Below are 56,469 nucleotides of genomic sequence, written 5' to 3' on the forward strand. Positions count from 1 at the left end.
GGCCCGGCGGTGGCGGCCGCGGCCGGACGGACGCCCGGCCCGGCCGCGGCGAGGGCGGCCGCCGCCGCGAGGGCGCCCTCGGGGGCCCCGTCGGCGCGGTCGATCGCGGCCTGGGCGGCGACCGCGTCGTCGTCGGCGTCGAGCATCGGATCGTCGGCGCCCTCGCCGTTCCGTCGCATCGACAGCCAGCCGAGGCGGGACCCGACGAACACCGCCGCCAGGATGAGCAGCGCGACGAACGACGCCCGCCCGAACAGCGCCGACTGCAGGTCGGCCACGCCGGTGTCGTCGACGAACAGCGCGAGCAGGATCCAGCTCAGCAGGCCGGCCGCGGGTGCCGTGACCAGCGCCGTGATGAACCACGTCCACTCCGGCGGGCGGCGGCCGAGCACGATCTCGGCGCCGACCCAGCCGATCACGACGACCGACACGGCCAGCAGCAGGACGATGCTCCACACCCGCAGCAGATCCGGCGACCAGGACCGCAGGGCCACGAACAGCGTCTCGGCGAGGCCGTAGACGACGGTCAGGACGAGCGTTCGGAGAACCCAGGGACGCGGAGCGAAGCGGAGCCGGACCGTCGTGTCGGGACGCACACGGACACCGTACGACGTGCCCTTCTCTACGCTGACGGGTGTGCAGCCCACCCGCCCGGAACGTGCGCCCGGGGGCCACGCCCGCCGCCGCGACCTCCTGCGCGGCGCCCTGCGCGCGGCCGGGCTGGACGCGCTGCTCGTCACCGATCTGGTCAACGTCCGCTACCTGACGGGGTTCACCGGCTCGAACGCCGCGCTGCTCGTCCACGCCGGCGACGACGCCGACCGCGGCGAGGACCGCACGGTGCTCGCCACCGACGGTCGCTACACGACCCAGGCGGCCGCGCAGACGCCCGACCTGCCGGTGCTGGTCCAGCGCGCGGTCGGGCCGGCCCTGCTCGGGGCCGCGGCCGGGGCGATCGGCTTCGACAGCGCTCACGTCACCGTCGACGGCCACGCGGAGCTGGCCGCCGCGCTGACCGACGGCGAGCTGCGCCGGGCGCCCGGCCTGGTCGAGGCGCTGCGGGCGGTGAAGGACGCCGGCGAGGTCGACGCGCTGCGCCAGGCCTGCGCGGCCGCCGACGCCGCGCTCGCCGGGGTGATCGCGGACGGGGGCCTGCGCGCGGGACGGAGCGAGCGCGAGGTGGCCCGCGACCTCGAGGAGCGCATGCGCGAGGCCGGCGCCGAGGGCCCGTCGTTCGAGACGATCGTGGCCGCCGGCGCCCACGCCGCGATCCCGCACCACAGCCCCACCGACGCCCCGCTCGCCGACGGCGACCTGCTGACCATGGACTTCGGCGCCCTCGTCGACGGCTACCACTCGGACATGACGCGGACGACGATCGTCGGCGCCCCGGCGGAGTGGCAGCGCGACCTGCACGACCTCGTCGCCGAGGCCGCCGCGGCCGGGCGTGCGGCGCTGGCCCCGGGCGTCGCCACCCGCGACGTGGACGCCGCCGCGCGCGATGTCATCACCGCGGCGGGGTTCGGCGAGCAGTTCGTGCACGGGCTCGGCCACGGCGTCGGGCTGGTCATCCACGAGGCTCCGGCGGTGTCCGCGACCGCGACCGCTACCCTGGAGGCAGGGATGACGGTCACCGTCGAGCCGGGGGTCTACCTGGCCGGACGGGGCGGGGTCCGGATCGAGGACACGCTGCTGGTCACCGAGGACGGTGCCGTGCCCCTCACGCAGAGCCCCCGGGACCTCGTCCACGAGTCCCGAGACGAGACGTAGGAGAGAGCCCTCCCGTGGCGACGACGAACGACCTGAAGAACGGCCTGGTGCTGCGGATCGACGGCAACCTCTGGACCGTCACCGAGTTCCAGCACGTCAAGCCGGGCAAGGGCGGCGCCTTCGTGCGCACGACCCTCAAGAACGTCATGACCGGCAAGGTGGTCGACAAGACGTTCAACGCCGGCACCAAGGTCGAGACCGCGAACGTCGACCGCCGCGACATGACCTTCCTCTACCGCGACGGCGACGACTTCATCTTCATGGACGCCGCGGACTACGAGCAGGTGCCGGTCCCGGCCGCGACCGTCGGCGACCAGTCGCGGTTCCTCCTGGAGAACCAGGAGGTCCAGGTCTCCTTCAACGACGGCGCGCCGCTCTACATCGAGCTCCCGGCCTCGGTCGAGCTCGAGATCACCCAGACCGACCCCGGCCTGCAGGGCGACCGCTCCACCGGCGGCACCAAGCCCGCGACGGTCTCGACGGGTGCCGAGATCCAGGTGCCGCTGTTCCTCGAGACCGGCACGCGGGTCAAGGTCGACACCCGCGACGGCCGCTACCTGGGCCGCGTGAGCAGCTGACGTGAGCGGTCCTGCCTCACCCGCGACCCCGCGCAAGGGGTCTCGCTCCAAGGCCCGCAAGCGGGCCCTCGACATCCTGTTCGAGTCGGAGGCCCGCGGCGAGGACCCGCAGGAGGTGCTCGCCCGCCGCATCGCCGGGGCCGACGCCCCGCCCGTGTCGGACTTCGCGGCGTCGCTGGTCGAGGGCGTCGTGGCCCACCGTGCGGAGATCGACGAGACGATCTCGTCCTACTCCCGGGGCTGGACGATGGCCCGCATGCCGGCGGTCGACCGCATGATCCTGCGCATCGGGGTCTTCGAGATCCGCTACTGCGACGACGTGCCCGACCCGGTAGCCATCGACGAGGCCATCGACCTGGCGCGCGCGCTCTCCACCGACGACTCGCCGCGCTTCGTCAACGGGGTGCTTGCGGGGGTGTCCTCGGGGCGTCCGGGCACGGTGGCGCCGCCGAGCCCGGACCGCGTCGACGTCCCGGCGGGGGCGGAACTCGCGCCGGCCGGGCCGGACGAGCCGGCCGACGACGAGCCGCCGACCGGCTGAGCAGGCACGGACCCACGCGCGAACGGGGAGTTCGCGCGCGTAGAAGCAGCGAACAGCGCCTTCGCTGCGGAACCGGGTGCCTAGTCCTCCAGGGCGCGGGCGGCGCGGGCCTCGGGCGGCAGGACGCCCCAGTCGACGAGCTGGTCGGACAGCTCGCCCGGGCTCATGTCGTAGATGATCGCGAGCGAGCGCAGGTCCTCGTTGCGGATCGAGAGGACCTTGCCGTTGTAGTCGCCGCGCTGGCTCTGGATGGCGGCGGCGTAGCGCGCCAGCGGGCCGGCCTTCTCGGCGGGGAGCTGCTGCAGCCGCTCGAGGTTGATCACGATCTTCGCGGCCGGCTCGGAGCCGGAGGGCACCCGGCCCTCGGGCAGGAGCTCGGCCACGGGCACGCCGTAGAAGTCGGCGAGCTCGGCGAGCTTCTGGACGGTCACGGCGCGGTCGCCGCGCTCGTAGGACCCGACGACGACGGCCTTCCAGCGGCCGCCCGACTTCTGCTCGACGCCGTGCAGCGACAGACCCTGCTGCTGGCGGATGCCCCGGAGCTTCGACCCCAGCGCCTTCGCGTAGTCACCCATCTGGCGGACACCCCGTCCTCTCACATCGCCCGGCTCGCCCCGCCCGTGCACCCAGCGAAGTCGATACGGAGAGTGATGATGCGCCCCCGGATGTCACATGGTCAAGCCGGGCGGGCCGCGGATCGTCGCCGTTGTGGCTCCTGGCACCCCGTCCGGGTACGGACCACGGCGCGTAGTGCCCGTCCCGGCCCGTCCGGCGGCGGAGCGCCCGGCGGGCGCTGCCGGACGTCTCCGTCGTCGCTGATAGTGTCGGTGACGTCCTGACCGACATCCTTTAAGAGCCGTCCCGCGAGGCGGAGAAGGAGGGTCGCCCGCGTGCCGTCACGGCGCCGGGGCGCATCCGGGTCGGGTGACGCGAGTGCCGAGGGTGAGCGCGAGCTCCTCTCGGCGGCGGACCTCGCGCGCACCGTGGCCCGGGTCGCCCACGAGATCATCGAACGAACCGCCCCGGACGGCGGTACCCACCGCGTCGTCCTGCTGGGTCTGCCCACGCGCGGTACCTATCTCGCCCGCCGCCTCTCCGAGCGGATCGGCGAGATCACGGGAGCCCGGGTGCCCGTCGGCACCCTCGACCCGACGCTCTACCGCGACGACCTGCGCCTGCGGCCCACCCGCGCGCTCGCCGAGACCGAGCTGCCCCCGGGCGGCGTCGACGACGCGGTGGTCGTGCTCGTCGACGACGTCCTGTTCTCCGGACGGACGGTGCGCGCGGCCCTCGACGCCCTGCGCGACCACGGCCGTCCGCGCGCGGTCCAGCTCGCCGTCCTCGTCGACCGCGGCCACCGCGAGCTGCCGATCCGCGCCGACTACGTCGGCAAGAACGTCCCCACCAACCGCTCCGAGGACGTGGCCGTCCGGCTGGTCGAGGTCGACGGCGAGGACGGGGTGAGCCTCCGGTGACGGACCCCGCGACGAGCATCGGCCTGCGCCACCTCCTGTCCACCGAGGGCCTGCGCCGCGAGCAGGCCGAGGCGCTGCTCGACACCGCGGCCGGGATGGAGCAGGCGCTCACCGGCCGCGCGGTGCGCAAGCTCCCCACGCTGCGCGGGCGCACCGTCGTGACGCTGTTCTACGAGAACTCCACGCGCACCCGCGTCTCGTTCGAGGTCGCGGGCAAGTGGATGAGCGCCGACACCATCAACGTCAGCGCCTCCGCCAGCTCGGTGAGCAAGGGCGAGTCCCTGCGCGACACGGCGGCGACGCTGGGCGCGGCGGGCGCCGACTGCCTGGTCGTGCGCCACCCGGCCTCCGGCGCGCCGCACCGCATCGCCGCGTGGCTCGACCAGGTGGGGCACTCCCACCTGGGCGGCGAGGGCCACGTCGCGGTGGTCAACGCCGGCGACGGCACCCACGAGCACCCCAGCCAGGCCCTGCTCGACGCGGCGACGCTGCGCAAGCGGCTCGGCGGCATCGAGGGCACGCACGTCGCGGTCGTCGGCGACGTCCTGCACAGCCGCGTCGCCCGCTCCAACGCCCACCTGCTGGCGACGCTCGGCGCGCGCGTCACGCTCGTGGCGCCGCCGACGCTGCTGCCGGTGGGGGTCGCCGACTGGCCGGTGACGATCGCGCACGACCTCGACGCCGTGCTCGACCAGGGACCGGACGCCGTGATGATGCTGCGGGTCCAGGCCGAGCGGATGCACGGCGGCTTCTTCCCCTCCGCGCGGGAGTACGCCATCCGCTTCGGGCTCTCCCAGCCGCGCGCCGACCGGCTGCCCGACCACGCCGTCGTCCTGCACCCCGGGCCGGCCGTGCGGGGCATGGAGATCGCGAGCTCGGTGGCCGACTCGAGCCGCGCGGCCATCGCCGACCAGGTCACCGCCGGGGTGCACGTGCGGATGGCGATCCTGTACCACCTGCTCGCCGGGGAGGACGTGGCGTGATGGGAGACGCAGCGGAGCGGAGCTCGACCCGGGACGGCAGCACCACGAGAATCGCGGGCGTCCGCCCCTACGGCGAGGACGCAGGAGACCTCTACGTCCGCGACGGGGTCCTGGTCGACCCGGTGTCCGACCCCGACGAGACGATCGACGCGGGCGGCCTCATCGCCCTGCCGGGGCTGGTCGATCTGCACACGCACCTGCGCGAGCCCGGCGGCGAGGAGGCCGAGACCGTCGACACCGGCTCGGCCGCCGCTGCGCTCGGCGGTTACACCGCGGTGTTCGCGATGCCCAACACCGACCCGGTGGCCGACTCGCCGGTGGTCGTCGAGCACGTGTGGCGACGGGGTCGCGAGGTCGGGCTGGTCGACGTCCACCCGGTCGGGGCGGTGACGGTCGGGCTGGAGGGCTCGCGGCTCGCCGAGATGGGGATGATGGCCGCGTCACCCGCCCGGGTGCGGATGTTCTCCGACGACGGGCGCTGCGTGAACGACCCGCTGGTGATGCGCCGGGCACTCGAGTACGCCCGCGCGCTCGACGCCGTCGTCGCCCAGCACGCCGAGGACCACCGGCTCACGGTCGGCGCGCAGGCGCACGAGGGGCCGGTCGCCGCGCGGCTCGGGCTGGCCGGCTGGGACCCGGCGGCCGAGGAGTCGATCATCGCGCGGGACGTGATGCTCGCCGCAGCCGCCGGGGCGCGCCTGCACGTCTGCCACCTGTCGACCGCGCGCTCGGCGGAGGTGCTGCGGTGGGCCCGGGAGACGATGGACGTGACGGTGTCGGCGGAGGTCACGCCCCACCACCTCCTGCTCACGGACACGGCGGCCGAGGACTACGACCCCGTGCACAAGGTCAACCCGCCGCTGCGGCCGTCCGCCGACACCGCGGCGCTGCGCCGTGCGCTGGCCGACGGGACGGTCGATTGCGTGGCCACCGACCACGCGCCGCACGCGGTGGAGGCCAAGGACTGTGAGTGGTCCGCGGCGCGACCCGGCATGCTGGGTCTGCAGACCGCGTTGCCGGTGGTGGTCACGACCATGGTCGCCACCGGGCTGCTCGACTGGCGCGGGGTCGCCCGGGTGTGCAGCGAGGCCCCCGCGCGGATCGCCGGGCTGGCCGACCAGGGCCGTCCGCTGACGGTGGGCGAGCCCGCGACGCTGACGCTGGTGGACCCCGACGCGGCCTGGACGGTGCGCGGGGAGTCGCTGGCCAGCCGGGCGGCGAACACCCCGTACGAGGGGATGCAGATGCCGGTCTCCGTGGTGCACACGATGCTGCGGGGCCGCTGGACGGTGCGGGACGGAGCCGTGAGGGAATTGCGGAAGGTGGCACAGGATGGATGAGGCGGTGCTGGTCCTCGAGGACGGCAGCGTCCACCGCGGCGAGGCCTTCGGGGCCCTCGGGCGCACGTTGGGCGAGGCCGTGTTCACCACGGGCATGACGGGTTACCAGGAGACCCTCACCGACCCCAGCTACCACCGCCAGATCGTCGTGGCCACGGCGCCGCACATCGGCAACACGGGCTGGAACGACGAGGACGACGAGTCGCAGGCGATCCAGGTCGCGGGCTACGTCGTGCGGGACCCGGCGCGGCGCCCGTCGAACTGGCGCTCGCGGCGCAGCCTCACCGACGAGCTGGCCCGCCAGGGCGTGGTCGGGCTCGCGGGGATCGACACCCGGGCGGTGACGCGCCGGCTGCGGGAGGCCGGCTCGATGCGCGCGGGGCTGTTCTCCGGCGAGGCCCTCACCGACACGACGACGATGCGCGCCCAGGTGCTCGACAGCCCGGAGATGGCGGGCGCGGACCTCGCGGGCGCCGTCACCACCCGGGAGCCCTACACGGTGCCGGCGACGGGGGACACCCGCTTCCGCGTCGCCGCGCTGGACCTGGGGATCAAGGCCAACACCCCGCGGATGCTGGCCGAGCGCGGCGCCGAGACCCGCGTGCTGCCCTCGACGGCGACGATCGACGAGCTGCTCGACCCATTCGGAGACGGCAGAGCGCCCGACGGCGTCTTCCTCTCCAACGGCCCCGGCGACCCGGCCACCGCGAACCACGCCGTCGAGCTGACGGCCGAGGTCCTGCGCCGCGGGGTGCCGCTGTTCGGCATCTGCTTCGGCAACCAGATCCTGGCCCGCGCGCTGGGGCTGGGGACCTACAAGATGCGCTACGGGCACCGCGGCATCAACGTCCCGGTCATCGACCACACCGACGGCACCGTCGCGATCACCAGCCAGAACCACGGCTTCGCGGTGGCCGGCGAGCCCGGCGCCCGGGTCGACTCGCCGTTCGGCACCGTGCACCTGAGCCACTCCTGCCCCAACGACGGGACCGTCGAGGGCCTGACCTGCGAGGGCGTCCCCGCCTTCAGCGTCCAGTACCACCCGGAGGCCGCGGCCGGACCGCACGACGCGGCCGACCTCTTCGATCGTTTCGCCACCCTGATGGGAGGGCGCTAGACAGATGCCGCGCCGCGACGACATCCACCACGTCCTGGTCATCGGCTCCGGCCCGATCGTGATCGGGCAGGCCGCGGAGTTCGACTACTCCGGCACCCAGGCCTGCCGCGTGCTGCGGGAGGAGGGCCTGCGCGTCTCGCTGGTCAACTCCAACCCGGCGACGATCATGACCGACCCCGAGATCGCCGACGCCACCTACGTCGAGCCGATCACGGTCGAGCACGTCACCAAGGTCATCGAGGCCGAGCGCCCGGACGCGCTGCTCGCGACCCTGGGCGGGCAGACCGCCCTCAACACCGCGATCGCGCTGTACGACGCGGGCGTGCTCGAGCGCTACGGGGTCGAGCTGATCGGCGCCGACGTCGACGCGATCCAGCGCGGCGAGGACCGGCTGAAGTTCAAGGAGATCGTCCGGCAGGTCGGCGGCGACGTGCCGCGCAGCGAAGTCTGCCACTCGATGGACGAGGTGCGCGCGACCGTCGCCGAGGTCGGCCTGCCGGTGGTCATCCGCCCGAGCTTCACCATGGGCGGGCTGGGGTCGGGGCTGGCCTACACCCACGAGGAGCTCGAGCGCCTGGCCGGGACGGGCCTGGCGGCGAGTCCGGTGCACGAGGTCCTCATCGAGGAGTCGGTGCTCGGGTGGAAGGAGTACGAGCTCGAGCTGATGCGCGACGGCAAGGACAACGTCGTCGTGGTCTGCTCGATCGAGAACGTCGACCCGATGGGCGTGCACACCGGTGACTCGGTGACCGTCGCGCCGGCGATGACGCTGACCGACCGCGAGTACCAGGTCATGCGCGACACCGGCATCGAGGTGCTGCGCGCGGTCGGCGTCGAGACCGGCGGCTGCAACATCCAGTTCGCCGTGCAGCCGGAGACCGGGCGCCTCGTCGTCATCGAGATGAACCCGCGCGTGAGCCGCTCGTCCGCGCTCGCGTCGAAGGCCACCGGCTTCCCCATCGCGAAGATCGCCGCCCGCCTCGCCGTCGGCTACACCCTCGACGAGATCACCAACGACATCACCGGCGAGACCCCGGCCAGCTTCGAGCCCGTGCTGGACTACGTCGTGGTGAAGGTGCCGCGGTTCGCGTTCGAGAAGTTCCCGGGCGCCGACCCGACGCTGACCACCACGATGAAGTCGGTCGGCGAGGCGATGGCGCTGGGCCGCAGCTTCGGCGAGGCCCTGAACAAGGCCCTGCGCTCGGCCGAGACGAAGGCCCTGGGCTTCTGGACGACGCCCGATCCGGACGGCACGCCCGAGGAGGCCCTTCACCAGGCCTCGCTCCCGCGCGACGGGCGCCTCTACGCCGTCGAGCGGGCGCTGCGCCTCGGGGCGAGCGTCGAGCAGGTCAGCGAGGCCTCGGGCATCGACGCGTGGTTCGTCGAGCAGATCGAGGGCCTGGTCGCGCTGCGCGCCGAGCTGGCCGACGCGCCGGTGCTCGACGAGCGCCTGCTGCGCCGGGCGAAGCGCTCCGGGCTCTCGGACCTCCAGATCGCCTCGGTGCGCCCGGAGCTCGCCGGCGAGGCCGGGGTCCGTGCGCTGCGCCACCGGCTCGGGGTGCGCCCGGTCTACAAGACGGTGGACACCTGCGCCGCGGAGTTCGAGGCGCGCACGCCCTACCACTACTCGGCCTACGAGTCCGACCCCGCGGCCGAGACCGAGGTCGCCCCGCAGGCCGACCGGCCCAAGGTGATCATCCTCGGCTCGGGGCCGAACCGCATCGGGCAGGGCATCGAGTTCGACTACTCCTGCGTCCACGCGGCGTTCAGCCTGCGCGCCGCCGGGTTCGAGACCGTCATGCTCAACTGCAACCCCGAGACGGTCTCCACCGACTACGACACCTCCGACCGCCTCTACTTCGAGCCCCTCACCGAGGAGGACGTGCTCGAGGTGGTGCACGCCGAGCAGGTGTCCGGTGCGGGCGGTCCGGGGCTGGTCGGGGTGGTCGTGCAGCTCGGCGGGCAGACCCCGCTCAAGCTCGCCGCCGCGCTCGAGGCCGCCGGGGTGCCGGTGGTCGGCACGCCGCCGGCCGCGATCGACCTCGCCGAGTCCCGCGGCGCGTTCGGGCAGGTGCTCGCCGACGCCGAGCTGCCGGCGCCGCCGTACGGCACGGCCACCAGCTTCGACGGCGCCCGCGAGATCGCGGCGTCGATCGGCTACCCGGTGCTCGTCCGCCCCTCCTACGTGCTCGGCGGGCGCGGCATGGAGATCGTCTACGACGACGAGACGCTGGCCGACTACATCGTCCGGGCCACCGAGGTCACCCCCGACCACCCGGTGCTCGTCGACCGCTTCCTCGACGACGCCATCGAGATCGACGTGGACGCGCTCTGCGACGCCGACGGCGAGGTCTACCTCGGCGGGGTCATGGAGCACATCGAGGAGGCCGGGGTGCACTCCGGCGACTCCTCCTGCGCCCTGCCGCCGATCACGCTCGGCACCGTCGAGCTGGAGACGGTGCGGGCGTCGACGGTCGCGCTCGCCCGCCGCCTCGGGGTCTGCGGGTTGATGAACGTCCAGTACGCGCTCAAGGACGACGTGCTGTTCGTGCTCGAGGCGAACCCGCGCGCGTCGCGCACCGTCCCGTTCGTCTCGAAGGCGACCGGGGTGGCGCTGGCGGGGGCGGCGTCGCGGGTGATGCTCGGCGCCACGATCGCCGACCTGCGCGCCGAGGGCGTCCTGCCGCGCGCCGGCGACGGGGCCGACCTGCCGCGCGAGCACCCGGTCGCGGTCAAGGAGGCCGTGCTGCCCTTCCACCGCTTCCGCCGCCCGGACGGCCGCGGCGTCGACTCCCTGCTCGGCCCGGAGATGAAGTCGACCGGCGAGGTCATGGGCATCGACAGCGCGTTCTCCACGGCGTTCTCGAAGGCCCAGGCCGCCGCGGCGGGGCCCCTGCCGGTGCGGGGCACGGTGTTCGTCTCGGTGGCCAACCGCGACAAGCGCTCGCTGATCTTCCCGGTGAAGCGGCTGGCCGACCTCGGCTTCGCGATCCTCGCGACGGCGGGCACCGGCAGCGTGCTGGAGCGCAACGGCATCCCGTGCGAGATCGTCCGCAAGCACTTCGAAGGCCCGGGCAACATCGTCGACAAGATCGCCGCGGGCGAGGTCGACGTCGTCATCAACACCCCGGTGGGGCACTCCGGCCCGCGCATCGACGGCTACGAGATCCGCGCCGCGTGCCTGGACGTCGGCGTGCCGTGCGTGACGACGGTGCAGGGCGCCGCGGCCGCGGTGCAGGCCGTCGAGGCGGCCATCCGCGGGGAGGTCGGCGTGACGCCGCTGCAGACGTTCCACGCGCGCCTCGCCGCGGCCCGCGCCGACACCAGCTCCACCAACGGCACCGGGCCCTCGCCCTCGCCGGTGGCCGTCGGGGCGGGCTCGTGACGCGGGCGGCCTTCCGCACGAGGCTGCGCGACGCCGTCGCCGCGCACGGGCCGCTGTGCGTCGGGATCGACCCGCACCCGGGCCTGCTCTCGGCGTGGGGCCTCGACGCCGACGCCGCCGGGGTGGAGCGCTTCGCCCGCGGGGTCGTCGAGGCCCTGGCCGGGCACGTCGCGCTGCTCAAGCCGCAGGTGGCGCTGTTCGAGGTGCTGGGCTCGGCCGGGCTCGGCGCCCTCGAGCGGACGCTGGCCGACGCCCGCGAGGCCGGGGTGCTGACGGTCGCCGACGCCAAGCGCGGCGACATCGGCTCGACGATGGCCGGCTACGCCCGCGCCTGGCTCGGGGACGGCGCCCCGCTGGCCGCCGACGCGGTGACGCTCTCGCCCTACCTCGGGATCGGGGCGCTGGCGCCGGCCCTCGACCTCGCCGTCGCCACCGGTCGCGGGGTGTTCGTGCTCGCGCGGACATCCAACCCGGAGGCCGCCGGAGTGCAGTCGGCCCAGGCCTGGGTGGGTGGCAGCGGGGGCTCCCCGCGAGCGGTGCGGGAGGTCGCGCAGTCGGTGATCGACGCGCTGGCCGACCACAACGCCGCGCACGCGGGCGGGCTCGGCGACGGGTCGGCGGGCGCCGTCGTGGGCCTCACCCGCGGCACCACGGGGCGCGACCACGGCCTCGACCTCGACGCCCTGGGCGGCCCGGTGCTCGTCCCGGGGCTCGGCGCGCAGGGCGGCACGCCCGGTGACGTGGCCGCGGCGTTCGGTGCGTCGGGCGCGACCGGGACGTTGGGCGCAGCGGGCGGACCGGTCGTGCCCGTCAGCGCGCGGGAGGTCCTCACCGCCGGCCCCGACCACGGAGCGCTGAGGGCCGCGGTCGGCGCGCTGAACGGATCCCTGACCGGGTAGACCGCCCGCGTGGACGTACCGGGCGCAACGATCACCACCGGTGGGCGCGACGCCCGCCGGATCCGTGTGTCCCGGAGCGCTTCGCGCGGTGTCCCGACCTGCGGACATCCCGGCCCCACGGACTGTCGACGTCGGGCCCGCGCGGTACGTTCGCCATCACTGGTCCAGCGATTCGCCACCTCGGGAGCCGGTCTTGCCGGCACCCGTCGTCTCGACCCCCCGGAGGAGAACGTGGCATTACCCGAGCTGACCGAGGAGCAGCGGGCCGCGGCGCTCGAGAAGGCCGCCGCCGCCCGCCGTGCCCGGGCCGAGCTCAAGGAGCGGCTCAAGCGTGGGGGCACCAGCCTCTCGGAGGTGCTCGAGCAGGCCGACTCGGACGAGGTGCTCGGCAAGATGAAGGTCTCGGCGCTGCTGGAGGCCATGCCGGGCGTGGGCAAGGTCCGCGCACAGCAGATCATGGAGCGTCTGGAGATCGCCCCGAGCCGCCGGTTGCGCGGCCTGGGCGAGCGCCAGCGCAAGGCGCTGCTCGACGAGTTCTCCGGCGAGTGAGCCGGTGAGCTCACCCCCGGCGCACGGGCCCGGCCGGCTGTTGGTGCTGGCCGGGCCCTCGGGGGTCGGCAAGAGCACGGTGGTCGCCGAGCTGCGGCGCATCCACGCCCCGTTGTGGTTCAGCGTCTCCGCCACCACCCGGGCCGCCCGGCCCGGGGAGGTGCACGGGCGCGACTACTTCTTCGTGGGCGCCGACGAGTTCGACCGCATGGTCACCGAGGGCGAGCTGCTCGAGTGGGCCGAGATCCACGGCGGCATGCACCGCTCGGGCACCCCCCGGGCGCCGGTCGACGAGCACCTCGCCCGCGGTGAGCCGGTGCTGCTCGAGCTCGACCTGGCCGGCGCCCGGGCGGTGCGCGCCCAGCGGGAGGACGCGCTGTTCGTGTTCCTCGAGCCGCCGTCGTGGGAGGTCCTCGTGGGCCGGCTCATCGGTCGCGGCACCGAGGCGACCGAGGTCGTCGACCGCCGGCTGGCGACCGCGCGCGAGGAACTGGCCGCGAGCAGCGAGTTCGACGTCACCGTCGTCAACCACGACGTCGGGGAGACCGCACGGCGGTTGGTAGAGTTGAGCGCTGGTCCTCCCGTGAGCCGCGCCGGCCGGGAGGCCGTGCCGACGGGGTCATCCGCGCCGTCGGGCCGATCATCGTCCGGCGCGACCCCTGCAGGAGCGAGCGAGTGAGCATTTCCACCGGACGGCCCGGCAGCATCCTCGAGGGCCCGGAGGGCATCACCAACCCCCCGATCGACGAGCTGCTGGAGACGGTGAGCTCCAAGTACGCGCTGGTCATCTACGCGGCCAAGCGCGCACGCCAGATCAACGACTACTACGCCCAGCTGGGCGAGGGCCTGCTCGAGTACGTGGGCCCGCTCGTCGAGCCCGGCCCGCGCGAGAAGCCGCTCTCGGTGGCCATGCGCGAGATCCACTCCGGTCTCCTCGAGCACACCGAGGGCGAGTAGCGGTGGCCGAGCCCCGGGAGATCGTCCTCGGGGTCGCCGGCGGCATCGCCGCCTACAAGGCCTGCGAGGTGCTGCGGCGCCTGCGCGAGGCCGGCAACCACGTCCAGGTGGTGGCCACCCGCGCGGCGCTGGAGTTCATCGGTGCCGCCACGTTCGAGGCGCTCTCGGGCCGGCCGGTCCTGTCCGGGGTGTTCGAGAACGTCCCCGACGTCGAGCACGTCGCCCTCGGGCGGCGTGCCGACCTCGTGGTGCTCGTCCCCGCCACGGCGGACCTGCTCGCCCGCATGGCCCAGGGTCGCGCGGACGACCTGCTGACCTTGACGCTGCTCACCGCCCGGTGCCCGGTGCTCGCCGTGCCGGCCATGCACACCGAGATGTGGGAGCACCCGGCGACGGTCGACAACGTCGCCACCCTCCGGCGACGGGGCACGGTGGTGCTCGAGCCCGCCTCCGGGCGCCTCACCGGCGCCGACACCGGGCCAGGGCGGCTGCCCGAGCCCGCCGAGATCGCCGAGTTCGCGCGCCTGCTGCTCGAGTGGGACGCCCGCACGGACGAGCCGTTCCCCCTGCCGCGCGACCTCGAGGGCCGCCGGGTGGTCGTCTCCGCCGGCGGCACGGCCGAGCCGCTCGACCCCGTGCGCACCCTGGGCAACCGCTCGTCGGGCCGCCAGGGCTACGCGCTGGCCCGGGTCGCCGCGCAACGCGGCGCCGAGGTGACGCTCGTCGCCGGCACCACCGCGGACCTCGAGCCGCCCGCCTCGGTCGACCTGCGCCGCGTGCAGACCACCCGCGAGATGCGCGACGCGGTGCTCGACGCGGCGAAGGCCGCGGACGTCGTCGTGATGGCCGCGGCCGTGTCGGACTTCCGGCCCTCGTCGGTGTCCGCCGGCAAGATCAAGAAGGGGGACGACGCCCCGTCGATCCCCCTCGAGTTCAACCCGGACATCCTGCGCGAGCTCGTCACCGAGGACGTCCCGCGCCGTCTCGTCGTGGGCTTCGCGGCCGAGACGGGCGACGAGCACGGCAGCGTGCTCGAGTACGCGCGCGCCAAGCTCGAGCGCAAGGGCTGCGACATGCTCGTGGTCAACGCCGTGGGCGCCGGGAAGGCGTTCGAGGTCGAGGACAACGAGGGCTGGCTGCTCTCGGCGGACGGTTCGTCGCAGCCGCTGCCGATGGGGTCGAAGGCCGCGCTGGCCGCCCGGGTGTGGGACGCGGTCGCCGAGCGACTGCGCTGACCTGCTGCTGACCTGCTGCTCTGTCCGGGGCAATCTCACGTCCTGCTCATGAACACAACCGTTCTGTGACACGCTTGGCATTCGAGCAGGTCAGCGGGCTCGCGATCCCTCCGGATGCCGTTAGTGTGGACGGGTCCCATTGTCGAGGCAGGGAGAGATTGTGCCCGCTAGGCGTCTGTTCACCAGCGAATCCGTCACCGAGGGCCACCCGGACAAGATCTGCGACGCAGTCAGCGACGGCATCCTGGACGCCCTGCTGGCGCAGGACCCGAAGTCGCGCGTCGCGGTCGAGACGATGGTCACGACGGGCCAGGTGCACGTCGCCGGCGAGGTGACCACCAACGCCCAGGTCAACTACGTGGACGTCGTCCGCAAGACGATCCTGGACATCGGCTACGACTCGTCGGCCAAGGGCTTCGACGGCGAGAGCTGCGGCGTCTCGATCTCCATCGGCGCGCAGTCCAAGGACATCGCGCAGGGCGTCGACGAGGGCTACGAGTCGCGCGTCGAGGGCAACGAGGACGAGATCGCCAAGCAGGGTGCCGGCGACCAGGGCCTCATGTTCGGCTACGCCGACGCCGACACCCCCGAGCTGATGCCGCTGCCCATCGGGCTCGCGCACCGGCTCGCCCGCAAGCTGACCGCGGTCCGGCGCGACGGCACGCTGCCGTACCTGCGTCCGGACGGGAAGACCCAGGTCACCATCGCCTACGACGGCGACAAGCCCGTCGGCGTCGAGACCGTGGTCCTGTCGACGCAGCACGCCGCCGACATCGACCTGGACAACATGCTGGCGCCCGACATCCGGTCGAAGGTCATCAACCCGGTGCTCGAGGGCATCGACCTCGACTCGTCGAGCACCCGCGTGCTGGTCAACCCGACCGGCCGCTTCGTCACCGGCGGCCCCATGGGCGACGCCGGCCTGACCGGCCGCAAGATCATCGTCGACACGTACGGCGGCTACGCCCGCCACGGCGGCGGCGCCTTCTCGGGCAAGGACCCGTCGAAGGTCGACCGCTCCGCCGCGTACGCCATGCGCTGGGTGGCCAAGAACGTCGTGGCCGCCGGCCTGGCCAAGCGCGTCGAGGTCCAGATCGCCTACGCGATCGGCAAGGCCGAGCCCGTGGGCGTCTTCGTCGAGACCTTCGGCACCGCCCAGGTCGACCCGTCGAAGATCGAGAAGGCGATCCACGAGGTCTTCGACCTGCGCCCCGGGGCGATCGTGCGCGACCTGCAGCTGCTGCGCCCGATCTACCAGCCGACCGCGGCGTACGGCCACTTCGGCCGCGACGACCTCGACCTCCCGTGGGAGCGCACCGACCGCGCCGACGCGCTGAAGTCGATCGCGAGCTAGTTCGAGCAACGCGGCATTCCTGGCGCTGAGAGCCAGGATCGCCACGTGCTCGGAAGGACGACACGCCGGCCCGGCGCACCCGACCCCGTGGTGCGCCGGGCCGGCGTGCGTCCGAGCCCCGGTCCGGTGATCACCAGGTCGAAAGGCACCGCGCGGGGGTCCTCCGAGGTGCCGTTCCCCCTGCTGATCACCACGTGTCGCGGCGCGGTCGGGCGGCTCTGGTACACGTGAGGACGTGAGGGCGAGGGAGACGGGCGAGGCGCTCTTCGCCGCGCCGCCGTCGCCCGCCCCGGCTCCCGCCCCGCCCGCCCCGAAGCCCGGCAAGCCGCGCAAGAACGAACGCCTCCCGGCCACCGAGCGCCCGGTGGCGCGGGTGGCGGTGGACGTCAACCTGGCCCACCTCGACCGCCCGTTCGACTACCAGGTCCCCGAGCAGCTGGCCGAGCAGGCCGTCCCCGGTGCCCGGGTGCGCGTCCGGTTCGCCGGGCGCCTGGTCGACGGCTTCGTGCTCGCCCGCGAGGACACCTCCGAGCACACGGGGCGTCTGGGGTGGCTGGAGAAGGTCGTCTCGCCCGAGCCGGTGCTGAGCGCGGAGCTCGCGGGGCTGTGCCGGGCGGTCGCCGACCGCTACGCCGGCACCCTCGCCGACGTCCTGCGCCTCGCCGTCCCGCCCCGCCACGCGCGGGTGGAGGCCGAGACGCCGCCGGAACGGCCGGCGCCGACGCCGCCCGAGCACCACGGCTGGGGCGACTACCCCCGCGGTCCCGCGCTGCTCGAGGCCCTGGAGAAGGGACGTCCCGCGCACGCCGTCTGGCAGGCGCTGCCCGGGGAGGACTGGCCCGCCCGGCTCGCCGAGGCCGCCGCCGCGACGGCCGCCGCCGGCCGCGGCGCCGTGGTCGTCGTGCCGGACCGCCGCGACCTCGACCGCGTCCAGGCCGCCTGCGAGGCCGTCGCGGGTGCCGACGCCGTGGTCGCCCTGGCTGCCGACCTGGGCCCCGCCGAGCGCTACCGCCGCTGGCTCGCCGTGGCGCGCGGACAGGCGCGCATCGTCGTCGGCACCCGCGCGACGGCCTTCGCGCCCGTCGCCGACCTCGGGCTCGTCGCCGTGTGGGACGACGGCGACGACTCCCACGCCGAGCCCCGCGCGCCCTACCCGCACGCGCGCGACGTCGCCATGACCCGCGCCCACCGTGACGGCGCAGCGCTGCTCGTCGGCGGGTTCGCCCGCACGGCCGAGGCCGCCCTGCTCGTCGCCAGCGGCTGGGCCCACGACGTCGTCGCGGACCGGGCGACCGTCCGCGCCCGCGGCCCGCGGGTCACCTCGATCGGCGAGGACGACCGCCAGCTGCTGCGCGACCCCGCCGCCCGCGCCGCCCGCGTGCCCGGCGTCGCGTTCGAGGCCGCCCGCGCCGCCCTGACCGCGGGGGCGCCCGTGCTCGTCCAGGTCCCGCGCCGCGGCTACCTGCCCGCCGTCGCCTGCGCGACGTGCCGCGAGCCCGCCCGCTGCCGCCGCTGCGCCGGCCCGCTGGCCCTGCCCGCCGGGCGGGACGCTGCCGGCCGGGACGCCGTGCCCACCTGCCCCTGGTGCGGCCACCCGGGCGCCGGGCTCCGGTGCGCCGCCTGCGGCGGCCAGCGCCTGCGCGCCCTGGCCGTCGGGTCGGAGCGCACGGCCGAGGAGCTGGGCCGCGCGTTCCCGCAGACGGTCGTGCGGGCCTCCGGCGGGGCGGCGGCCGTCCTGGACACCGTGCCCGGCGGCCCCGCGCTCGTCGTCGCCACGCCCGGGGCCGAGCCCGTCGCCGCGGGCGGCTACGGCGCCGCACTGCTGCTCGACGGCGCCGTGCTGCTCGCGCGGCCGGAGCTGCGGGCGGGGGAGGAGACGCTGCGGCGCTGGTTCGGGGCCGCCGCCCTGGTGCGGCCCGCGTCCGACGGCGGACGGGTCGTGGTCGTGGCCGAGTCGTCGAACGCCGCCGTCCAGGCGCTCGTGCGGTGGGACCCGGCGGGCCACGCGGCGACCGAGCTCGCCGCCCGCGAGGAGCTCGCGCTGCCCCCGGCCGTGCGCCTCGGGGCGGTCGACGGCCCGCCCGCCGCCGTCGCCGACCTGCTCGCGGCGCTGCCGGACACGATGGAGGTGCTCGGTCCCGTGGAGCTGCCGCCGGGCACGCGGCTCCCGGGCGGCGAGGAGCGCACCGAGGGCGCCGAGCGCTGCCTGGTCCGGGTCCCGCGCACCGAGGGTCGGGCGCTCGCGCGGGAGCTGCACGCCGCGCAGGCCGTGCGCTCGGCCCGCAAGGACCGCGACGCGGTGCGGGTGCTGCTCGACCCCCTGGACCCGCTCTAGGTCCCTCTGCCACTATTCAACCGAAAGGTTGAACAAGGAGGACGGCATGAGCAGCGAGACCCCCGCGGACCGCCACCGGCGCGTCGCGGCGACGTTCGGCGACCGCGTGCGCGGCACCACGAGCTGGGAGGTGCCCACGCCGGTGCCGGCGTGGACGGCGCGCGACGTCGTCGACCACCTCACGACGTGGTTCCCCGGCTTCCTGGCCGGCTGCGGGATCACGCTCCCGCCGGGGCCGACCGCGCAGGACGACCCGGTGGCCGCCTGGGAGCACCAGAGCGCCGCGGTCCAGGCGCTGCTCGACGACCCCGGGCAGGCCGAACGCCCGATCGACAACCCGCACCTCGGCAACATGACCCTCGGGGCCGCGACCGACATGATCTACACGACCGACGTCCTCATGCACACCTGGGACCTGGCCCGCGCCACCGGCCAGGACGACCGCCTCGACCCCGACGAGTGCGCCCGGCTCGTCGCCGGCATGGAGCCGATGGAGGAGGTCATCCGCTCCTCGGGGCAGTACGGCCCGCGCGTGCCGGTGCCCGCCGACGCCGACGCCCAGACCCGCCTGCTCGGCTTCATCGGCCGCGACCCCGACTGGAAGCCCTGACCGGAGGCCTAGACTGGACGGTCGAACGCTCCCTGCCCAAGGGGTCGAGCTCCGCTGCGCTCCGTCTCCCTGCGAAGAAGGATCGATGACCGTCCAGCCCCTGCGCCTGTTCGGCGACCCCGTCCTGCGGACGAAGGCCGACCCCGTGGTCGACTTCGACCGCGAGCTGGCCACCCTCGTCGCCGACCTGCACGAGACGATGCGCGACCAGGGCGGCGCCGGGCTCGCGGCCCCGCAGATCGGGGTCGGCCTGCGGGTGTTCGTGTTCCGGGCCGACGGCGTCGAGGGCCACCTGGTCAACCCGACGTGGAACGCGGTGGACGGCACCGAGCAGTTCGGTCCCGAGGGGTGCCTGTCGATCCCCGGGCTGCGGTTCGACTGCCGCCGCTTCGAGCACGTCGTGGCCACCGGGTGGGACCTGCACGGCGAGCCGCAGACGGTGGAGGGCACCGCGCTGGTCGCCCGCGCGATCCAGCACGAGACCGACCACCTCGACGGCGTCCTGTTCCTCGACAAGCTCGACCCGGAGACCCGCCGCGAGGCCATGAAGGCGATCCGGACGGCGCCCTGGTTCGACCCGGCCGCGCCGCCGACGGTCAAGCAGAGCCCCCACCCGCTGTTCGGCCGGGCCACCTGAGCCGTGCGCATCGTCTTCGCCGGCACCCCCGAGCCCGCGCTCCCGTCGCTGCAGCGGCTGCTCGACAGCGCGCGCCACGACGTCGTCGCCGTCGTCACCCGGCCCGACGCCCCGGTCGGGCGCTCCAGGACGCCGCAGCGCAGCCCCGTCGGCGCACTCGCCGACGCGGCCGGGGTGCCCGTCCTCACCCCGCAGAAGGCCTCCGAGCCGGCCTTCCTCGACGCCCTGCGCGACCTCGCGCCCGACTGCTGCCCCGTCGTCGCGTACGGCAACCTGCTGCGCCGCGAGGCCCTCGACGTCCCGCGGCACGGCTGGGTCAACCTGCACTTCTCGCTCCTGCCGGCCTGGCGCGGCGCCGCGCCCGTGCAGGCCGCCGTCCGGGCGGGCGACGAGATCACCGGCGCCAGCACGTTCCTGCTGGAGGAGGGCATGGACACCGGCCCGGTGTTCGGCACGGTCACCGAGGAGATCGGCCGCCACGACACGTCCGGGACGCTGCTCGAGCGGCTCGCGACGTCGGGCGCCGCCCTGCTCGAGCACACCCTCGACGGCCTCGAGGACGGGGAGCTGGTGCCGGTACCGCAACCGGCCGACGGCGTCTCCTACGCGCCCAAGGTCACCGTCGACGACGCCCGCGTCCCGTGGGACCACCCCGCGCCCGCGGTCGACCGGCTGGTCCGCAGCGTCACCCCCGCGCCGGGGGCCTGGACGACGTTCCGCGACGCCCGGCTCAAACTGGGCCCCGTGCTGACCACCGGCGAGGCGGGCCTCGACCCGGGTGCGATCCGGGTGGAGCGCACCCGGGTCCTGGTCGGCACGGCCACCGCCACCGTGGCCCTCGGCGACGTCCAGCCCGGCGGCAAGCGCCCGATGCCCGCGGTCGACTGGGCCCGCGGCGTGCGTCCGGAGGCGGGGGAGCGGTTCGCGTGACCGACAGCTCCGTCCCGCCGGGCGGGCACCGCTCCGGGCGCGGCCCCCGCCGCAAGCCCGACGACCGGCGCCGCAGCGGGCCCCCGCGCGGCCGCCAGGGCCCGGCCCGCCCGCCCAGCGGCGACCCGGCCCGGGAGGCCGCCCTCGACACGCTGCGTGCCGTCCGCGAGGACGCCGCCTACGCCAACCTCACCCTGCCCGCGCTGCTGCGCGAGCGGCGGATCTCCGGGCGCGACGCGGCCCTGGCCACCGACCTCGCCTACGGCGCCTGCCGCGCCCAGGGCCTGCTCGACACCGTGCTCGCCGCCTGCGTCGACCGTCCCCTCGACGCCCTCGACGGCGTCGTGCTCGACAGCCTGCGCCTGGGCGCCCAGCAGCTGCTGCGCACCCGCATCCCCCCGCACGCCGCGGTGAGCGCCGTCGTCGAGCTGGTGCGGTCGCGCGCCGGGTCGAAGCCGACCGGGTTCGTCAACGCGGTCCTGCGCCGGGTCGCCGAGCACACCGAGGCCGAGTGGGTCGACCGGCTCGCCCCGGACGACGCCCTCGGCCGCCTCGCGCTGGCCCACGCCCACCCGCGGTGGATCGCCGAGGGCTTCGCGCAGGCGCTGGGCTCCGACGACGAGCTCGCCGCCGCGCTGGCCGCCGACGACACCCGGCCCGCCGTGCACCTCGCCGCCCGCCCCGGCGAGATCTCCGCCGAGGAGCTGGCCGCGATCACCGGCGGCGAGGAGTCGCCGTACTCGCCCTACGGGGTGCTGCTCACCGAGGGCGGCGACCCGGGCGACCTGCCGCCGATCCGCGAGGGCCTCGCCGTCGTGCAGGACGAGGGCAGCCAGCTGGTGGCGCTGGTCGCGGCCCGGGCGCCGGTCGAGGGCGAGGACACCCGCTGGCTCGACCTGTGCGCCGGCCCCGGCGGCAAGTCCGTGCTGCTCGGGGCGCTGGCCGCGATCGAGGGCGCGACGCTCGACGCGGTCGACCGCGCCCCGCACCGGGCCCGGCTCGTCGAGCAGGCCACCGAGGGCCTGCCCGTGCGGGTGCACACCGGCGACGCCCGCGAGGTCGCGCTGCCCGAGGCCGCCTACGATCGCGTGCTCGTCGACGCCCCCTGCACCGGCCTCGGCGCGCTGCGCCGCCGCCCGGAGGCCCGCTGGCGACGGCAGCCCGAGGACGTCGCCGAGCTCACCGAGCTGCAGCGCTCCCTGCTGCGCGCGGGCATCGCGCGCACCCGGCCCGGCGGCGTCGTCACCTACGCGACCTGCTCGCCGCACCCCGACGAGACCGCCGCGGTCGTCGCCGCGGTCGCGGCCGAGACCGGCGCGGAGGTGCTCGACACCCCCGCCCTGCTGCCCGAGGTGCCGGACACCGAGGTACACGAGGGTCCGGGCGTCCAGCTCTGGCCCCACCGCCACGGCACGGACGCGATGTACGCGGCGGTGCTGCGCGTCCCCTAGCCGGTGCGACCGCCCGCCCGGCGCAACGCGCGTGGCGTCACCACTACCATGAGTCACGTGGCGCACGCCCCGATGATCGCTCCGAGCATCCTGTCCGCGGACTTCGCGCGCCTCGCCGAGGAGGCGGCCGCGGTGCCGGGGGCCGACTGGCTGCACGTCGACGTCATGGACGGCCACTTCGTCCCGAACCTCACGCTGGGGCTGCCGGTGGTGGAGGCCCTGGAGCGGGCGACGGCGATCCCGCTCGACTGCCACCTGATGATCAACGACCCGGACCGGTGGGCGCCGGGCTACGCCGAGGCCGGGTCGCGCAACGTGACCGTGCACGCCGAGGCGGCCCGCGACCCCCGCGGCTGCGCCCGCGACATCCGGGCCGCCGGCGCGCTGGCCGGCCTGTCGATCAAGCCGGCGACCCCGCTGGAGGACTGGGTCGAGGTGCTGCGGGACTTCGACACGCTGCTCGTCATGAGCGTCGAGCCCGGGTTCGGCGGCCAGAGCTTCATGCCCGAGGTGCTGGACAAGGTGCGCACGGCCCGGCGCCTGGTCGACACCGGCCACCTGCACGTCCTCGTCGAGATCGACGGCGGCATCAGCCGCGACACCGTCGAGCAGGCCGCGGAGGCGGGCGTCGACTGTTTCGTCGCGGGCTCGGCGGTGTACGGCGCGGACGACCCCGAGCAGGCCCTCGAGGCCCTGCGCGCCCAGGCCGCGGCGGCGTCGGCGCACCTCGGGACGGGGTGAGAGCGGCGTCACCGCGGTGGTGCTGCCGTCCCCGGACGGCGTGAGGATGATGGCGGGCGACGGCGGCGTTGATGCCGCCGGGACGAGAGGTGATCGGTGTTCACGGGGATCGTCGAGGAGGTCGGCGAGATCGTCGACGTCGTCACGGGTGAGGACGCGGCGCGCCTGCGCGTGCGCGGGCCCGTGGTCACCTCCGACGCGCGCCCCGGCGACTCCATCGCCGTGAACGGCGTCTGCCTGACGGTGGTCGACCCGGGCGACGGCGAGTTCGGCGTCGACGTCATGGGCGAGACGCTGCGCCGCTCCAGCCTGGCCGGCGCCAGCGCGGGCACGCGGGTCAACCTCGAGCGCGCCGTCGCGGCGGGCGACCGGCTCGGCGGTCACATCGTGCAGGGCCACGTCGACGGGACCGCGACGGTCGCCGGGCGCGACGAGCACGAGCAGTGGACGACGGTGCGGTTCACCGTGCCGCGCCAGGGATCCGGGACGGGCCTGACCCGCTACGTCGTCGAGAAGGGCTCGATCGCCGTCGACGGCGTGAGCCTCACCGTCACCGAGGTCGACGACGACGGTTTCGCCGTCGGCCTCATCCCGACCACCCTGCGCGAGACGACACTGGGGGAGCGGACCGTGGGCTCCACGGTGAACCTCGAGGTCGACGTGGTGGCCAAGTACGTGGAACGGCTCGTGGGAGCGCACTCAGCCCAGTCCGGCGCTGCCGACACATCGCAGGGGAAGTAGGAGCACGTGGACGGCTTCGAGCACATCGAGCGGGCGATCGCCGACATCGCGGCCGGGAAGGCCGTGGTCGTCGTCGACGACGAGGACCGCGAGAACGAGGGCGACCTCGTGTTCGCCGCGGAGCACGCCACGCCGGAGCTCGTCTCGTTCATGGTCCGGTACACATCGGGCTACATCTGCGTCCCGCTCACCGGCGAGGCCTGCGACCGGCTCGACCTCCCGCCCGCGCACTCGATCAACCAGGACCGCCACGGCACCGCGTACACCGTCTCGGTCGACGCGCGCGAGGGCATCGGCACCGGCATCTCGGGCACCGACCGCGCGCACACCATCCGCGTGCTGGCCGACCCGGAGGCCGGCCCCACCGACCTCTCGCGTCCCGGGCACGTCGTGCCGCTGCGCGCCCGCGAGGGCGGCGTCCTGCGCCGCCCCGGGCACACCGAGGCGGCCGTGGACCTCGCCCGCCTGGCCGGTCTGACCCCGGCCGGCGCCATCTGCGAGATCGTCTCGCAGAAGGACGACGGCGACATGGCCCGCCTCGACGAGCTGCAGGTCTTCGCCGACGAGCACGAGCTCTCGCTGATCACCATCAAGGACCTCATCGCCTACCGGCGGCGCTCCGAGAAGCAGGTCGTGCAGGTCGCGCACGCCAACATCCCCACCGACCACGGCACGTTCGTGGCCTACGGCTACGACTCGCTGCTCGACGGCATCGAACACGTCGCGCTGGTGCACGGCGACCTCGGCGACGGCGAGGACGTGCTCGTCCGCGTCCACTCCGAGTGCCTCACCGGCGACGTCCTGCGCTCGCGGCGCTGCGACTGCGGCCCGCAGCTCGACGCGGCCATGGCCGCCGTCGTCGCCGAGGGCCGCGGCGTCGTGCTCTACGTGCGCGGGCACGAGGGCCGGGGGATCGGGCTGATCCACAAGCTGCAGGCCTACCAGCTCCAGGACGCCGGGGCGGACACCGTCGACGCCAACCTCGCGCTGGGCATGCCCGCCGACGCCCGCGACTACGGCACCGGCGCCCAGATCCTCGCCGACCTCGGCATCCGGTCGATGCGCCTGCTCACCAACAACCCGGAGAAGCGCGCCGGGCTCGAGGGCTACGGCCTGGAGATCCTCGGCCGGGTGCCGCTGCCGGCCCGGGCGACCCCGGAGAACCTGCGCTACCTGCGCACCAAGCGCGACCGGATGGGGCACGACCTCGAGGGCCTCGACGCCGAGGAGGACGCCGTCGTCGCGCAGCCGACCGAGGACGGGCGCCCGGCCGTGGGCGGGACGCGGGCGTGAGCGGCACCGGACGGCCCGACGCCGCCGTCCCCGACGCGACGGGCCTGCGGCTGGCCGTCGCGGCCACCCGCTGGAACGCCGAGATCGTGGACGTCCTGCTCGAGCGGGCCCGGGACGCGGCCGCGAAGGCCGGGGTCGGCGAGCCCACCGTCGTGCGGGTGGCGGGTGCGATGGAGCTGCCGGTCGTGTGCCAGGGACTGGCCGAGGGCCACGACGCGGTCGTCGGGCTCGGCGTGGTCATCCGCGGCGCGACACCGCACTTCGACTACGTGTGCGACGCCGTCACCGCCGGGCTGCTGCGCGTCGGCCTCGACACGCGGACGCCGGTCGGCAACGGCGTGCTGACGGTCAACGAGGAGTCCCAGGCCTGGGAGCGGGCCGGGACGCCGTCCTCGACCGAGGACAAGGGCTTCGAGGCCACGGTGGCGGCGCTGGACGCGGCGGTGACGCTGCGCGGGCTGAGGTCGTCGTGACCGCGCCCCAGGGCCCCGTGGTCCCGCCGGAGGCGCTCGACATCGGCGAGGTCGAGCTCGAGGTGCGGCCCGTGCGCATCCGCTGGGTCGCCTCGATCATCGCGGCCTTCCTCTTCGCATTCTTCGGCGCCGGGGCGCTGCTGGTGTTCGTGGCGCCGTCGGGCTTCATCTTCCGGGCCGCCGACCAGGTGGCCATGGTCGTGCTCGGCGCCCTGCTGGCGGGCGGCGCGCTGCTGTTCACGCGGCCCCGGCTGCGGGCGGGGCCCGGCGGCGTCGAGGTCCGCGCCACGATCCTCACCCGGCGGGTGCCGTGGTCCGAGGTCGTCGCCGTCACCTTCCCCGACGGCGCCCAGTTCGCCCGGCTCGACCTGCCCGACGACGAGTACCTGACGATCTCCGCGCTGCAGGCCGTCGACCGCGGCCACGCCGCCCGCGGCGTCACGGCGCTGCGGCGGCTGCACGCGCAGTACCACCACCCGGACCGGGGATGACGCTGTACGAGGCCCTGTTCCGCCACGTCGCCACCCGCGTCCCCGCGGAGCTGGCCCACCGGGTGGGCGTCACCGCCCTGCGCGCGGCCACGCCGCTGCTGCCCGGGGACGTCCCGGCACGGCCGGTGGAGGCCATGGGGCTGCGCTTCGCCAACCCGCTGGGCGTCGCGGCGGGCTACGACAAGGACGCCGAGGGTGTGCGGGGCCTCGCGCGGCTCGGGTTCGGGGCGGTCGAGGTCGGCACCGTCACCGCGCGCCCGCAGCCCGGCAACCCGCGCCCGCGGCTGTTCCGGCTGCCCGCCGACCGCGCGCTGGTCAACCGCATGGGCTTCAACAACGCCGGCGCCGACGTCGTCGCCGCCCGGCTGGCGACGCTGCGCGAGCGCGGGGCCGGCACGGTCGTCGGGGTCAATATCGGGCGATCGAAGACCGCCACCGACTCCGTCGTGGACTACCGCTACTCGGCCCGCGTGCTCGGCCCGCACGCGGACTACGTCGTGGTCAACGTCAGCTCGCCCAACACCCCGGGGCTGCGCGACCTCCAGGGCGTCGAGGCCCTCGAGCCGCTGCTCGCCGCGGTGCGCGCGGAGGTCGGCGCGACGCCGCTGCTGGTCAAGATCACCGCGGACCTCGACGGCGCGGGCGTCGACGCCGTCGCCGACCTCGCCGTGGACCAGGGGCTGGACGGGATCGTCGCCACCAACACGACGGTCTCCCGCGCCGGCCTGGCGTCGCCCGCCGCCGACGTCGAGGCGGCCGGCGCGGGCGGGCTCTCCGGCGCGCCGCTCGTCGGACCGGCCCGCGCCGTCCTGGCCCGGCTGCGCGACCGCGTCGGCGACCGGCTGACGCTCGTCTCGGTCGGCGGCATCGACTCCGGCGCCGAGGCCCGCGCCCGGCTCGACGCCGGCGCGACGCTCGTGCAGGCCTACACCGGCTTCGTCTACGGCGGGCCGGCGTGGCCCCGCCGCGTCCTGGAGGAGCTCTCGTGACGACCTCGCACCGTGCCCCGGCCCGCCGCCCCCAGGTCGTCCTGTTCGACCTCTTCGAGACGTGCCTGCAGCTCGAGGGTCTGCGGCCCCGGATCGAGGCGCTCGGGCGGCCCGGCCACGAGCTGGAGCTGTTCTTCGCCCGGCTGCTCCACCAAGGCATGGCGATGACCCTCGCCGGGGAGGCCCCGCCGTTCGCCGTCGTCGCCGCGGACATGCTGCGGCGCACCTGCGGGCGCGACCTCACCGACGAGCAGGTGGCGTCGGTGATCGACGGGTTCCGGGAGCTGCCCGTGCACCCCGACGTGGCGCCGGCCCTGCGCCGTCTCGCCGAGGCCGGGGTGACGGCGTACGGGTTCACCCACGGCTCCGCCGAGGTCGCCGGGGCGGCCCTGACGGCGGGCGGGGTGCGCGACCTGCTCGCCGACGTCGTCTCCTGCGCCGAGCTGAAGATGTTCAAGCCGCCGCCGCGCGTCTACCACTGGACCTGCGAGCGGGTCGCGACCGCGCCCGCGCGGACCGCGCTCGTCGCCGTCCACTCGTGGGACGTGCACGGCGCGGTGTCGGCGGGCCTGGTCGGCGGCTTCTGCGAGCGGCTCGAGGGCCGCATCCCCGACGCCGTCGCCCGCCCCCACGTCACCGGCCCCGCGCTCGACGACGTCGTCGAGGGCCTCCTGGCCCTCCCCGAGGAACCGACCCCCTGACCCCCTCGTGCGTGATCTTCCGAGTGATAGCTCCGAAGATCACGCACGTACCCTCACCCGACGGTGACGGGGGTCCGGGGGAGACTGGAGCTCCACCACGATCTCGCCACCACAACTCACGGAGGTGTCGGTGACGTCCACCGCTCCCAGCCGGCGCACGGTTCTCTGCGGGCTCGCGGTCGCCCTCGCCGCGCCGGGGGCCCTGGCCGCCTGCTCGTCGTCGCCGGGGGAGTACCAGCCCGGCGCGACCACGTCGGCCGCCCCGTCCGTCGGCGGCGGCGTACCGCTCGCGCAGATCCCGGTCGGGGGCGGCACCATCGAGACGCTCGGCGAGCGGGTGGTGCTGCTCGTGCAGCCGACGCCCGGGGTCGTCAAGGCGTTCGACGCGAAGTGCCCCCACCAGGGCACGACGGTCGACCCGCCCCAGGGCGGCGTCATCACCTGCCCCAACCACTTCAGCCAGTTCGACGCCGCGACCGGCGCGCTGCGCAAGGGGCCGGCCACCCGCGGGCTCACCGAGCTGCCGGTCACGGTGCTCAACGGCACGGTGCAGGTGGCCTAGGCACGTGCCCGCCCGCCTCGCCCTGCACGCCCTGTGGTCGCCCGGCCGTGGGGTGTGCCTGTGGGCCGAGGACCCCGAGCTCCCGGTCCGCAGCACCAGCCGCGCCCGGCGCGGCGCCCGGCCGCACCCGTTCGCGGTGCCGGCCGAACGCCTCGCCCGGGTGTGGGGGACGGCCACGGCCACGCCGGGCGTCGCCGTCCTGGCGCTCCCGTCCGACCCGGACGGCCCGCGGGACTCCGACGCGCTCGACCGCGAGGAGGACGCGCCCGCGGCCGGCGACCCGGTGCTCGCCGACTGGACCGTCCCGGTCCTGGAGCTCCCGCCCGGCGCCGGCCCGCCCGCGCCGCCGGACGACGCCGTCGCCGGAGCGCTCGTCAGCACCTCGGTGCTCCTCCTCCGGGCGCTCGACGCCCTCGCCGCGGACCTCGTCACACGGGGCCGGGTGCTGCCCTCGGCCGACGACGGCGAGGGCCTGACCTGGCGCCCCGTGCTCCAGGGCCCCGACCTCGTGGCCGCCGACACGCTCGCCGCCGCGCTGCCGCCGGTGTGCCGCTGCGAGCGCGTGCCCGGTGAGGAGACGCCCTCGGCGGCGGCGGTCGTCGAGGCCGCCCTGGCCGCCGCGGTGGACGCCCACGCCCGCGCCCGCGTCACCGGCTCGCCGGAGCTGGCGGCCGCCCCGGACTGGGCGCACGCGCTCGGCGCCGAGCCGGTGCTGGGCGGGCCCACCCCGCCCGACGACCTCGCCGCCGGCCTGCGCCGCTGGGCCGTCGTCGGCGCCCCGCACGCCGGGCCGGCCCGCGCCTGCTTCCGCCTCGACGAGGTGGTGGCCGACGAGTTCCACCACGCCCTCGACGATCCCGAGCCGGTCTTCCGGCTCACGTTCGCCCTGCAGTCCGCGCAGGACCCGAGCCTCACCGTCGACGCCGCCACGGTCTGGCGCGACCCCACCGCCCTGCGGCGCTGGCTCGACGACCCCGCCGAGCTGCTGCTCGGCGAGCTCGGCCGCGCCGCCCGCGTCTACCCCGAGATCGGCGAGGCGCTGCGCGTCCCGCGTCCGGGCGGGCTGGACCTCGACCTCGCCGGCGCCCACCACTTCCTCGCCCAGGTGGCCCCCGACCTCGACCGTGCCGGCTTCGGCGTCCTGCTGCCCTCGGGCTGGCGGGCCGGCCCCGCGCGGCTCGGGCTGGTCGGGGCCGGGCAGAGCGCGCAGCCCGACGGCGTCGTCGCCACCCGCCCGCGGATCGGCAAGGACGACCTCGTCGACTTCACCTGGCGCCTCGCCGTCGACGGGGAGACGCTGTCCGCCGCCGAGATGGACGCCCTGGTCCGCGCCAAGGCCCCGCTGGTGCGCCTGCGCGGGCGGTGGGTCGCCGTCGACCCCGACCGGCTGCGCGACGGGCTGGCGTTCCTCGAGGAGCGCCGCGACGCACCGACGGCCGGCGACGTCCTGCACCTCGCCGTCACCCACCCCGACGACGTCCCCGCGCCGCTGCCCGTGGAGTCGCTGTCGCTGGACGGGCCCCTTGGCGAGCTCCTGGGCGGGGGAGGGCGGCTCGAGCCCCTCGACACCCCGCCCGGTGTCCACGCCACCCTGCGGCCCTACCAGGCGCGGGGGCTGTCGTGGCTCGCGTTCCTCGCCCGGTTGCGCCTGGGCGGCGTGCTCGCCGACGACATGGGCCTGGGCAAGACGCTGCAGGTGCTGGCGCTGGAGGCCCACGAGCGCGCGGACGACGACCCGGGCCCGACGCTGCTGGTGTGTCCCACGTCCGTCGTGTCCACCTGGCGGCGCGAGGCAGAGCGCTTCGTCCCGCACCTGCGCGTCGCGGTCCACCACGGCGCCGGCCGCTCCGACCCCGGGGCCGCCGCGGCGGGCGCCGACCTCGTCGTCACCTCCTACGGCACGCTCGTCCGCGACACCGACGCCCTCGCCGGGCCGGCCTGGCACCGCGTGGTGCTCGACGAGGCCCAGATGGTCAAGAACAACCGCTCGCGCGGGGCGAAGGCCGTGCGGCGGCTCGACGCGGAGCACCGGCTCGCCCTCACCGGCACGCCCGTGGAGAACCGGCTCGCCGAGCTCTGGTCGATCATGGACGCGGTGAACCCGGGCCTGCTCGGCACCGTCACGGCGTTCCGCGAGCGCTACGCCGTCCCCGTCGAGCGCCACGGCCGCACCGACGTCGCCGAGGACCTGCGCCGGCGGACCCGGCCGTTCCTGCTGCGCCGGCTCAAGACCGACCCGACCGTCGTCGACGACCTCCCCGACAAGATCGAGACGGTCGAGCGCTGCACGCTGACCAGCGAGCAGGCCTCGCTCTACCGCGTGGTCGTCGACCAGGTGCTCGAGAAGATCGACGACGTCAAGCCCGGCATCGAGCGCCGCGGGCGGGTGATCGCGGCGATGACGAAGCTCAAGCAGGTCTGCGACCACCCCGCCCTGCTGCTGCACGACGGCTCGCCCATCGGGCGGCGCTCCGGGAAGATCGCGCGCCTGGAGGAGATCCTCGCCGAGGTGCTGGCCGCGGGGGACCGGGCGCTGCTGTTCACGCAGTTCGCGGCGTTCGGCGACATGCTCGCCCCGCACCTCGCCGCCCGCTTCGACACCGAGGTCGCGTGGCTGCACGGCGGGGTCTCCCGCACGGCCCGGGACGCGATGGTGGAGCGCTTCCAGTCGGGGGACGGGCCGTCGCTGTTCCTGCTCTCGCTGCGGGCGGGCGGCACCGGGATCACGCTCACGGCCGCGCAGCACGTCGTGCACGTCGACCGGTGGTGGAACCCGGCCGTCGAGGACCAGGCCACGGACCGGGCCTTCCGCATCGGGCAGAAGCGCACGGTCGGCGTCCGCAAGCTCGTCTGCGCCGGCACGCTGGAGGAGCGCATCGACGACCTCATCGCCGGCAAGCGCGAGCTCGCCGATCTCGCGGTGCGCGACGGGGAGGACTGGCTCTCCGAGCTGTCGGCCGACGAGCTGGCGAGGGTCCTCACCCTCGACGCCCCGATCGACGAGCCGGACGAGCCCGAGCCCGAGGACCCCGAGGACCCCGAGGACGACAGCGAAGGGACCGGGTGAGTCAGGCGGCGACGTCGGCGGCGGGCCGGCGGTCGTGGACCTGCCGGACGATGCCGTGTCCGGCGTCCTCGAGCGAGCTCAGCTCGAGGTCGAGGTGCGGGCCCGTCGCGTCGAAGAGCCGCCGGCCGGTCCCCAGGACCACCGGGAAGACGAGCAGGCGGAACTGGTCGACGAGGTCCGCGGCGATCAGCGTGTCGACGATCGAACCACTGCCGGTGACGACGACGTCCTGGTGCTCCCGGCGGCGCAGCACCTCGTCGACGAGGTCTCCGGTCAGGAGGGCGGAGTTCGCCCAGGCGCCGACGTCGGTCAGGGTCCGGGACGCCACCAGCTTCTCCATCGCGGTGAGGCGGCGCGAGAACGGGTCGTCGCGGCGGGGGAAGATGTGGGAGAACAGCTCCCACGTCCGCCGTCCGAGCAGGTCGACGCCGGTCTCGAGCGCGTCACCGAGGTCGAACTTGTCGCCCGCGACGGCCTCGGGGTGGCGGAACGCCCAGCCGCCCCGGGGTGTGCCCAGCGAGCCGTCGGGGTCCTCCACCCGGCCGTCCAGCGTGACGAACTGCGCAACGATGACCTTGCCTCTGCGGGTCATGATGTTCTCCTCCGTGGTCGTGACGCGAGGGAGACGAACCGCGAGGTGTCCGGAGGACGGGGAGCGGCTGTGAAGCAGGCCACACATGGTGCGTGAGACGCGCTCGGGGCCCCGGTTCTCGGAGAGGTTCGAGGAGTACGGCAAGCGCAAGCCCGTCGAGGACGGCATCGCCGCGCGGAGCCGCCGGGGCGCGATCGGCGAGTCGTGGTGGTCGGGGCGCTTCCTCGCGGTGCTCACGGCCCTCGGCGTCGGCGGCCGGCTCGACCGCGGCAAGACCTACGCGCGCCAGGGCCAGGTCGTCGAGCTGGCGATCGAGCCCGGCGCCATCACCGCCGTCGTGCAGGGCAGCCGCGACGAGCCCTACCGGGCGCGGATCGGGCTGCGGCCGTTCGCCGACGAGGCCTGGGAGGCGGTGCTCGACGCCCTGGCCGCCGACTCCTGGTACGCCGCCGCCCTGCTCGCCGGCGAGGTCCCCGACGACCTCGAGGACGTCCTCGCCGGCGTCGGCCTGTCGCTGTTCCCGCAGGGCTCGGCCGAGCTGCCGATGGACTGCACGTGCCCGGACTGGTCGGTGCCCTGCAAGCACCTCGCGGCCGTCGCGTACCTGGCCGCCGAGGAGTTCGACGTCGACCCGTTCGCGCTGCTGCGCTGGCGGGGCCGCGACCGCGCGACCCTGCTCGCCGCCCTCCGCGACCGCCGCGACGCCGGGGCCGGGACGCCGACGGCCCTCGAGGACGTCCTCGACCGCTTCCACCGCGCCGGCGTCCCGGTGCCCGACGTGCCGGCGCGGGCGGGCCGAGCCGACCCGGCCGGCCCGCCCCCGGACGCGCTGCTCGACGAGCTCCCGCCGGTCCTCGTCGGCGGTGAGGACGTCCGCGAGGTGCTCCGCCCGCTCTACCTGCGGCTGGGGACGCCGACCGCGGAGTAGGTTGATCCGTGTGGAGCCCGAGCAGCCCGACGCCACCGGCCCGCTGACCATCCTGATCATGGTCGCCCACCCGGACGACATCGACTTCGGCAACGGCGGCTCGGTCGCCACGTGGACCGGCGAGGGCCACCGCGTCGTCTACTGCCTCATCACCGACGGCGACGCCGGCGGGTACGACGAGGAGGTCAGCCGCACCGACATGGCGACCATCCGCCGCGAGGAGCAGACGGCGGCCGGGGCGATCCTCGGGGTCGACGAGCTGCACTTCCTCGGCTGGCCCGACGGCCGCCTCTCCGTCACCCACGAGCTGCGCCGCGACCTCGCCCGGGTCATCCGGCAGGTGCGCCCCGACCGGGTGGTCACGCAGTCGCCGACGCGCAACCTGCGCTCGATGTACGGCAGCCACCCGGACCACACCGCCGCCGGCGAGGCGACGATGTGCGCGGTCTACCCCGACGCCCGCAACCCGTTCGCGCACCCCGAGCTGCTCGCCGACGAGGGCCTGGCGGCCCACTCCGTCAGCGAGGTGTGGATCAGCCACATGGGCGAGGGCGCCGACCACTACGTCGACACCACCGACGCCTACGAGCGCAAGGTCGACGCCCTGCGCGCGCACAAGAGCCAGACCGCGCACATGGAGGACCTGCCCGGGCGGATGTGGGCGTGGGGCCGGTCGCAGGCCAAGGCCGCCGGGTTCGGGCCCGACCGGCTCGCCGAGGGCTACCTGGTGCTCGACACCCGCTGACGGCCCCCGGATCGGATGATCCGTGAGCGACGCAACGGCCGCGACGGTTTACGCAGCGTGCGCGACCGGTCAACCTGGAGGACGTCAGGTGGGGACGACGACGCCCCCGGCACCGGCCGGGACGCCCCGCCGCACACAGCCTCCACACCCGGGGCGGCGGGCACCGGTCGCCGGTGATGCTCCCCGGCGTGAAGGAGGACCCATGAGCGACCTGCAGTGGCTCGGCAACCGTGTCTCGGTCGAGGAGATCGCAGACACCGACCTCACCTACGTCCAGTGGCGGCGGCCGTGGCACGGCTCGCTGCGTGGCTACCTGGTGCTGGGCTCCGAGGAGCGCGCGCTGGTGGAGACGGCCGTCGAGGACGCCGCCGCCGGTCGGCGCGAGCACCCGCAGCTGGACGCCGCGGGCCGCCCGACCGACCTCGAGGCGTTCTTCACCGACGTCCTCGGCCGCCGTCCCGGCGACCCCGCCGTCAGCGTGGACGTCGCCCCGGAAGGCTGAGTCCCGGCCGGCGTCCGTCACCCCTCGAGGGCGCCGGCCAGCACGGTGTCCAGCACCGCGAGCAGCTCCCCGTCGAGCCGGAACGGCGCGGGGTCGACGTGGATCCAGCGCACGACCGCGGAGTAGTACCCCAGCGCCAGCAGGCGCCCGACCTGCGCGGCGTCGGTCGACGGGCGCAGGCGGGCGTCGCTCGCCGCGACGAGGTCGGCGAGGTCGGCCGCGAGGACGTGGCCGAGGAAGACGTCGCTGTTGTTCAGTGACAGCCGCATCAGCGCGGTCGTCTCCGCGCGCATCTCGCCGTTGATCTCGGCGAGGGCGCGGAAGTAGCGCTCGAGCAGCGCGCGCACCGCCGCGCCCCCCGCGTCCGCGGCCCCGATGGCCTGCGCGGCCCGCTGGCGCCGGCGCAGCGCCCACTCCTCGAGGAAGAGCGCCTTGCGCGCGAAGTGGTTGAACACCGTGGTGCGCGACAGGCCCGCGCGGGCGGCGATGTCGTCCATCGAGGTCTCGTCGTAGCCCTGCTCCACGAACAGCGCGATGGCCGCCGCGTACACCCGGTCCCGGCGCTCGAGGCGCTTGCGGGCCCGGCGCCCGACCTCCGGGATCTCGGGGAGCTCCGCCGTCTCCATCGCGATCAGTAGACCACAGCGGCGATCACGAACCCGTACCCGAGTATTGATCTGCGTCACACCCTGCCCTAGGTTCCGGAGTCGAACCTGTACCCGAGTACGGGTTCGCGACCGCGAGCCGGGGAGGCGCCGTGCGCTGGGTGACCTACGACGGGGGTGACGGCCCCCGCGCCGGGCTGCTGGAGGACGAGACCGTCCGGGGCCTCCCGGCCGGCACGACGCTGCTCTCGTTGCTCGGCGACGACGGCGAGCGCCTGGCCGCGGCGGCGGACACCGCGCGCCGCGACCCGGCGGAGGTCCGGGCGGTGGGCGAGGTCCGGCTGCTCGCGCCGATCCCGCGCCCGCCGTCGGTGCGCGACGGGCTGTCGTTCCTCGACCACCTGCGGGGCTGCTACCGGGCGCTCGGCCGCGCACCCGAGCTGCACCCGGCGTGGTCGCAGGCGCCGGCGTTCTACTTCGGCAACCCGGCGGCGGTCGTCGGCCCGCACGACGACGTGGCGATCGCGCCGGGGTCGCGGATGTTCGACCTCGAGCTGGAGGTCGGCGCCGTCGTCGGGCGCGCGGGCCGCGACCTGCACCCGGACACCGCCGCCGACCACATCGCCGGCTTCACGTTCTTCAACGACTGGACCGCCCGCGACCACCAGATGCGCGACATGGCCCAGGGCATCGGCATGGGCAAGGCCAAGGACATGGCGATCACCCTCGGGCCCGCCCTGGTCACCGTCGACGAGCTCGCGCCCCACCTCGGTCCGGACGGCTACGCGTTCGAGGTCGCGGCCACCGTCAACGGCCGCGAGATCGCCAAGGGCTCGCTCGCGGGCATGGACTGGACCTGGGGCGAGCAGCTCGCCTACATGTCCCGCGGCACCGACCTCGTGCCCGGCGACGTCATCGGCTCGGGCACGGTCCCCGGCGGCTGCCTGCTCGAGCACGTCGACACCGCCGACCCGGCCGCCTACGGCGGCTGGCTGCAGCCCGGCGACGTGGTGTCGCTGTCGTCGGACGCCCTGGGCGCCACGCGCCAGGTCGTGCGCCCCGCCCCGCCGATGACGCCCCTGCGCACCGGCCACTGACCGCCGTCCACGACCGGGAGAGGACCACCGTGACCCTCGACTACCGCAAGGGCCTCCACGACCTCGGCCAGGGCTGCCACGCGTGGCTGCAGCCCGACGGCAGCTGGGGCTGGAGCAACGCCGGGCTGATCACCGGCTCGGGCACCTCGCTGCTGGTGGACACCCTGTTCGACCTGCCCCTGACCCGCGAGATGCTCGCCGGGATCGCGCCGGTCACCGACCGCCACCCGATCGGGACGCTCGTCAACACCCACTCCGATCCCGACCACGTCAACGGCAACGAGCTGGTGAAGACCCGCGACGTCGAGATCCTGGCGTCGGAGGCCGCCGCCGCGCTCATGACGCAGGAGGCGCTCGACACCGTCGCGCGGGTCAAGCACCTGGACGGCGCGCTCGGCGAGTTCGCCCGGCACATCTTCGGCCCGTTCGAGCTCGACGGGATCACCGCGACCGGCCCCGACCGGACGTTCACCGGCGAGGAGAGCGTCGACGTCGGCGGGCGCGAGGTCCGCCTGATCCAGGTCGGCCCCGCCCACACGCCGGGCGACGCGATCGTCCACGTGCCCGACGCCCGCCTGCTCTACGCCGGCGACATCCTGTTCGTCGGCGGCACGCCGATCGCCTGGGCGGGGCCCATCGACCGCTGGATCGCCGCGCTCGACCGCATCCTCGACCTGGACGTCGACGTCATCGTCCCCGGGCACGGGCCGGTCAGCGGCAAGCCCGAGGTCGCCGACATGCGCGCCTACCTCGTCACCGTCTCCGACCAGGCGCGGCAGCGCTTCGAGGACGGCCTGGACGTCGACGCGGCGATCGCGTCGATCGAGCTGGGGCGCTTCGCCGACCTGCCCGAGCACGGACGCCTCGCCCAGAACGTCCTCAACGTCTACCAGCAGCTCGATCCGTCCCTCCCGCGGCCGGACCGGCTGACCGTCCTGACCAAGATCGCCGCGCTCGAGGGCTTCGACCCCGCGCTGTTCGAGCGGTCCGCACCGTCCTGACCCGCCCCCGACCCCGAAGGAGCCCCCGATGACCGTGCGCACCACCCACGTCGGCAGCCTGCCCCGGCCCGCGGAGCTGACCCGGCTGATGTACCTCCACCAGGAGGGGACAGGCGACGAGGCCGAGCTCGAGGCGGCGGTCACCGAGGCCGTCCACGACGTGGTGGCGATGCAGCACGGTGCCGGGATCGACGTCGTCTCCGACGGCGAGATGGGTAAGCCGGGCTTCGTCAACTACGTCCGCGAGCGCCTCGCCGGGTTCGGCGGGCACGCCGGGGCCTGGAGCATCGACGACCTCGAGGCCGCACCCGAGCTCGCGGTCGCGCAGTACGGCGGCGAGGCCGGGGCGCACATCATGCCGGCGAACTGCGAGGGGCCGGTGAGCTACACCGGCGCCGCGGCCGTGCAGCGCGACATCGCCACCCTGCAGCTGGCGCTGGACAAGGTCGGCCACACCGGCGACGGCCAGGCGTTCATGCCCGCGGCGTCGCCGGGCTGCATCTCGACCTGCAGCCCGAACCTGCACTACCCCGACTACGACGCCTACCTCGACGCGCTCGCCGACGCGATGGCCCACGAGTACCGGGCGATCGTCGACGCCGGGCTGGTCCTGCAGCTCGACTGCCCGGACATCCCGATGGCGGGGCACACGCGGTTCTGGTGCGGGGACGAGGTGCAGCGCCGCGGGCTCGTCGGCTTCGCCGAGCGCCACGTGGCCGCCATCGACCGGGCGCTGCAGGGCATCGACCCGTCGCGGGTGCGCCTGCACCTGTGCTGGGGCAACTACGAGGGCCCGCACCACCTCGACGCCCCGCTCGCCGAGCTGCTCCCGCCGGTGCTCGCGGGCCGCCCGCAGACGATCTCGTTCGAGGCCGCCAACCCGCGCCACGAGCACGAGTGGGCCGACGTCGCCGGGATGGCGATCCCCGACGACAAGGTCCTGCTGCCCGGCGTCGTCGACACCCTGAACAACATCGTCGAGCACCCGCGCCTCGTCGCGCAGCGCCTCGAGCGCTACGCCCGGGTCGTGGGGACCGACCGCGTCATGGCCGGCACCGACTGCGGCTTCGGCACGTTCGTCGGCTTCGGGCGGGTCGGGCCGACGGTCGCCGGGATGAAGCTGCGGTCGATCGCGGAGGGCGCGGCGCTGGTCCGCGCCTGACACGGGTCACCCCGAGACGATGCCGAGCACGAGGTTGATCGTCGTCGCGAGGATGACGGTGCCGAAGACGTAGGACAGGAGGCAGTGCCGCAGCACGATCGCCCGGATGCGCCTGCTCGTGATGCTGGTGTCGGAGACCGCGTAGGTCATGCCGAGGTTGTGGCTGAAGTAGAAGAAGTCGCTGTAGGCCGGCGGCTCGTCGTGGTTGAAGTCGATCCCGCCCTCGGGGACCGCGTACCAGAGGTGGGCGTAGCGGGTGGCGTAGGTCAGCTGCAGTCCAGCCCAGCCCGCGGCCACGCCGACCGGGGCGGCCACGGCCGCCGCCGCCTGGTTCCCGGACCGGCCGAGCAGGAGGAGCACGACGATCGCGACCAGCCCGCACAGCGCGGCCGCCACGATGATCAGCTCTTCCGTGGCCGGGCGGATGTCCTCCGCGGCGACGTCGGCGCGGGTCGCGTCGGCGTCCATCGGCCACAGCACCCACCAGCCGAACGCCACCGCGCTGATGCCCGCCGCGGCGATGCCGACGAGCACGCCCAGGGACGCGTCCACCGCGACGCCGACGGCCACCCCGACCACGACGCCGATCGCGGCCCCGAGCGTCAGCCGGCGGACCCCGGAGACCGGCAGGACGCTCATCGGACGCGGCCCTCGCTGTGCACGCGCCGCAGCAGACCACGTCCGGTCGGGTGCGGGCAGCTCGTCCGCGCGTGACACGCACGCGCGGCGCGGCGCGGCGCCGACACGCCGGGACACGCCGTGCGACACGCCGGGTCCACCCATCCGGGTGCACGCCGGACAGCCGGACGGACGCGCCTACGCTTGGGGTCACCATGGCCGACCCGCAGACGTACCGACCCGCTCCGGGGAGCATCCCGGAGGCGCCCGGCGTGTACCGGTTCTCCGACGAGAACGGGCGCGTCATCTACGTCGGGAAGGCCAAGAGCCTGCGCAGCCGGCTCAACTCGTACTTCGCCGACGTGGCCGGGCTGCACCCGCGCACGCGGCGCATGGTCACCACCGCGGCGGCGGTGCAGTGGACCGTGGTGCACACCGAGGTCGAGGCCCTCCAGCTCGAGTACAACTGGATCAAGGAGTTCGACCCGCGGTTCAACGTCCGCTACCGGGACGACAAGACCTACCCGGTGCTCGCCGTGACGCTGAACGAGGAGTACCCGCAGCTGCGGGTGTACCGCGGGCCGCGGCGCAAGGGCGTGCGCTACTTCGGCCCGTACGCCCACGCCTGGGCGATCCGCGAGACGGTCAAGCTGCTGACCCGGGTGTTCCCGGCCCGCCAGTGCTCGGGCGGGGTGTTCAAGCGCCACGGCCAGATCGGGCGCCCCTGCATGCTCGGCTACATCGACAAGTGCGCGGCGCCCTGCGTCGGGCGGGTCAGCGCCGAGGAGCACCGGCAGATCGTCCTGGACTTCTGCGACTTCCTCGCCGGCCACACCGACCAGCTCATCGGCCGCATCGAGAAGGACATGCAGGTCGCGGCGGCCGAGATGGACTTCGAGCGCGCCGCCCGCCTGCGCGACGACGCCGGGGCTCTCAAGCGGGTCGTCGAGAAGCAGGCCGTCGTCCTCGGCGACGGCACGGACGCCGACGTGGTCGCCTTCGCCACCGACGAGCTCGAGGCCGCCGTCCAGGTCTTCCACGTGCGCGGCGGCCGGGTCCGCGGCCAGCGCGGTTGGGTCGTGGAGCACGAGGCCGACAGCGACGTGCCCGACCTCGTGGGCCAGTTCCTCTCGCAGTTCTACGGCGAGCAGGCCGCGCTCGCGGGCTCGGCCGACGACGCCGTGCAGCCCGTGCCCCGCGAGGTGCTCGTCCCGGCCCTGCCCGAGGACGCGCCCGCGCTGACGCAGTGGCTCAGCGGGTTGCGCGGCTCGCGGGTCTCGCTGCGCGTCGCCCAGCGCGGCGACAAGCGCACGCTGGCCGAGACCGTCGAGCGCAACGCCGCCGAGGAGCTCACCCGGCACAAGCTGCGCCGCGCGGGCGACCTCACCGCGCGCAGCGCCGCGCTCGAGGAGCTCCAGGAGCAGCTGGGTCTGGAGACCGCGCCGCTGCGCATCGAGTGCACCGACGTCTCCCACGTGCAGGGCTCGGACGTCGTGGCGAGCCTCGTGGTGTTCGAGGACGGGCTGCCGAAGAAGGCCGACTACCGGCGCTACTCGATCCGCGGCGGCGCCGAGGGCGGCGACGTCGCGGCGATCGCCGAGGTCGTCCGGCGCCGGTTCGCCCGCTACCTGCGGGAGACCGCCGAGGACGCCCCGGACCACACCGACACGGCGTGCGCGGGGGAGACCAGCGACGGCTCCCCGGCGACGGGCGAGATCGACCCCACCCACGACGGCCCGCCCCCGGGGATCGACCCGACCACGGGGCGGCTGCGCAGGTTCGCCTACCCGCCGAACCTGCTCGTCGTCGACGGTGGCGCCCCGCAGGTGGCGGCGGCGGCCGAGGTCCTCGGCGAGCTGGGGATCTCCGACGTCGCCGTGGTGGGTCTGGCCAAGCGCCTCGAGGAGGTGTGGCTGCCCGGCGAGGAGGACCCGGCGATCCTCCCCCGCACGAGTGAGGCGCTGTACCTCCTCCAGCGGGTCCGCGACGAGGCGCACCGCTTCGCCATCACCTATCACCGCCAGAAGCGTTCGACACGGATGACGGCGTCCGCGCTCGACGGGGTGCCGGGGCTGGGGGAGGCGCGCCGCACCGCGCTGATCAAGCACTTCGGGTCGGTCAAGAAGCTGCGCGCCGCCACGGTCGAGGAGATCACCGAGGTGCCGGGCGTCGGCCGGCGCACGGCGGAAGCGGTCCTGGCCGCGCTGCAGGACCAGGACGGGGGGACGGCATGACGGACCGGGCGGGCGCACCGGCACACCCGGGCGGGATCGAGGTCGCGATCGTCTCCGGCCTGTCCGGGGCGGGTCGCAGCACCGCGGCCAAGGTGCTCGAGGACCTCGGGTGGTTCGTGGTGGACAACCTGCCGCCCGAGCTGATCGAGACGATGGTCGACCTCGGGGCGCGCTCGTCGGGCCAGGTCACGCGCATCGCGGTCGTCATGGACGTGCGCAGCCGCGCGTTCACCGCCGACCTCGGCGCGGTCATCAAGGAGCTCGACGCGCGCGGCCACCGCCCCCGGGTGCTGTTCCTCGACGCCTCGGACGCCGTGCTCATCCGCCGGTTCGAGGCCAACCGGCGCTCGCACCCGCTGCAGGGCGACGGGCGGCTCTCCGACGGCATCCGCGCCGAGCGCGAGCTGCTGGCGCCGTTGCACGACCAGGCCGACCTCGTCGTCGACACCTCCAACCGCTCGGTGCACCAGCTGCGCACGGCCATCGAGAGCGCGTTCGGCGACGCCACCGCGGACGTCGGGCACAGCGTCACCGTCGTCTCGTTCGGCTACAAGCACGGGCTGCCGCCGGACGCCGACCTCGTGATCGACATGCGCTTCCTGCCCAACCCGCACTGGATCCCCGAGCTGCGCGAGCACGACGGGCGCGAGGCCGTGGTCAGCGACTACGTGCTCTCGCAGGAGGGTGCCGAGGAGTTCCTCGAGCGCTACCTGGACCTGCTGCGGCTGGTCGGCGCCGGCTACCGGCGCGAGGGCAAGCGCTACCTCACCGTCGCCGTCGGCTGCACGGGCGGCAAGCACCGCAGCGTCGCGATCGCCGAGGAGCTCGCCCGCCGGATGGCCGGCCAGGACGACGTGCAGGTGACGGTGTCGCACCGCGACGTGGGGCGGGAGTGACCGGCGCCCGGCCGCTGAAGGCGGTCGCGCTCGGCGGCGGGCACGGTCTGCACGCGACGCTGTCGGCGCTGCGGCGGCTCACCGACGACATCACCGCGATCGTCGTGGTCGCCGACGACGGCGGCTCGTCGGGCCGCATCCGCCGCGAGCTGGACATCCTGCCGCTCGGCGACCTGCGCATGGCCCTCGGCGCCCTCGCCGGCCAGGAGAACGCCGGGCCGGAGAACACCCTGTGGCAGCGGCTGTTCGAGCACCGCTACGGCGGTCACGGCGCCCTCGCCGGCCACGCCGTGGGCAACCTGGTGCTGGCCGGGCTGCTGGAGGTCCTCGACGACCCGGTGGCCGCGCTCGACCAGGCCTGCCACCTGCTCGGCGTCACCGGCCGGGTGCTGCCGATGAGCCCGCAGCCGGTGGACATCGAGGCCGACGTCACCGGCATCCGCGGCCCCGGCGGCGGCGATCAGGGGCGGGACGTCGCCCACCGCATCCGCGGGCAGGTCGCCGTGGCCACGACGCCGGGCAAGGTCCAGCAGGTCCGGCTCGACCCCCGGCGCCCGAAGGCGTGCCCGGAGGCGTGCGCGGCGCTGCGGGAGGCCGACCTCGTCACGCTCGGGCCCGGCTCGTGGTTCTCCAGCGTGCTGCCGCACCTGCTCGTGCCCGAGCAGTTCGCGGCGCTCTCGGAGAGCGAGGCCCGCAAGGTCCTCGTGCTCAACCTCGCGCCCCAGCCCGGCGAGACGGCCGGCTTCTCGCCCGAGCAGCACCTCGAGGTGCTCGCCGCGCACGCGCCGCGCCTGCGGCTCGACGTGGTCGTCGCCGACACCGCCGCCGTCCCCGAGCCCGACCGGCTGCGCCGCGGCGCCGAGGCGTTCGGCGCGGACACGCTGCTCACCACCGTCGGCACGCCCGACGGCAGCGCCCGGCACGACCCCGACGCGCTGGCGGAGGCGCTCGCCGACGCCGCCCACCTCCGTGCGCCGCACCGCGACGGTGCCGCCCCCGGACCCGGGACGAACGGCGTCGCCGTGCCGGGTGCCGACCCCGCTCGCGACGGTGCTCGCGAGCCCGCCCGCCCCCACCAGGAGGAGGACCGAAGGTGGCCATGACCGCAGCGGTCAAGGACGAGCTGAGCCGGCTCGCGGTGACCAAGACGTGCTGCCGGCGCGCCGAGGTGGCGGCCATGCTCCGCTTCGGCGGCGGCCTGCACATCGTCGGCGGCCGCGTCGTCGTCGAGGCCGAGCTCGACACCGGCGCCGCGGCCCGCCGCCTGCGCGGGGAGATCCACGACCTCTACGGGCACAACCCCGAGGTGCACGTCCTGTCCCAGGGCGGGCTGCGCAAGGGCACGCGCTACGTCGTGCGGGTCGCCACCGACGGCGACTCATTGGCCCGCCAGACCGGGCTGCTCGACCCGCGCGGTCGCCCCGTCCGGGGCCTGCCGCCGCAGGTGGTGTCCGGCGGGGTGTGCGACGCCGAGGCCGCGTGGCGCGGGGCGTTCCTGGCCCACGGCTCGCTCACCGAGCCCGGCCGCAGCTCGGCGCTGGAGATCACGTGCCCCGGGATGGAGGCGGCGATGGCGCTGGTCGGCGCCGCCCGCCGGCTCGGGGTGGTCGCCAAGGCACGCGAGGTGCGCGGCGCCGACCGCGTCGTGGTCCGCGACGGCGACGCCATCGGCGCGCTGCTGACCCGCCTGGGCGCGCACACCTCGGTGCTCGCCTGGGAGGAGCGCCGCATGCGCCGGGAGGTGCGCGCGACGGCCAACCGTCTCGCGAACTTCGACGACGCCAACCTGCGCCGCTCGGTCAAGGCCGCCGTGACGGCGTCGGCCCGGGTCAACCGCGCGCTGGAGCTGCTCGGCGACGAGGTGCCCGACCACCTGGTCCAGGCCGGCCGGCTGCGCGTGGAGCACGAGCAGGCCTCGCTCGAGGAGCTGGGCCAGCTCGCCGACCCGCCGATGACCAAGGACGCGGTCGCCGGGCGGATCCGGCGGCTGCTCGCCATGGCCGACAAGAAGGCCAAGGACATGCGCGTGCCCGACACCTCCTCGGTGGTCACCGAGGAGATGGCGGAGATGGCGGAGATGGCCGACCGCTGACGGGAGGCGTCGCCCACGACGGCTGAGAACGGGCGCCCGGTGCCGTTAGGGTGGCGAGCCGAGTGGGAACGCTGCTGCTCACGCGCAGCGTGGCGACGATCCGTCAACCGAGGGGTAGGGCGAGGCGCAGTGACGGTCCGTATCGGGATCAACGGGTTCGGTCGCATCGGTCGCAACGTCTTCCGGGCGCTGGAGAAGCAGCGCGCGGAGGGCAAGGCCGACATCGAGGTGCTCGCGGTCAACGACATCACCGACAACAAGACGCTGGCGCACCTGCTGCGCTACGACTCGGTGCACGGGCGTTTCGACGGCACGGTCGAGTACACCGACGACGCGCTGATCGTCAACGGCACCACGGTGAAGGCCTACGCGGAGAAGGACCCGGCGTCGCTGCCGTGGGGCGACCTCGGCGTCGACGTCGTCATCGAGTCGTCGGGCATCTTCACCGACGCCGACTCGGCCGGGAAGCACCTCAAGGCCGGCGCCAAGAAGGTCGTCATCTCCGCGCCCGCCAAGGGCGAGGACCTGACCGTCGTCATGGGCATCAACGACTCCTCGTACGACGGCAGCCAGAACATCCTGTCGAACGCCTCGTGCACCACGAACTGCGTCGCGCCGATGCTCAAGGTGCTCAACGACGAGTTCGGCGTCGAGACCGGCTTCATGTCGACGATCCACGCCTACACCGGCGACCAGCGCGTCCACGACGCCCCGCACAAGGACCTGCGCCGGGCCCGGGCCGCCGCGGTCAACATCATCCCCACCACGAGCGGCGCCGCCGAGGCCACGGCCCTGGCGCTGCCCGCCCTGGAGGGCAAGGTCACCGGCATGGCGTACCGCGTGCCGGTCAGCGACGGCTCGGTCACCGACCTCACCGCCACGCTGAACACCGACGTCACCGTCGAGGCGATCAACGCCGCGTTCAAGAAGGCCGCCGACGGCGAGCTCAAGGACGTCCTCGTCTACACCGAGGACCCGATCGTCTCCACCGACATCGTCGGGGCGCCCGCGTCCTGCACGTTCGACGCCGGGATGACCAAGGTGCTCGGCAACCGCATGGTCAAGATCGTCGGCTGGTACGACAACGAGTGGGGCTACTCGAACCGCGTCGTGGACCTGACCACGCTCGTCGGTTCGAAGCTCTGATGCGCACCGTCGACGACCTCGTCGGCGAGGGTGTGCAGGACCGCTACGTCCTGCTGCGCGCGGACTTCAACGTGCCCCTCGACGGCTACACGATCACCGACGACGGCCGGATCCAGGCCGCGCTGCCGACGATCCGCAAGCTCCTCGAGGCCGGGGCGAGGCTGCTGGTGATGGCCCACCTCGGTCGCCCGAAGGACGGCGAGCCGGGTGGCCGCGACCCGAAGATGACCCTCACGCCGGTCGCCGGGCGGCTGGGCCAGCTGCTCGACCAGCGGGTGAAGCTGGCGGGCGACGTGGTCGGCGAGTCCGCGCGGTCCGAGGCCGAGGGCCTGCGGGCCGGCGAGGTGGCGATGCTCGCCAACGTCCGCTGCGACCCGCGCGAGACCGGCGACGCCGACGAGCGCGCCCAGCTCGCGGGGGAGCTCGCGGCCCTGGTGCCGGGGGGCGCGTTCGTCTCCGACGGCTTCGGCGTGGTGCACCGCGAGCAGGCCTCGGTGGTCGAGGTGGCGCGCGAGCTGCCGGCCTACGGCGGCGAGCTCGTGGCCCGCGAGACCGAGGTGCTGCGCCGGCTCGTCGGCGACCCCGAGCGGCCCTACGTGGTGATCCTCGGCGGGTCGAAGGTGTCCGACAAGCTCGGCGTCCTGTCGAACCTGCTGCCCAAGGTCGACCGGCTGCTCGTGGGCGGGGCCATGTGCTTCACGTTCCTCGCCGCGCAGGGCCACGACGTCGGCGGGTCGAAGCTCGAGTCCGACCAGATCGACACCTGCAAGGACCTGCTCACGGAGTACGCCGACACCCTCCTGCTGCCCACCGACGTGGTCGTCGCGTCCGAGTTCGCGGCCGACGCCGAGACCCGCACCGTGCCGGTGTCGGAGATGGCTGATGCCGGGGCGGGCTGGCTGGGCCTCGACGTGGGGCCGGAGACGGTCGCGGCGTTCGGCGACGCGCTGGCCGACGCGGCCACGGTGTTCTGGAACGGCCCGATGGGCGTGTTCGAGATGGAGCCGTTCGCGGCCGGGACGACGGGCGTGGCCGAGAAGGTCGCGGCGTCGTCCGCGTTCAGCGTCATCGGCGGTGGCGACTCGGCCTCGGCCATCCGCGCCGCGGGGCTGGACGAGAGCAGCTTCGGCCACATCTCGACCGGTGGCGGGGCCTCGCTGGAGTTCCTCGAGGGTCACGTCCTGCCGGGTATCGCCGTCCTCGAGGAGACGGAGCGCAGCGGAGCTCGACCATCGAACGAGGAGAGCTGATGGCCCGCAAGCCGCTCATCGCCGGCAACTGGAAGATGAACCTCAACCACCTCGAGGCCATCGGGGTGACCCAGAAGCTCGCCTTCGCGCTGCCCGGCAAGTACTACGACGCCGTCGACGTCGCGGTGCTCCCGCCGTTCACCGACCTGCGCAGCGTCCAGACGCTGGTCGACGCGGACGCGATGCCGATCACCTACGGCGGCCAGGACCTCTCCCCGGAGGACTCCGGGGCCTACACCGGGGACGTCTCGGGCGCGATGCTCGCGAAGCTCGGCTGCACGTGGGTGGTCGTCGGGCACTCGGAGCGCCGCACGATCCACGGCGAGGACGACGAGCTGGTCAACCGCAAGGTGGCGGCCGCGCTGCGCCACGGCCTCACCCCGATCCTGTGCCTGGGCGAGGGTGAGCAGGTCCGCGACGCGGGCGACCACGTCCCGCACTGCACCGGCCAGCTCGACGGGGCGCTCAAGGGCCTCCCCGGCGACGACGTCGCCAAGGTGGTCGTGGCCTACGAGCCGGTGTGGGCGATCGGCACGGGCAAGTCCGCGGGCGTCGCCGACGCCCAGGAGGTGTGCCACGCGCTGCGGGAGCGGCTGCGGGAGACCCACGGCGCCGGCGTGGCCGACGCGGTGCGCATCCTCTACGGCGGCTCGGTGAAGTCGAACAACGTCGCCGAGCTGGTGCGCTCCGACGACATCGACGGTGCTCTGGTCGGCGGCGCGAGCCTCGACCCCGAGGGGTTCGCCGAGCTCTGCGCCCTCGCGGCCGGGGGCCCGCTGCCCTGACCGGCCCAGCCGGCGGGCCCGCTACCTGCGGGTCGTGGCGGGGCCGTGATGAGGGGCGGGTATCGTGCCCCACAAGCGCCGCTCCCGCACGTCGGGGACGGCCAGAGCCCCGCCCGACCGGGCGGGGCCGGCACCCGGAGGTCACGGACACCGACATGCGACTGTTCCTCGACATCCTGCTCATCGCGTCCAGCGTGCTGCTGGTGCTGCTGGTGCTGCTGCACCGCGGGCGGGGCGGCGGGCTGTCGTCGCTGTTCGGTGGCGGGGTCCAGTCGAGCCTCGCCGGGTCGAGCGTCGTGGAGAAGAACCTCGACCGGCTCACCCTGTTCGTGGGTGCCATCTGGCTGATCTCGATCGTCGGCACGGGGCTGCTCGTCAAGATCGAAGGTTGACCGGCGGCCCGGGTGCCGAGCGCCCGGCCGCCCTGGACGCGGAGGTACTCCGGCGATGGCGACTGGCAACGCGATCCGAGGCACCCGGGTGGGCTCGGGGCCCATGGGGGAGTCCGAGCGCGGGGAGAGCGCGGCGCGCACCGTGGTCTCGTTCTGGTGCTCGAACGGGCACGAGACGCGTCCGTCGTTCGCGGTCGACGCCGAGATCCCCTCGTCGTGGGACTGCCCGCGGTGCGGCCTTCCGGCTAACACGGACGAGAAGAATCCGCCGCCGGCCAAGCGCACCGAGCCGTACAAGACCCACCTCGCGTACGTGAAGGAGCGCCGCTCCGACGCCGACGGTGAGGCGCTGCTCGACGAGGCGCTGCAGAAGCTCCGCGCCAGGCGCGGCGAGAGCTGACATCATGCGGGGTCATGGCGGCCCCAGCTGACACCACCGACACCCGCTTCTCGCTCCCGCAGTCCGCGCTGCCCACGGCGTGGTTCAACGTCGCCCCGCACCTCGCGTCGCCGTTGGACCCACCGCTGCACCCGGCGACGCGGGAGCCGGTGGGCCCGGACGACCTCGCGCCCCTGTTCGCGAGCGAGCTCATCGGCCAGGAGATGTCGGCCGATCCGTGGATCGACATCCCGGGCGAGGTCCTCGACGTCCTGCGCCTGTGGCGGCCGACGCCGCTCGTGCGGGCCCGGCGGCTGGAGGCCGCCCTCGGCACCACGGCGCGGATCTACTTCAAGGACGAGTCGGTGTCGCCCGCCGGGTCGCACAAGCCGAACTCCGCGGTGCCCCAGGCGTTCTACAACGCCAAGGAGGGCATCACCCGGCTCACCACGGAGACCGGCGCCGGCCAGTGGGGCACGGCGCTGAGCTTCGCGGCCGCGCAGTACGACCTCGAGTGCGCCGTCTACATGGTGCGCAAGAGTTTCGAGCAGAAGCCCTACCGCAAGGTGATCATGGAGACGTGGGGCGGCACCGTCGTCCCGTCGCCGATCGACGACCCGTCGCACCCCGGGTCGCTCGGCGCGGCGATCTCCGACGCCGTCCGCGACGCCGTCGGCCGCGACGACACGCACTACGCGCTGGGCTCGGTGCTCAACCACGTGCTGCTGCACCAGACGGTCATCGGCCTGGAGGCCCAGCAGCAGCTGGCCCAGGCGGGGGAGACCCGCCCGGACGTCGTCATCGCCCCCTGCGGCGGCGGGTCGAACCTCGGCGGCGTCGCCCTGCCGTTCCTGCCCGACCCGTCGGTGCGCCTGCTCGCTGCCGAGCCCGCGTCCTGCCCGACCCTGACCCAGGGCCGCTACGAGTACGACTTCGGCGACACGGCCGGGTTCACGCCGCTGATGAACATGTACACGCTGGGCCACGACTTCGTGCCGCCGGGCATCCACGCCGGCGGCCTGCGCTACCACGGCGACTCGCCGATCATCTCCAAGCTCGTGCACGAGGGGCGGATGGAGGCCGTGGCGCACCGCCAGCGCGCGGTGTTCGAGGCCAACGTGCTGTTCGCCCGCGTCGAGGGCAAGCTCCCGGCCCCGGAGGCGGGCCACGGCATCGCGTCGGTGATCCAGGAGGCCAACGACGCCACGGCCAAGAACGAGGACCGCGTCATCCTGTTCAACTACTGCGGCCACGGCCTGCTCGACCTCGCCGCGTACGAGGAGTACCTGGCCGGCGACCTCGTCGACGAGCCCTGACGAGCCCTGATGCGGCGAACGGGCGGTTCGCTGCTTCTACGCGCACGAACTACCCGTTGATCACGGGGCTGGTGTGGCCCCAGGGCGGCGACCGGCACGTTTCGCATGATCGACAAGCACCAGGACCTGCGGAACGTGCCGGTCGCGGCTCCGGCGTGTCGCGCCGCCGACGATGTGGCGATCCTGGCGTAGGACGCCGGCAATGCCGCGTTGCTCGCACCGGGTTCCGGCGAGCGGGAGCGGCGGTCGCGCCCGGCACTCCCGTCGTGGTGGGCTGGCCCGATGCTGACGGTGCGCGAGGCGTCACTGGCCGTGCTGCGCGGGCACGGGATCACGACGATCTTCGGCAACCCGGGATCGACCGAGCTGCCGATGTTCCGCGACTTCCCCGACGACTTCCGCTACGTCCTCGGTCTGCAGGAGTCGGTCGCGGTGGGGATGGCCGACGGGTACGCGCAGGGCACCGGGCGCCCCGCGCTGGTCAACCTGCACTCCGCGGCCGGGGTGGGGCACGGGCTGGGCAACGTGTTCACCGCGTTCCGCAACCGCACGCCGCTGGTGCTCGTCGCCGGGCAGCAGGCGCGCTCGCTGCTCACCGGCGAGCCGTTCCTGTTCGCCGAGCGCCCGGCCGAGTTCCCCGAGCCGTACGTCAAGTACAGCCGCGAGCCGGCGCGCGCGGCGGACGTCCCCGCGACGCTGGCCCGCGCGATCCACGTCGCCCGCACCCCGCCGTGCGGGCCGGTGCTGGTCTCGGTGCCGGTGGACGACTGGGACGAGCCGGCCCCGGCGGTGCCGTCCCACACCGTCGCCGGCTCGGTGGCCGGCGACCCGGACGTCCTCGCCGACGTGGCCGCCCGGTTGGCCGCGTCGCGGGCCCCGGCCCTCGTCGTGGGCGGGGAGGTCGACCGTGACGGCGCGTTCGCCGACGTCGTCGCGCTCGCGGAGCGCCACGCCGCCCGCGTCTACGCCGCCCCCATGTCGCCGCGGTGCGGCTTCCCCGAGACCCACCCGCTCTTCGGCGGCTTCCTGCCCGCCGCGCACGACGGCATCCGGGCCGCCCTCGGGGGCCACGACCTCGCCCTCGTCCTCGGCTCGCCGGTCTTCCCGTTCCACACCGAGGGTGCCGCGCCGGGCGACACCGCCGTCCCCGACGCGACGGCGCTCGTCCAGCTCACCGAGGACCCGGCCCACGCCGCGTGGACGCCGGTGGGCACGTCGGTGGTCACCGGGCTGCGCCACGGGGTCCGCGCGCTGCTCGCCGGACCCCCGCCGCCCGACCGTCCGCAACCGCCCCGGCGTGCCGCGGCCGAGCGCGTCGGGGCCGGGGACGTGATCAGCGAGGAGCTCCTGCTCCAGACCCTCGCCGACCTGCGCCCGGACGACGCCGTCGTCGTCGAGGAGGCGCCGGCCACCCGGGGGCCGATGCACGACCACCTGCCCTTCGACCGCCCGGCGAGCTTCTACACGTGCGCCAGCGGCGGCCTGGGACACGGGCTGCCCGCCGCCGTCGGGATGGCCCTGGCCCGCCGCGAGCGGGTCGTCGCGCTGGTCGGCGACGGCTCGGCGATGTACGGGATCCAGGCGCTGTGGTCGGCCGGGCAGCTGGGCGTCCCGCTGACGATCGTCGTCGTCCACAACGCCCGCTACCGCGCCCTCGACCAGTTCGCCGCGCACTTCGGGATCGCCAAGCCGGTGGGCACCACGCTGCCCGGCCTCGACTTCGTGGCCCTGGCCGCGGGACAGGGGGTCGCTGGGACGCGGGTGGAGCGCCCCGGCGAGCTGGGGCCCGCGCTCTCCGAGGCGTTGCGGAGCCCCCGTCCGGTGCTCCTCGACGTCGTGGTGGGCTGACCCGCGTGCTGATCGCCATCGAGGAACACTGGGTCTCGCCGGCCGTCACCGCCGCGCTGACGACCCTGCCGCCCGACCGGGCGGACGCGAGCCTGGCTTTCAACGAGCGCGGCGACCACGCCGAGCGTCTCGCGGACCTCGACGAGGGCCGGCTCGCGACGATGGACTCCCAGGGCATCGACCTGGCCGTCGTCTCCCACGCGCCGCCGGGCACCCACCCGCTCGACGGCCCCGACGCCGTCCCGCTGTGCCGCGACGCGAACGACGCCCTCGCCGACGCCGTCGGCCGCCACCCGGCACGGCTGCGGGGGATGGCGACGCTGCCGATGGCCGACCCGGAGGCCTCGGTGGCCGAGCTCGAGCGGGCCGCCGACCGGGGCCACGTGGGGACGATGGTCTACGGCCGCGCCGGCGACCGGCCCCTCGACGACCCCGCGTACGACGAGCTGTTCGCGACCGCCGCGCGCCGCGGTCTGCCGGTGTTCATCCACCCGCAGATCCCGCCGCGGGTCGTGCGCGAGGTCCAGTACGGCGGGCTGGACCCGCTCACCGACCTCGGGCTGGCGACGTTCGGGTGGGGCTGGCACCTCGAGGCCGCGACGGCGGCGCTGCGCCTGATCCTGCGGGGCACGCTCGACCGGCACCCGGACCTGCAGATCGTGCTCGGCCACTGGGGCGAGCTGTTGCTGTTCTGGCTCGACCGCGCGGACCCGCTGGCCCGTCTGCGCGGGCTCGAGCGCCCGTCGGTCTCGGACTACGTCCGGTCGAACGTGCACATCACCAGCTCGGGGATGTTCAACCCGGCCCTGCTGCGGCACGTCCTGACCGTGACCACCCCGCACCGGTTGCTGTTCTCGACCGACTACCCGTTCCAGCACCCGACCGCGGCGGAGATCCAGGCGTTCCTCGGCGAGGTCGCCGAGCCGGACCGGGAGGCCGTCGCCGCCGGGAACGCGCGCCGCCTGTTCGGGTTGGAGTCCTGATCAGTCGCGCACGACCACGACGGTGCACTCGGCGTGGATCACGGCGCTGAGACCGACCGAGCCGATGACCCGGCTGGCCAGCCCGCCGCGGCCCCGGTGCCCGACGACGAGGACGGCGGCGCCGCGCGAGTGGTGCAGCAGCACGGTCGAGGCCGGGCCCATGGCGATGTCGGCCTCGGTGACCGGCACCGGGGCGCCGCGGGCCCGTCGCGCCGCCGCGACCTCCTCGACCACCGCCCGGACCTCCTGCGCCGCCACGTCGTGGAGGACGCGGGCGTCGGGGAGGACGCCGTCGGCCGTGGTCCAGACGTCCGGGCCGCCGTAGGCCATGAGCGCGCGCACGGTCGTGCCCCGGCGGTCGGCCTCGTCCATCGCGTACTCGAGCGCGGCCCGCGACCCATCGCTGCCGTCGACGCCGACGACGACGCTGCCGGGCGTGGTGGTGGCCGGGTCGGTCATGGGGCGCTCCCGCGGTCGGCGATCAGGGCGGCCCCGATCATGCCGCCCAGCGGCGCGCTCAGGCCAGGGGCAGCATGTTCCGCGGCTCCACCGGCGTCGACTTGATCACCGACGTGACCGTCGAGGCGTGCTCCTGCCAGCCCTCGAGGACGCGGTCGAGATCGGCCACGTCGCGCACCTGCACGCGCATGAGCAGGCAGTCCTCGCCGGTGATCTTGTGGCACTCGACGACCTCGGGCTGGCGGGCCGCGATCTGCTCGGCGATCTTGCCGTGCCCCAGGGCCGGGCGGACCCGCACCCAGGCGGCGATCGGGTAGCCGAGCGCGCCGGGGTCGATGTCGAGGCGGTAGCCGCGGATGACGCCCGTGCGCTCGAGCCGCTGCACCCGCTCGGTGACCGCCGGGGCCGACATCCCGATGCGCCGGCCCAGCGCCGACATGCTCTGGCGGGGGTCCTCGGCGAGCTCCCGGAGGATGCGCTGGTTGGTCTCGTCGAGCAGCTTGTCGTTCTCCAGGCGCGAGGGCGGCCGTGCCTCCGAAGTCGCAGTCATCTGGCCACTATCCCCGTGAGAACGTCATGGAGTCCAGCGCTCTGGCCTTCGACAATTGTCCTCGTTCGGCAAACGGGCAGGGGAGGACAGACGGATGGTCACGTTCTGGGGTGTGCTGCTGGTGCTGGGGTTCCTCGCGGTCGCGCGCTACGGCGCGGACACGCGCAGCGGGGCCGACCCGACCGGGCGCGACCCGGCCTGGCCGGTGACGCGCCGGCCCCACACCGTGCGGGGCGACGCGGTGCTGATCGCCGAGCTGGCCCACCGGGCCGCCGCGCACGGCCGGCTCTGGGAGGCGTACGACCGCAGCCTGCGGCCCTGGGAGACGGAGGGTCAGACGACGGTCGTCAGGGACGACGTGCCGACGCCGAGGGAGTCCCAGGCCTCGGCGAGGCGCGCGACGGCGTCGTCGAGGGCGTCGGGGGAGAGGGTGTAGGGCAGGCGCAGGTACTGCTCGTAGGCGCCCCCGGTGGCGAAGCGTGGTCCGGCGGCGAGGTGCACCCCGACGCGCCCCGCCGCCTCGACCAGCGCGCTCGACCGCGGGACGCCCAGGTCGACCCAGAGGCTGAAGCCGCCCGAGGGGGCGGGCACCCGCCACTCCGGCAGGGCGCGGGCCAGGGCGGCGCGCAGGTGGTCGCGCCGGTGGGTGAGCACGCGGCGGCTCTCCTCGACCAGCTCGTCGAGGCGCTCGACGAGGCCGACGGCCACGAGTTGCTCGAGCACCGGCGTCGAGATGTCGTCCGACGAGCGCGCGGCGGCGATGCGGCGCAGCAGGGTGCGGGGGGCGCGCAGCCACCCGATGCGCAGGCCGCCCCACACCGTCTTCGACAGCCCGCCGGTCGTGATGACCGGGGTGCCCCCGGCCCCGGCCCACGCGCCCAGCGGCGGCGGGACGGGGGCGTCGAGCCACATCTCGCGCAGGCAGTCGTCGACCACGAGCGCGACGCCGTGGCGGCCCGCGGCGGCGACGACCGCCGCCCGGGTCTCCGGGGGCATCACCGCGCCGGTCGGGTTCTGGTGGTCGGCGACCAGGTAGCCCAGCGTCGGGGTGGCGGCACGCATCGCCGCCGCGAGGGCGTCGAGGTCCCAGCCCGGGCGGCCGGTGGCGGCGTCCTCGACCATCGCGACCGGGACCGCCCGTGCCGAGGTGTGCCGGCACAGGTCGATGGCGCCGGGGTAGGTCGGCTGCTCGATGAGCACGCGGTCGCCGGGGCGCACGAGCGTGCGGGCCACGAGGGAGTGGGCGTGCTGCGCACCGGCGGTGATCATCACCTCGTCCGGGGAGGTGCGCAGGCCCTGCGCGGTGAGGCGTCCGGCGACCGCCTCGCGCAGCGACGGCAGGCCGAGCACGTCGTAGCCGGTGGAGGCCAGGTGCATCGGCAGCTCGGCGAGCGCCCGCTGCGTCGCCGCGGTGACGGCCTCCATCGGCGCCCAGGGGGCGGCGTGGGCGAGGTCGATGACCGCGCGCTCGCCGGCCCGGACCGTCGGCGTGCCCATCGGGGCGAACGGGGCCACCCCGGTGGCGCCCGCGTGCAGGCTGCCGTCGAGCGCGGCCGGGCTCGTGCCGACGCCGGTCGGCGGCGCGGCCGGCGAGGCGGTCCAGGTGCCGGAGCCCCGGCGGCGGACGAGGTAGCCGTCCTCGCGCAGCTCCTGGTAGGCCGCCGCGACCGTGCCGCGCCCCACCCCGAGCGCCACGGCCAGCTCCCGCTCGCTGGGCACGCGGGTGCCCACCGCGAGACGTCCGTCCGCGAGGAGCGTGGCGATCCGGCCGGTGAGCGCGGCCTGGGCGCTGGCCCCCGCACCCGCGCCCTCGCGCCACCCGGTGAGCAGCCGCGCGAGGCTCGACGCGCCGACGTGGTCGTCCATGCCCGGGATTCTGCCACTTCTGCCACTGCTTCTGCCACTACTCGTGAAGTGGCCCTGGCAGCTCCTGCCACTGGGGGCCACCGTGGACGTCAGCAGCCACTCGCCCCAGGAGGCCCCGATGCTCACCACCCTTGCCGTGCTCGCCGCCCTCGCCGTCGGCGTCCTGCTCGTCGCGCGCTACGGCGCCGACTCGCGCGGCACCGGCGACCCGACCGGACGCGACCCCGCCTGGCCGTCGGGCCCGGCCCGCGAGCACACGCCGCGGGAGGACCTCGCGGTCGTCCGGGCCTGGCTCGCCCAGCGTCGCTGCTGGGAGCTCCTCGACCGTTCGCTCCGCCCGTGGGAGTCCCCGGCGCCGCAGCGAACGGGCCGTTCGCTCGCTTAGAAGCAGCGAGATACCCGTTCGCTGCCGGCCGCGGTGCGCCTCACAGCTGCGCCGCGGCCTCGGCGTCGAGCAGCCACAGCGTCCGCTCGGTGCCGCGCAGCCCGGCGATCGGCACGTCGACCTCCGAGGCCCCGTGCCCGGCACGGGCGATCGCCTCGGCCTTGCCCGCGCCGGCGGCCACCAGCCACACCTCCCGGGCGTGGCGGGCCGCCGGCAGCGTCAGGCTGACGCGCGTCGGCGGCGGCTTGGGGCAGTCGCGCACGGCGACGACACCGGCCGAGCCCGCGTGCACGGCGGGGGAGTCCGGGAACACCGAGAGCACGTGGCCCTCCGGCCCGCAGCCCGCGAGGAGGACGTCGAAGGCGGGGACACCCTCGTCCCCCACGAGCCGCGACGCGGCCGCGGACAGCGTCTTCGCGTAGACGTCGGCCGCCACGTCGGGGTCGCCGCCGCCGGCCTCCTCGGGGGCGTCGGCGGCCGGCATGGGGTGCACGCGCCCCGCGTCGAGGGGCAGCGCGTCGAGCAGCGCCTCGCGGGCCTGGGCGTCGTTGCGCTCGGCGTCGCCGGCCGGGACGAAGCGCTCGTCGCCCCAGAAGACCTCGACCGCGCCCCAGTCGACGCTGTCGCGGCGCCCGGACGCGGCAACGGCCCGCAGCATCGCGATGCCGATACCGCCGCCGGTGAGCACCACCGACGCCGTCCCGCGCGCCGCCTGCGCCGCGGCCAGGGCCGTGATCAGTCGCTCGCCGGCGTCGGTGGCGGTCGCGTCCTCGTCGGGGTGGACGACCACCTCGCGGTTGCTGGGCGGCAGGCTCACACGCCCACCTTCCTGGACGTCCGCGACCGTCCGGCCGGGACCGCCTCGAGGGCCTCCGCGAAGATCTCGTCGGGGTCGAGGCGACGCAGTTCCTCGGCGAGGCACTCGCGGGTGGTGCGCCGCGAGAGGGCGACGCGCCGGTCGGGCTCGCCGGGCTGGGAGAGCACCGCGCTCTTCGCGTCGAGGCGCCGCAGCTCCACCGCACCCGACGCCCGCTCGAGCCGGACCGTGGCGATCTGACCGCCCTCGCCGCCGGGGACGTCCTTGGTCGTGCGCTGGACCGGGCACCCGAGCCGCGACGACAGCCAGCCCGCGAGCAGGTCGGTCGACGCGGAGTCCGAGGACCCGGCGACGGTCGCGCTGGTGATGCGCTCGTGCGGCGGCTGGTCGAGGGCGGCGGTCAGCAGCGCCCGCCAGCTCGTGATGCGGCTCCAGGCGAGGTCGGTGTCGCCGGGGTGGTAGCGCTGGCGCAGCTTGGCCAGCGCCTTCGACGGCGACTTCGCGGTGGAGACGTCGGTGATGCGCCGGCCCGCGACGCTGCCCACCGGGTCCTCCGCCGGGCTCACCGGGGCCTCGCCCGGCCACCACGCGACGATCGGCGCGTCCGGCAGCAGCAG

At 75.0% G+C, this 56,469-nt stretch carries 57 protein-coding genes and 1 pseudogene (1 of these 58 only partly in view); 48 read left to right on the forward strand and 10 right to left on the reverse strand.

Annotated features, from left to right (window positions below):
- Positions 1-596, reverse strand: a 596-nt coding sequence (locus ABD994_RS14975) for a hypothetical protein (RefSeq protein ID WP_345416034.1), incomplete at its 3' end; no start/stop codon positions are given.
- Between the two features lie 40 nt (positions 597-636).
- Here ABD994_RS14975 and ABD994_RS14980 point away from each other — a divergent pair.
- The 3 genes and pseudogenes from ABD994_RS14980 to nusB all read left to right on the forward strand — a co-directional run.
- Positions 637-1,770, forward strand: a complete 1,134-nt coding sequence (locus ABD994_RS14980) for a M24 family metallopeptidase (RefSeq protein ID WP_345416038.1) — start codon at positions 637-639, stop codon at positions 1,768-1,770.
- Between the two features lie 14 nt (positions 1,771-1,784).
- Positions 1,785-2,348: an elongation factor P gene (efp, locus tag ABD994_RS14985; protein WP_345416042.1), complete on the forward strand. Its 564-nt coding sequence runs from the start codon at positions 1,785-1,787 to the stop codon at positions 2,346-2,348.
- A 1-nt stretch (position 2,349) separates the two neighbouring features.
- Positions 2,350-2,805, forward strand: a pseudogene (gene nusB / locus ABD994_RS14990) (transcription antitermination factor NusB); the annotation flags it as partial.
- A gap of 164 nt (positions 2,806-2,969) precedes the next feature.
- Here the strand turns inward: nusB and bldD are convergent.
- The gene (gene bldD, locus ABD994_RS14995) at positions 2,970-3,464 is read right to left on the reverse strand and encodes a transcriptional regulator BldD (protein ID WP_345416048.1); all 495 of its coding nucleotides are present in this window, start codon (positions 3,462-3,464) and stop codon (positions 2,970-2,972) included.
- Between the two features lie 315 nt (positions 3,465-3,779).
- Between bldD and pyrR the strand changes: the two genes are divergently transcribed.
- The 25 genes from pyrR (at position 3,780) to ABD994_RS15120 (ending at position 31,204) form a co-directional block, all read left to right on the forward strand.
- On the forward strand, positions 3,780-4,364 hold the full coding sequence (gene pyrR / locus ABD994_RS15000) for a bifunctional pyr operon transcriptional regulator/uracil phosphoribosyltransferase PyrR (RefSeq protein ID WP_345416051.1): 585 nt from the start codon (positions 3,780-3,782) through the stop codon (positions 4,362-4,364).
- 23 nt (positions 4,365-4,387) lie between these two features.
- On the forward strand, positions 4,388-5,347 hold the full coding sequence (locus tag ABD994_RS15005) for an aspartate carbamoyltransferase catalytic subunit (RefSeq protein WP_345416295.1): 960 nt from the start codon (positions 4,388-4,390) through the stop codon (positions 5,345-5,347).
- Positions 5,347-6,687 (forward strand): dihydroorotase, encoded by a 1,341-nt coding sequence (locus ABD994_RS15010; RefSeq protein WP_345416054.1) that lies wholly within the window; start codon positions 5,347-5,349, stop codon positions 6,685-6,687. The genes ABD994_RS15005 and ABD994_RS15010 overlap by 1 nt, the downstream gene beginning before the upstream one ends.
- Positions 6,680-7,804 carry a glutamine-hydrolyzing carbamoyl-phosphate synthase small subunit gene (carA, locus tag ABD994_RS15015; RefSeq protein WP_345416057.1) on the forward strand — a complete coding sequence of 375 codons (1,125 nt, stop codon included), beginning with the start codon at positions 6,680-6,682 and terminating at the stop codon, positions 7,802-7,804. The genes ABD994_RS15010 and carA overlap by 8 nt, the downstream gene beginning before the upstream one ends.
- A 4-nt stretch (positions 7,805-7,808) precedes the next feature.
- Positions 7,809-11,189, forward strand: coding sequence for a carbamoyl-phosphate synthase large subunit (carB, locus tag ABD994_RS15020; RefSeq protein ID WP_345416060.1), 3,381 nt, complete (start codon positions 7,809-7,811; stop codon positions 11,187-11,189).
- Positions 11,186-12,088, forward strand: a complete 903-nt coding sequence (gene pyrF, locus ABD994_RS15025) for an orotidine-5'-phosphate decarboxylase (RefSeq protein ID WP_345416063.1) — start codon at positions 11,186-11,188, stop codon at positions 12,086-12,088. Before carB ends, pyrF begins: the two co-directional genes overlap by 4 nt.
- A gap of 231 nt (positions 12,089-12,319) precedes the next feature.
- Positions 12,320-12,637 (forward strand): integration host factor, actinobacterial type, encoded by a 318-nt coding sequence (gene mihF / locus ABD994_RS15030; RefSeq protein ID WP_133830239.1) that lies wholly within the window; start codon positions 12,320-12,322, stop codon positions 12,635-12,637.
- A gap of 4 nt (positions 12,638-12,641) precedes the next feature.
- A complete protein-coding gene (gene gmk / locus ABD994_RS15035; protein ID WP_345416066.1) occupies positions 12,642-13,316 on the forward strand; it encodes a guanylate kinase in 675 nt (224 codons plus the stop codon).
- Positions 13,313-13,594 carry a DNA-directed RNA polymerase subunit omega gene (gene rpoZ, locus ABD994_RS15040; RefSeq protein ID WP_285648178.1) on the forward strand — a complete coding sequence of 94 codons (282 nt, stop codon included), beginning with the start codon at positions 13,313-13,315 and terminating at the stop codon, positions 13,592-13,594. The genes gmk and rpoZ overlap by 4 nt, the downstream gene beginning before the upstream one ends.
- Before the next feature lie 2 nt (positions 13,595-13,596).
- Positions 13,597-14,829 (forward strand): bifunctional phosphopantothenoylcysteine decarboxylase/phosphopantothenate--cysteine ligase CoaBC, encoded by a 1,233-nt coding sequence (gene coaBC, locus ABD994_RS15045; RefSeq protein WP_345416071.1) that lies wholly within the window; start codon positions 13,597-13,599, stop codon positions 14,827-14,829.
- A 175-nt stretch (positions 14,830-15,004) separates the two neighbouring features.
- Positions 15,005-16,183: a methionine adenosyltransferase gene (metK, locus tag ABD994_RS15050; protein WP_425550066.1), complete on the forward strand. Its 1,179-nt coding sequence runs from the start codon at positions 15,005-15,007 to the stop codon at positions 16,181-16,183.
- Positions 16,184-16,418: 235 nt separating this feature from the next.
- Positions 16,419-18,518 (forward strand): primosomal protein N', encoded by a 2,100-nt coding sequence (locus ABD994_RS15055; RefSeq protein WP_345416074.1) that lies wholly within the window; start codon positions 16,419-16,421, stop codon positions 18,516-18,518.
- Positions 18,519-18,564: 46 nt separating this feature from the next.
- Complete coding sequence (locus tag ABD994_RS15060) at positions 18,565-19,128, forward strand: TIGR03086 family metal-binding protein (protein ID WP_345416077.1); 564 nt, start codon at positions 18,565-18,567, stop codon at positions 19,126-19,128.
- A gap of 85 nt (positions 19,129-19,213) precedes the next feature.
- Positions 19,214-19,765, forward strand: coding sequence for a peptide deformylase (def, locus tag ABD994_RS15065; RefSeq protein WP_345416080.1), 552 nt, complete (start codon positions 19,214-19,216; stop codon positions 19,763-19,765).
- A 3-nt stretch (positions 19,766-19,768) separates the two neighbouring features.
- Positions 19,769-20,695, forward strand: coding sequence for a methionyl-tRNA formyltransferase (gene fmt / locus ABD994_RS15070; RefSeq protein WP_345416089.1), 927 nt, complete (start codon positions 19,769-19,771; stop codon positions 20,693-20,695).
- On the forward strand, positions 20,692-22,146 hold the full coding sequence (locus ABD994_RS15075) for an RsmB/NOP family class I SAM-dependent RNA methyltransferase (protein WP_345416092.1): 1,455 nt from the start codon (positions 20,692-20,694) through the stop codon (positions 22,144-22,146). Before fmt ends, ABD994_RS15075 begins: the two co-directional genes overlap by 4 nt.
- Before the next feature lie 72 nt (positions 22,147-22,218).
- Positions 22,219-22,887 (forward strand): ribulose-phosphate 3-epimerase, encoded by a 669-nt coding sequence (gene rpe / locus ABD994_RS15080; protein ID WP_345416304.1) that lies wholly within the window; start codon positions 22,219-22,221, stop codon positions 22,885-22,887.
- A gap of 96 nt (positions 22,888-22,983) precedes the next feature.
- The gene (locus ABD994_RS15085) at positions 22,984-23,628 is read left to right on the forward strand and encodes a riboflavin synthase (protein WP_345416095.1); all 645 of its coding nucleotides are present in this window, start codon (positions 22,984-22,986) and stop codon (positions 23,626-23,628) included.
- A 6-nt stretch (positions 23,629-23,634) separates the two neighbouring features.
- On the forward strand, positions 23,635-24,921 hold the full coding sequence (locus ABD994_RS15090) for a bifunctional 3,4-dihydroxy-2-butanone-4-phosphate synthase/GTP cyclohydrolase II (RefSeq protein WP_345416098.1): 1,287 nt from the start codon (positions 23,635-23,637) through the stop codon (positions 24,919-24,921).
- A complete protein-coding gene (ribH, locus tag ABD994_RS15095; RefSeq protein ID WP_345416101.1) occupies positions 24,918-25,394 on the forward strand; it encodes a 6,7-dimethyl-8-ribityllumazine synthase in 477 nt (158 codons plus the stop codon). Before ABD994_RS15090 ends, ribH begins: the two co-directional genes overlap by 4 nt.
- Complete coding sequence (locus ABD994_RS15100; protein ID WP_345416104.1) at positions 25,391-25,885, forward strand: PH domain-containing protein; 495 nt, start codon at positions 25,391-25,393, stop codon at positions 25,883-25,885. The genes ribH and ABD994_RS15100 overlap by 4 nt, the downstream gene beginning before the upstream one ends.
- Complete coding sequence (locus ABD994_RS15105; protein WP_345416107.1) at positions 25,882-26,874, forward strand: quinone-dependent dihydroorotate dehydrogenase; 993 nt, start codon at positions 25,882-25,884, stop codon at positions 26,872-26,874. Before ABD994_RS15100 ends, ABD994_RS15105 begins: the two co-directional genes overlap by 4 nt.
- Positions 26,871-27,575 carry an HAD family hydrolase gene (locus ABD994_RS15110; protein ID WP_345416110.1) on the forward strand — a complete coding sequence of 235 codons (705 nt, stop codon included), beginning with the start codon at positions 26,871-26,873 and terminating at the stop codon, positions 27,573-27,575. The genes ABD994_RS15105 and ABD994_RS15110 overlap by 4 nt, the downstream gene beginning before the upstream one ends.
- 130 nt (positions 27,576-27,705) lie before the next feature.
- The gene (locus tag ABD994_RS15115) at positions 27,706-28,137 is read left to right on the forward strand and encodes a Rieske (2Fe-2S) protein (protein ID WP_345416113.1); all 432 of its coding nucleotides are present in this window, start codon (positions 27,706-27,708) and stop codon (positions 28,135-28,137) included.
- A gap of 4 nt (positions 28,138-28,141) precedes the next feature.
- Positions 28,142-31,204, forward strand: coding sequence for a DEAD/DEAH box helicase (locus ABD994_RS15120; RefSeq protein WP_345416116.1), 3,063 nt, complete (start codon positions 28,142-28,144; stop codon positions 31,202-31,204).
- A gap of 1 nt (position 31,205) precedes the next feature.
- Here ABD994_RS15120 and ABD994_RS15125 read toward each other — a convergent pair whose 3' ends face one another.
- Entirely contained in the window at positions 31,206-31,796 is a 591-nt protein-coding gene (locus ABD994_RS15125) for a dihydrofolate reductase family protein (RefSeq protein WP_345416119.1), read from the reverse strand.
- Positions 31,797-31,881: 85 nt separating this feature from the next.
- On the opposite strand from ABD994_RS15125, the gene ABD994_RS15130 reads away from it, so the two are divergent.
- The 3 genes from ABD994_RS15130 to ABD994_RS15140 all read left to right on the forward strand — a co-directional run bounded on the left by ABD994_RS15130 (position 31,882) and on the right by ABD994_RS15140 (position 33,971).
- Positions 31,882-32,724: an SWIM zinc finger family protein gene (locus ABD994_RS15130; protein ID WP_345416122.1), complete on the forward strand. Its 843-nt coding sequence runs from the start codon at positions 31,882-31,884 to the stop codon at positions 32,722-32,724.
- Between the two features lie 10 nt (positions 32,725-32,734).
- The gene (locus ABD994_RS15135; RefSeq protein WP_345416125.1) at positions 32,735-33,469 is read left to right on the forward strand and encodes a PIG-L deacetylase family protein; all 735 of its coding nucleotides are present in this window, start codon (positions 32,735-32,737) and stop codon (positions 33,467-33,469) included.
- 202 nt (positions 33,470-33,671) lie between these two features.
- Positions 33,672-33,971 (forward strand): hypothetical protein, encoded by a 300-nt coding sequence (locus tag ABD994_RS15140; protein ID WP_345416127.1) that lies wholly within the window; start codon positions 33,672-33,674, stop codon positions 33,969-33,971.
- Between the two features lie 17 nt (positions 33,972-33,988).
- Here the strand turns inward: ABD994_RS15140 and ABD994_RS15145 are convergent, their stop codons facing one another.
- Positions 33,989-34,597, reverse strand: coding sequence for a TetR/AcrR family transcriptional regulator (locus tag ABD994_RS15145; RefSeq protein WP_345416130.1), 609 nt, complete (start codon positions 34,595-34,597; stop codon positions 33,989-33,991).
- Between the two features lie 131 nt (positions 34,598-34,728).
- Here ABD994_RS15145 and ABD994_RS15150 point away from each other — a divergent pair, with 131 nt between their 5' ends.
- The 3 genes from ABD994_RS15150 to ABD994_RS15160 are packed head-to-tail and all read left to right on the forward strand — an operon-like array spanning position 34,729 to position 37,836.
- Positions 34,729-35,673 carry a fumarylacetoacetate hydrolase family protein gene (locus ABD994_RS15150; protein ID WP_345416133.1) on the forward strand — a complete coding sequence of 315 codons (945 nt, stop codon included), beginning with the start codon at positions 34,729-34,731 and terminating at the stop codon, positions 35,671-35,673.
- A 29-nt stretch (positions 35,674-35,702) separates the two neighbouring features.
- A complete protein-coding gene (locus ABD994_RS15155) occupies positions 35,703-36,674 on the forward strand; it encodes an MBL fold metallo-hydrolase (RefSeq protein ID WP_345416136.1) in 972 nt (323 codons plus the stop codon).
- A 28-nt stretch (positions 36,675-36,702) separates the two neighbouring features.
- Entirely contained in the window at positions 36,703-37,836 is a 1,134-nt protein-coding gene (locus ABD994_RS15160) for a cobalamin-independent methionine synthase II family protein (RefSeq protein ID WP_345416140.1), read from the forward strand.
- Positions 37,837-37,842: 6 nt separating this feature from the next.
- On the opposite strand, the gene ABD994_RS15165 is transcribed toward ABD994_RS15160, so the two are convergent.
- Entirely contained in the window at positions 37,843-38,475 is a 633-nt protein-coding gene (locus ABD994_RS15165; protein WP_345416144.1) for a DUF1345 domain-containing protein, read from the reverse strand.
- Between the two features lie 194 nt (positions 38,476-38,669).
- On the opposite strand from ABD994_RS15165, the gene uvrC reads away from it, so the two are divergent.
- The 12 genes from uvrC to ABD994_RS15225 all read left to right on the forward strand — a co-directional run bounded on the left by uvrC (position 38,670) and on the right by ABD994_RS15225 (position 51,775).
- Positions 38,670-40,688, forward strand: coding sequence for an excinuclease ABC subunit UvrC (gene uvrC, locus ABD994_RS15170; RefSeq protein WP_345416146.1), 2,019 nt, complete (start codon positions 38,670-38,672; stop codon positions 40,686-40,688).
- On the forward strand, positions 40,685-41,584 hold the full coding sequence (gene rapZ / locus ABD994_RS15175; RefSeq protein WP_345416148.1) for an RNase adapter RapZ: 900 nt from the start codon (positions 40,685-40,687) through the stop codon (positions 41,582-41,584). The genes uvrC and rapZ overlap by 4 nt, the downstream gene beginning before the upstream one ends.
- A gap of 14 nt (positions 41,585-41,598) precedes the next feature.
- Positions 41,599-42,687 carry a gluconeogenesis factor YvcK family protein gene (locus ABD994_RS15180; protein WP_345416308.1) on the forward strand — a complete coding sequence of 363 codons (1,089 nt, stop codon included), beginning with the start codon at positions 41,599-41,601 and terminating at the stop codon, positions 42,685-42,687.
- A complete protein-coding gene (whiA, locus tag ABD994_RS15185; RefSeq protein ID WP_345416150.1) occupies positions 42,678-43,676 on the forward strand; it encodes a DNA-binding protein WhiA in 999 nt (332 codons plus the stop codon). Before ABD994_RS15180 ends, whiA begins: the two co-directional genes overlap by 10 nt.
- Positions 43,677-43,805: 129 nt before the next feature.
- A complete protein-coding gene (gap, locus tag ABD994_RS15190) occupies positions 43,806-44,822 on the forward strand; it encodes a type I glyceraldehyde-3-phosphate dehydrogenase (RefSeq protein ID WP_345416154.1) in 1,017 nt (338 codons plus the stop codon).
- A complete protein-coding gene (locus ABD994_RS15195; RefSeq protein ID WP_345416157.1) occupies positions 44,822-46,072 on the forward strand; it encodes a phosphoglycerate kinase in 1,251 nt (416 codons plus the stop codon). The genes gap and ABD994_RS15195 overlap by 1 nt, the downstream gene beginning before the upstream one ends.
- A complete protein-coding gene (gene tpiA / locus ABD994_RS15200) occupies positions 46,072-46,857 on the forward strand; it encodes a triose-phosphate isomerase (RefSeq protein ID WP_345416159.1) in 786 nt (261 codons plus the stop codon). Before ABD994_RS15195 ends, tpiA begins: the two co-directional genes overlap by 1 nt.
- A gap of 155 nt (positions 46,858-47,012) precedes the next feature.
- A complete protein-coding gene (secG, locus tag ABD994_RS15205; RefSeq protein ID WP_116707491.1) occupies positions 47,013-47,249 on the forward strand; it encodes a preprotein translocase subunit SecG in 237 nt (78 codons plus the stop codon).
- 55 nt (positions 47,250-47,304) lie between these two features.
- Complete coding sequence (locus ABD994_RS15210; protein ID WP_345416161.1) at positions 47,305-47,649, forward strand: RNA polymerase-binding protein RbpA; 345 nt, start codon at positions 47,305-47,307, stop codon at positions 47,647-47,649.
- A gap of 14 nt (positions 47,650-47,663) precedes the next feature.
- Positions 47,664-48,944 (forward strand): TrpB-like pyridoxal phosphate-dependent enzyme, encoded by a 1,281-nt coding sequence (locus ABD994_RS15215; protein WP_345416164.1) that lies wholly within the window; start codon positions 47,664-47,666, stop codon positions 48,942-48,944.
- Positions 48,945-49,226: 282 nt separating this feature from the next.
- Positions 49,227-50,792 (forward strand): benzoylformate decarboxylase, encoded by a 1,566-nt coding sequence (gene mdlC, locus ABD994_RS15220; protein ID WP_345416167.1) that lies wholly within the window; start codon positions 49,227-49,229, stop codon positions 50,790-50,792.
- Between the two features lie 5 nt (positions 50,793-50,797).
- Positions 50,798-51,775: an amidohydrolase family protein gene (locus tag ABD994_RS15225; protein WP_345416170.1), complete on the forward strand. Its 978-nt coding sequence runs from the start codon at positions 50,798-50,800 to the stop codon at positions 51,773-51,775.
- Here ABD994_RS15225 and ABD994_RS15230 read toward each other — a convergent pair whose 3' ends face one another.
- On the reverse strand, positions 51,776-52,234 hold the full coding sequence (locus ABD994_RS15230; RefSeq protein ID WP_345416173.1) for a universal stress protein: 459 nt from the start codon (positions 52,232-52,234) through the stop codon (positions 51,776-51,778).
- 58 nt (positions 52,235-52,292) lie between these two features.
- Complete coding sequence (locus ABD994_RS15235) at positions 52,293-52,784, reverse strand: Lrp/AsnC family transcriptional regulator (protein WP_345416176.1); 492 nt, start codon at positions 52,782-52,784, stop codon at positions 52,293-52,295.
- 94 nt (positions 52,785-52,878) lie between these two features.
- Here ABD994_RS15235 and ABD994_RS15240 point away from each other — a divergent pair, with 94 nt between their 5' ends.
- Positions 52,879-53,220 carry a hypothetical protein gene (locus ABD994_RS15240; protein ID WP_345416179.1) on the forward strand — a complete coding sequence of 114 codons (342 nt, stop codon included), beginning with the start codon at positions 52,879-52,881 and terminating at the stop codon, positions 53,218-53,220.
- Here ABD994_RS15240 and yczR read toward each other — a convergent pair.
- On the reverse strand, positions 53,118-54,650 hold the full coding sequence (gene yczR / locus ABD994_RS15245) for a MocR-like transcription factor YczR (protein WP_345416182.1): 1,533 nt from the start codon (positions 54,648-54,650) through the stop codon (positions 53,118-53,120). The two genes, ABD994_RS15240 and yczR, sit on opposite strands and share 103 nt — an antisense overlap.
- Before the next feature lie 118 nt (positions 54,651-54,768).
- On the opposite strand from yczR, the gene ABD994_RS15250 reads away from it, so the two are divergent.
- The gene (locus tag ABD994_RS15250; RefSeq protein ID WP_345416185.1) at positions 54,769-55,035 is read left to right on the forward strand and encodes a hypothetical protein; all 267 of its coding nucleotides are present in this window, start codon (positions 54,769-54,771) and stop codon (positions 55,033-55,035) included.
- 40 nt (positions 55,036-55,075) lie between these two features.
- Here the strand turns inward: ABD994_RS15250 and pgl are convergent, their stop codons facing one another.
- Positions 55,076-55,852, reverse strand: a complete 777-nt coding sequence (gene pgl / locus ABD994_RS15255) for a 6-phosphogluconolactonase (RefSeq protein ID WP_345416188.1) — start codon at positions 55,850-55,852, stop codon at positions 55,076-55,078.
- Positions 55,849-56,469, reverse strand: partial view of a glucose-6-phosphate dehydrogenase assembly protein OpcA gene (locus ABD994_RS15260; RefSeq protein ID WP_345416191.1) — the 3' portion only. It continues 333 nt past the right edge of the window; the window shows 621 of its 954 coding nt (coding positions 334-954); its start codon lies beyond the right edge, outside the window — the gene reads right to left on this strand; the stop codon is at positions 55,849-55,851. The genes pgl and ABD994_RS15260 overlap by 4 nt, the downstream gene beginning before the upstream one ends.

Source organism: Actinomycetospora chlora, assembly GCF_039542135.1.
In the GTDB taxonomy this organism is placed as follows: Bacteria; Actinomycetota; Actinomycetes; order Mycobacteriales; family Pseudonocardiaceae; genus Actinomycetospora; species Actinomycetospora chlora.

Bases quoted from the DNA above. Each gene is read 5' to 3' on its own strand.
- bldD (WP_345416048.1), bottom strand. From the start codon at position 3,464: ATGGGTGACTACGCGAAGGCGCTGGGGTCGAAGCTCCGGGGCATCCGC.
- ABD994_RS15010 (WP_345416054.1), top strand. From the start codon at position 5,347: ATGGGAGACGCAGCGGAGCGGAGCTCGACCCGGGACGGCAGCACCACG.
- carA (WP_345416057.1), top strand. From the start codon at position 6,680: ATGGATGAGGCGGTGCTGGTCCTCGAGGACGGCAGCGTCCACCGCGGC.
- carB (WP_345416060.1), top strand. From the start codon at position 7,809: ATGCCGCGCCGCGACGACATCCACCACGTCCTGGTCATCGGCTCCGGC.
- ABD994_RS15060 (WP_345416077.1), top strand. From the start codon at position 18,565: ATGAGCAGCGAGACCCCCGCGGACCGCCACCGGCGCGTCGCGGCGACG.
- def (WP_345416080.1), top strand. From the start codon at position 19,214: ATGACCGTCCAGCCCCTGCGCCTGTTCGGCGACCCCGTCCTGCGGACG.
- rpe (WP_345416304.1), top strand. From the start codon at position 22,219: ATGATCGCTCCGAGCATCCTGTCCGCGGACTTCGCGCGCCTCGCCGAG.
- ABD994_RS15105 (WP_345416107.1), top strand. From the start codon at position 25,882: ATGACGCTGTACGAGGCCCTGTTCCGCCACGTCGCCACCCGCGTCCCC.
- ABD994_RS15125 (WP_345416119.1), bottom strand. From the start codon at position 31,796: ATGACCCGCAGAGGCAAGGTCATCGTTGCGCAGTTCGTCACGCTGGAC.
- ABD994_RS15130 (WP_345416122.1), top strand. From the start codon at position 31,882: ATGGTGCGTGAGACGCGCTCGGGGCCCCGGTTCTCGGAGAGGTTCGAG.
- ABD994_RS15140 (WP_345416127.1), top strand. From the start codon at position 33,672: ATGAGCGACCTGCAGTGGCTCGGCAACCGTGTCTCGGTCGAGGAGATC.
- ABD994_RS15145 (WP_345416130.1), bottom strand. From the start codon at position 34,597: ATGGAGACGGCGGAGCTCCCCGAGATCCCGGAGGTCGGGCGCCGGGCC.
- ABD994_RS15160 (WP_345416140.1), top strand. From the start codon at position 36,703: ATGACCGTGCGCACCACCCACGTCGGCAGCCTGCCCCGGCCCGCGGAG.
- ABD994_RS15165 (WP_345416144.1), bottom strand. From the start codon at position 38,475: ATGAGCGTCCTGCCGGTCTCCGGGGTCCGCCGGCTGACGCTCGGGGCC.
- uvrC (WP_345416146.1), top strand. From the start codon at position 38,670: ATGGCCGACCCGCAGACGTACCGACCCGCTCCGGGGAGCATCCCGGAG.
- rapZ (WP_345416148.1), top strand. From the start codon at position 40,685: ATGACGGACCGGGCGGGCGCACCGGCACACCCGGGCGGGATCGAGGTC.
- ABD994_RS15195 (WP_345416157.1), top strand. From the start codon at position 44,822: ATGCGCACCGTCGACGACCTCGTCGGCGAGGGTGTGCAGGACCGCTAC.
- tpiA (WP_345416159.1), top strand. From the start codon at position 46,072: ATGGCCCGCAAGCCGCTCATCGCCGGCAACTGGAAGATGAACCTCAAC.
- secG (WP_116707491.1), top strand. From the start codon at position 47,013: ATGCGACTGTTCCTCGACATCCTGCTCATCGCGTCCAGCGTGCTGCTG.
- ABD994_RS15210 (WP_345416161.1), top strand. From the start codon at position 47,305: ATGGCGACTGGCAACGCGATCCGAGGCACCCGGGTGGGCTCGGGGCCC.
- ABD994_RS15215 (WP_345416164.1), top strand. From the start codon at position 47,664: ATGGCGGCCCCAGCTGACACCACCGACACCCGCTTCTCGCTCCCGCAG.
- mdlC (WP_345416167.1), top strand. From the start codon at position 49,227: ATGCTGACGGTGCGCGAGGCGTCACTGGCCGTGCTGCGCGGGCACGGG.
- ABD994_RS15230 (WP_345416173.1), bottom strand. From the start codon at position 52,234: ATGACCGACCCGGCCACCACCACGCCCGGCAGCGTCGTCGTCGGCGTC.
- ABD994_RS15235 (WP_345416176.1), bottom strand. From the start codon at position 52,784: ATGACTGCGACTTCGGAGGCACGGCCGCCCTCGCGCCTGGAGAACGAC.
- ABD994_RS15240 (WP_345416179.1), top strand. From the start codon at position 52,879: ATGGTCACGTTCTGGGGTGTGCTGCTGGTGCTGGGGTTCCTCGCGGTC.
- yczR (WP_345416182.1), bottom strand. From the start codon at position 54,650: ATGGACGACCACGTCGGCGCGTCGAGCCTCGCGCGGCTGCTCACCGGG.
- ABD994_RS15250 (WP_345416185.1), top strand. From the start codon at position 54,769: ATGCTCACCACCCTTGCCGTGCTCGCCGCCCTCGCCGTCGGCGTCCTG.